The following is a 53,142-nucleotide window of genomic DNA, read 5'->3' as shown; positions in this document are numbered from 1 at the left end:
GCTCATATTGTATCCTGCAGCCAGGAATAAACCGATACGCCGTGTGCCGCTCGCATCATAGGTTCTCCACCCATCATCATCGACTTCAAAGCGCGCCCCAGCCTCCGCTGTCCGTATAAGCGCCCCCGTCACTGTCCCTGCAATAATGTCGGAATATTCCATGATACTGTTCTCAATCAGCCCCGTCAGCGTAATTGACCTTGCTACCACATCCCCCTGCATATCCACTCGGAATGGAGCACTGTCAAAGTCAGCATGCCCTGAGCTAATCCCGTTGGTGTTGATCTTGGTGACGTTGTTGCCCTCCCCGATTTCCATGCTGACGAAGCTACCCAAGACGCCGGCGATAACCTCCGCGGCAATACCCCGACCGGTGATGGCTGTCCGCGCCGTGGCCCCTCCGTCGTCAGTGATGATAATCCCCCGGGATGTCTGAATCATCTGGACATCATTGTCGTCCGGATCCTGCAGGACGATGCCGCGGCTGTCGTAAATGATCTCGCTCTTGGATGCATTGATATCGATGACCGCCTGCTTGGCAAACTCCTCGAAGGCAGCTGCCCGCACCCGACCGCCGGACAGGAGGTCATTAAGGATCTGCTTGCTGCGCTCCAGGTCAGCCAGCACCTGCGTATCATCCCGCATCTGATAATTGGACAAGGTGACCAAGCTGTGCTGCTCCATGCTGAAAGGATACTCCGTAATCTCCATCACCCGGCAGCTCACACGCTGCAGCTCCATTTCAGGGTCATAAGCATACACGGTGTCGCCCAGTCGGGGCTGCTCCTCGTCCGGATCAATCTTGTAAATGTCCGCCGCACTGACGCCGATCTCGAACTCCGGCATTTCCTTCTTTCGCAAGGCTTCCCGGGTAGCGATCAGCAGTTCCTCCGGATCTTCGATGTTCTGGTCGATCAGTTCACCGTCGTAAAAGGTGTTCACGTCATTGGTCCAGTACTGCGCATATGGCGAAATCAGGTAATTCACGGCCAGCTTATTGTCAACTATGGCGCCGGGTACGGAATCCAGCAGAATGCGCTCTTCCGTGGTCAGAAAGTCGGCAGATAGACCGATGAATGTCCGGCCGTCCTTCATCTGGCTGAATAGGCGGGTGGTCAGGTTCGAAGCATCATCCTTGAAGGAATCGCTGATGATATTCTTGCGGAACCGGTACTCGAAACCGTCATTGCTGCCAATCTGCTTGTACAAATGAATGACGGTGTTATCTGGCTCGATCTCGCATCCGTACAGGTTAACCGTGTCCTGCAGAGCAGCCAGCGCTGTGTTCGCTCCCCAGTCCTTGACGTCTCGCAGATCGAAGGTGTCATGCACAACGAAGGTATACACGCCGCCGGTAGCCTCGCTGATCTTGTCCAGCAGCACGCTGATGTGGACGCCGTACGACTCATTGATGTATTCGTCATACGGCATTTTGAAGTCCACCATCTTGAACATGATATGTGTGCAGATGACCTGGGCGCTGATAACCTTGTTGCTGCGATCACGGGCGCGTGATTGGATGACATAAAATTGGCCACGCTCGTCTTGAACGTGGCCTTTTGGTATGATCAGCTCTTTGTAATCGTCGCTATGCATCGGGACCGTGAAGGATATCTCATAGTCGCTATTTATTCGGCGGCGGCGCTGGACATCGGTGGAAGAGACCAGCAGCCCGGTTGGTGAACGGTTGCGGTCGAAGGATTTAAGGTGCTTTTGCATGTTGACACTCCTCTCGCTATTGAACCAGATATCGCTTATGTTGTTCCCGTTTACGTTCCTCAGTAATTCGAGCATATCTGAGGGTTGTCTGAGGGTCTGAATGCCCCATTAATTCCTGCACTGCTACTAGCTCCGCGCCATTGTTAAGGGTCAATGTGGCGAAGGTGTGCCGCAGCACGTGCGGGCTTACTTTTTCCTGCAAACCAGCAGCCCGGGCGATGACTGCGATCTCCCTCTGGATGCCTCGTTTTGTCAACCTACGGTGCGGCTTTCGCTCGGTAACCATCAGAGCTTCACAATCATCCGTCCGGTTCTTTAAGTATTTATTTAAATGGAACATCGCTTTAAACGAAAAATAGACTTCCCTTTCCTTGTTCCCTTTACCAATAACACGGCAGCTCATAGACTGCTGATTAATATCTTCCCGATCCATACCGTATACCTCAGACAGTCGGCATCCGGTTGCATACATGATTTCGATAAAGGCTCGCTGCCGGACCGTCTTGCAGGCCTCGCGCAGCATCTCCAGCTCGGGGATCGTCAGTGCCTTCGGCAGGCGCTTCTCCAGTTTTGGCGTCTTCAATTTGGCAGAAGGGTCTCTCTGGATAATTTCTTCAGAGGTCAGCCAACCGAAGAAGCTTTTTAAGACAGATAGTTTTTTACCTACAGTACTCATTTTAAGTTTATCGAACTGCCCGAGGTAAGCCCGAATATCGGCCGCTGTTACATTTTCTGTCCGCTTGCGAACGTGTCGGAAGAATATGTGTAGGTCTAGGGCATATCCATCCAGCGTCAGTGGACTCAGTCCTTCAAGGCGCTTGGAAGATAAGAACATCTTGATCTTTTCTGCGCCATCCGGGTGCGGCTCATCTTCTTCCACCCGTTGAATGTGATACTTTGATACGGCGGCAGAAAGAACTGACTTTGTCCGCTCTGCATTTAAATCAGGGAATGATTCGAATATAACAGCCACGACATCGGACAATAGTTGCTCACTTGCATTATTCACAAATGCACCTCCGCAATTACTCGTTTTTCGTGTAACCAAATCATATCATTACACGTATTTCGAGTACATAGGGCTAAATACACGTTTTTCGTGTATAATATCGCCAGGAGGTGCAAATATGAAAATTAAGTCGAACTTAAAAGAAATCGCAGACCGGAAAGGCCTTAACCCACTGCAGTTATCCAAGAAAATTAATTACCGATATGAATCAGTTAGGGTGATGTACAACGACGAAGCCAAGCATTATCCCAAGGATCTACTGCTCCTTCTCTGCAAAGAATTAGAAGTGACACCTGGTGAGTTGCTTATTTTAGATAAAGAAGAAAATTTGGATGAGGTGAAGACAGGTGAATAACTTACCATCTCATTCCAACGAATCGTCAGTCGATAAAGTTAAAAGTTATACCGGTATGATTCCAGATCACCGTTTGCCGATTGTCATGGCAACAAATGAAAATGAAGCAACTCAGCTACTCATACAGCAACTCCGCGAATTGTTCAGGACTGCATCTGACGAAGAAATAGCAGACAAATTCGGACTTATTATTTGGAGCGAATAGGTAAAGCCCTCTCGAATTTAGACACGGGAGGGCTTTTTAATGCACGTTTTATTTTGTTCGGTAGTGCGCAGTAATCTCCGTTTGCCCGACACATCCATAAACGTTGATTTATCAGCATTTATCGGCATTTATAAGGGTGAATAATTACTACTGCGCATTAACTGCAGCAGGTGTGAAATCAACGAAATATTCCTCGCCGGGCTGGAATTGATCTCTGGCAGCCTCGTTCGTAATCGTCAGCGTTATCGATCCTGCCGGGGTGTACTCCCAGAACGCCTTGTTCTCCTCACTACCGGAATAAACCGGAGTCATTACCACCATACCATCGACATTACTCTGACATTTAAACTTTGCTCTTACCATGAATAATCACTCTCCAATTTGGTTTTGTATAAAATAAAAGAAGCACCCATTATGAGCGCTTCCTCCGGAACTCCTCAATCATCTTTTCCTCTTCGATGAACTCTTTCATTTTCTGCGTTACCCAGGTAGAAATCTTGATGCCCTTCTTCCCGGCGTACCGACAGAACTCCTCGTAGACTTCGTCCTCTACCGTGATGTTGTGTCTTGATGTAGCCAGCATCATCACCTCCAATGGATACCAATATTGTCCAATATCCACAGGTGATTATCAATACACATCAATACACACTACTGCGCAGTTTTCTCCTACAGTTTAGTTCATGGTCTTGAATACCCACGCAACCTGCGCGCCCGTTAACGTGATTGGCGACCCAGTTACATTGGAAAGCCGCAAGCGTACCAAATCTGAGTTTTTATTGTACGCAATGAACATTACTCCGTTCGGCACTGTAAACTGCGGAATTGGTATTACGGTTTTATTGTAGCTCAATCCTGTTATCGTTACGTCGAATTCTACAGTCGAGTTTGCAGGAATTGTTCCTACGGTCACGTTATACTCACCGTTGATAAGATTGTTGTTCAAACGCTCCCAGGCGGACCCGTTATAGAAGTACCAGCCTTTTTCTCGCGGTAAAGAAACGTTATCATACAACACTCTATCACCGAACAATGGAGTTAAGTTCGTTAGTGCGATGGCGGTTTTTACGTCTCCTGTTGCGGAGAGCACACTGCCCGCAGGCTTGGTGTTAGTCACTAAAGCCATTTCACTATTCACAGAGTTAATTCTCACATTCGCAGCATCGCTTCCGAAATGCACAGTTCTAGTTATAGGAACAATCTCGGAAGTTGCCAAGAAAATAGAGACTTTTACTGTTCCGACAACAAAAATACCACAAGTGATTTTGGAGTTTGAAACGTGAACTCCGATTCCTTCAGTATTAACTCCATCAAGCAGCAGAAAGTTCGCAATACTAGATGATTTCACGTTGGAAACGAATATATCCTTTACACCTGTTCCTGTTACATAAACTATATTACCCGCTGTGTCTGACCGGTTTATTAGATTTGAATCCTTAATAATTAACTGCCTAATTACTTCGGTTGTGTTATCCACTCGGACAATGGAGGACATTGTAAAGGCGGCGTTGGCGTCTTTAACAATAACATCATCTATAATAGCTTTCTCCAAATTGCAGCGCTGAAAAACCACACCTTTATTGGTGATGGATAAGTCAACACGCAGCTTTTTAATGGTAATATCACCTGACGCAGCCCCGACAAGGAAATATTGCCCCCCACTTGGCACGACAACATTAATGTTTTCAAACGACACATTCTCCAGTTTGGTATTAAGTAGGCACGGGTTCGACACAGCCTGATCTTCTTTCAGGATGCAGACCGGGACGATCGTGGAAAAACCACTAAGGTTTTCAAATCGCATATTCTTAAACACGCTGTTGCCGTCGATTCCGCTGCCAACCATCTTGATCAGTTCGTCCGTTGTCTCTCCGCCGTAGACATTACGGACAAATACATTTTCAACGTTACCAGTCTGTCCCAGCGAATATCTCGGATAATCTCCCATCGTAAATGAGATCAAATCGTCATGTGTAACGCCTGAGATATCCTCAATTGTTATGTTTTTAAGGGGCGGCTGGAAGTGTAACCCGTCACTCTCATTTGTAATATTGATCTTCCTGAATATGCCGTTATCGATATCCGTTATCAGAAAGGCATATTTCCACTCATTCCCTATATCGGTTATAGACTCAATTGTGAGATTGTCAACGCCTCGAAGCACGATGCCCAGACCCGGATTAGACTGAGGGTCAACTGACATATCTCCGGCTGCACCTGGATTGCCCGCTTTGTTTAAATCCCATATGCCGCCCCTGATGGTGATGTTTTTATTTCTGACTCCTGTGATGTGTCCTTTATTTACAAGGATGTGATGATCAAGGCCATTCTTCTTTTTCAGAGTCACGCCAGGAAGTACTTCGAATACAGTGTCACTGTCAATGACGAGCTTCCCTACAGGGAACACGCCTGGTGAAACAACCCTAACCCAGCCCTTCTTATCAAGAGCTGCCTGAACTGCGGCGGTATTATCTACGCCCTCTGTGAGGTGCAAATCCGTCACAATATCCGCCAACTGTTCATCAACTGCATTGAGTCGATCTCCCAATATTGGATATGCCGGGCCCGTGGCAGGCTGCCGTGCATCAACGATCTCAATGTTGCTTTCGCCACCGCTCGCAACAATGTTATCAATTCTCTCACTCTGAGCAGACTGTTCAGTTTCGACAGTATTGAGGCGGCCACGATGCTCCGTCAAATCCGTTTCAATATCAGCGAAATTATCATTGTGACGCTGGAGGTTCAGCAGATCCAGCGTCTTTGTAATGACTCTCCTTGCAAAAGCCATAGTTATTGCAGCTCCTTTCTAATATAGATATTTGTAACGGTAGATGACCTCCAGGGTAAACGCTGGCGCAGTAGCCGAAACCGTGAATGTCGTCTCTCCGGGCGGCAGCTCGAAGAACACTCCATTACTCCGGGACCACGCGTTATCCCCGTTAAGCCGGATCTTGCATTTATCCGGATAGCAGTCGATCTCCAGTAAATCAGTCCCTCCAATGCTTCCGGAGAAGGTGAAGGTCTGGCTGCCAGTACTGATTGACAGATCAGTGAATGCCCCCGTGATGCGCAGCAACGGGTAAGCCGTCTTCGTTCCGATATTGTTGACCGTCACCGTCTGGCCGCTTGTCGAAATGGAAAACGAAGAATCCGAGATATAAAAATAGCCCTCCCCGAAGGAAAGGCCGTCGCCATATTCATGCTGTTCCGTGTCTTGTATTGAATCCACCCAAGGATTGTCCATTTTCATCGGAACGTCAATTTTCCGGTTTCCAGTGGAGGCGTCGAACGCTATAGAACCGCGATATTCCGCAATGTATCTTTTATCAGGAATATCATCGAAAATTACTTCAGCCGGCCCGTATGATACGTCAAATATACTCGCCAGTTTCGCCACAGTGCCGTGATAGTCGTCGCCCATGATAAACAGGCCCAAGCCAAGAGGCCGGGCTGCATAAGTGCTGCCGAAGTTTCTCACACCGTCCTTGCCAGCAATCTTAACTGTATTCTCCTCGGTTTCTGGTAGTGGCGGTAGATCCCGGCTGACCAGTTGGATGTTCAGTGTTGAGAGCCAGACACCGTTGACCGATACATCATTCATCCTCCCTTCACCCCCATGGTCAGCGAACGACGGGCAACCTTCTCGCGCTCAGTATAAAGAATCTCTGTGTCAGCTCGATCTGCAAGTGTCACGCCGTTGACTGACATATCAATATGATTCTCGACCTTGGTTTCTGACCGTGATACAGCAGCTGCAGCAGATCCAATCAGGCTAGGGTTATCCAGCAGCCGGAACAATCCTTTAAGCTGCGAAGTGTTGAAGATCGCCTCCTGACCGTGTGCAATGATAGGAACCGGCATGCCGGCAGGTCCGGGAATGATGCCCCCAACATCAAAGCTCTGCAGCTTCTGGCCAGTGTCCTTGTCAATCCCGTATAGATCGCGAAGCGCCTGATTACGGGCGGCCAGCCGCTGCATCTCCGCCCGGTTACCCGAGGCAGCTGCCTGAGCATAGGCATCCTTGTTGGCATTGTACTCAGCAAGGTCAGCATCTTTTTGCGCTGCTTCCTTGGCGGCAGTGATAGCAGACATTTTTCCTTGGTACTGAACGATGAAAGCATCCAACTCCGTCAGAATCTGAGCATTAGCCGTGCCGGCAGAAGAAACTCGGAACGCCGCGATTCCTGCCTCCAGAACCTTTATGTCGTCCGAATAGTTCTCAAAGGCATCCTTGAGGTCATTGTAATGGGCCTCCGTAGCATCTGTCTCTTCCTCGAATGCCTTGAGCTGCGCGTCCTTTTCCTCTTCCAAAGCGTCCTTCTGCGACGTCAGTTCACGCTTCCGCAGTTCCCGCTCATGATCAAGCACGAATTTGTCGCGCTCCTCAATCAACTTCTTCCGCTCTTCGCGGCCTGAATTACCTACAGCAGATGAAAGCAGATCAATGCGGGCATTCTTCTTCGCCAGTTCCTCCTCGTAATCCAGATCGCTGTTCGCTTCTGCCTCGGCATCAATCAAATCCTGTATCGCCTTTATCTTGTCGTCTTGAGCCGATACATAAGCATCCTTCCGGGCTTCAATTGCTGCAAGATCAGCTTTCTGAGCTTCATCAATACGGGATTTTTCTGCATCAACTAGTTCCTTGTTCAAATCCATCGCCTTGTCTGTCCATTCTTTACGGGCCTGATACAACTCTTCATCTGCCTGTTCGTAATACTTGCTGTCTAGCGCATATTGATTGCGCAGCTCTGTCCAGGCTTTCACCTTGTACGCAGCAATGTCTGCTTCCGTGGCGCCGGATTCCTCCAGCCGGCGTATCTCCTTATCGATGAGCTTCTCCCGCTTGTTATAGAGAGCGCTTATCTCGGCTTCCGTTTCAGAAGCCACCTGCTTTCGGGACTGACGGACCTGGTCGTCAGCAGCTTTATACTGCTCCGAATCCTTACTGTACCGATCCCGCAGCCGGGTCCATGAGTCCAGCTTCATCTGCGCGATCTGCAGCTCCGTCTTCCCACTGTCCTCCATTCGCTTCGACTCGGCATCGATCCATGTGACAGAGAAGTCATACCGCGATTTAACGGAGTCCTCTCCGAGCCGCTTCAGCTGTAATTGCAATGTCCGGGCATCATCGACCGATTCTTTCAAAAAGGTAGCGTGCTTCTTCTGCAGGGCCTGATACTTCTCCATTTGCTTCTCGGCGGTCAGGTCGTAATAGTCAGCCTGAAACTGAATCGTCTTAAGATCAGCCTCGTAAGCTTTCTGGCGAGCCTCTGCAGCAAGTTCCGCTGCGGTCTTCCCAGTACTTTCTTTGCCCGTCTTTTCAGGCTTCGTAAGATCAATAGGAGCACCCTTATCGTTCGCTCCAAGCGAGAAATCACCGCTTTTCAAGGACGCCGCAGCTTTTTCAATTTCCTTTTGCTTATCCGCGATCGCCATCTGCTCAGCCGAAAGTTTCTTAAGCTCTGTCTCGGCTTGAGACTGAGCAGCGTTCGTCACAATGTCAATCACGTTTGGAGTCTTGCCGCTCATCGCAGCCTGCCCTTGTTTGACTGATTCTGCGAAAGTAGACGCCTTTGCACCATTAACAGCGGCCATTGCATCAAGCAAGTTCCCATAATTTTTGATCTGGGCTTCTACAGAAGCACGCTGCGCTTTTGCTTCAGCAGCCAGATTATCAATTCGGATTTGAGCATTAGCTGCAGCATTATCTGTCATCATGCGATCAGCCGTGATCTGATCCTCGATATAACCCACATTCAGGATGCGGATCCGGCCGTCCTCTTCCTGCATAGCGTTCAACCCTGGATACTCCCGCTTCAGGATATTGGTGACATCGACCATTTCCTGCAGCTGATCTCGGTTGAGCTTCTGGGAGGATGACAGCTTCTTGTAAGAAGAAAGAGCAGCTTCCATAGATTTGACCTTCTGGTTCTTGGAAGCAAGATCAGCGACCTCTGCCTTTTGCTCGTCAAACAGGGCAGATATCGATTGCCTGATAGCCTTGTTCATTTCCTCAAGCTTCTTTGTGGCCTTCTCAGCTCCGTCAAAGCCCAAGCTCCGGAGTTTTTTGTCGATCTTCTCCAGCTCTTCGTTTATATCCATCGCTTCAGACATCATCGCAGGAGTACCTTCACCTTTGTCCCAGGCTTCCTGGAACTTATTTAAGCGCTGCTGTAATAGTGCCCGTTCGTGCAGTGCCTTTGTCAACTCTTCCGTCTTAGCGCGTAGCTCCGTGAGTTCATCAGCTGTTCTTTTGACAGGTGAATCGGCTAATGCTTCATTGAGCGCTTTTTGGGCCTCTTCAAAATTCCTTGTTTCCTCCTTGGCCTCTTTGTACTTGCCAATCAAGAAAGCAGCTCCAGCTGACACCGCACCGATCGCCACAGCCAGTAATCCGAGCATAGGAATGGTTCTTGCGGTAATGGTGCCGGCTAAGATCGCTGCATCATATGCGGCCTTAACGGCATCTATTGCTTTCTTGAGCTGGTACGCTACGACTACTCCGCCGAGTAGCAGCGGTGGAAGAGCAGTGAAGGTAACAAGGGCCGCTTGCGTCGATTTATCCAGCTCCGCGAAGCCTGCAACCAGGAAAGTAATCCCTTCGACCGTCTCCCGGACGGCCGGAAGGAACATGTCACCAATGACGATCCCCGCTGACTCAAATGCGCTGCTCATGTTATCGGCAGCACCCTTCAGAGTATCCATCTGCGTTTTAGCGACGCGCTCCGCTGTACCACCTGCGTCCGCAAGCTCTTCGGTATATTTGTTCAGTTTTCCGCTGCCGGACTCTATTAGGGTGATAAATCCGGAAGCCGCTTCACGGCCGACCAATGTAGCGGCTGCATCAGCCTGCTGTGCTTCGGTAAGACGCGGCCATACCTCGGTGAGCTGCTGCACGATTTGTTGCAACGGAAGGATGTTACCGGCACTGTCTTTGATCGTAAATCCTAATCGCTCCATGTAAAACGCTGCTTCCTTGGAAGGAGAGGCCAGTGCAAGCAAAATAGCCCGCAACGATGTGCCGGCCATTTCCCCCTTAATACCAGCATCAGACAATGCTCCAACCGCTGCAGTGGCTTCCTCTATGGACAGGCCCATTGACTTAGCAACCGGCGCTACATACTTCATGGCCATCCCCAGGTCAGTTACATTAGCATTGGTTGAAATACTGGATGCAGCCAATACATCGACTACCCTTGTGGTTTCAGTGGCTTCCATGCCGAATCCGCGCAAAATGGAGGAAGCAATATCCGCTGTTGTAGCCAGATCGACATTACCGGCAGCGGCCAGAGATAGTACGCCGGGCATGGCCGCGATGATCTCCTTGGTGTTAAATCCTGCCTGCCCAAGCTCTGCCATTGCATCCGCTGCTTGACCGGCGCTGAATTTGGTCTGTGCTCCCAGCTTAATGGCATTTTCTCTTAAAGCGTCGAATTCAGCTCCGACCGCTTCCGTGATAGCTTTGACGTTCTGCATCGCTTGCTCAAACTCGGCTGCTGTTTGAACGGACTTGGCGATTAATGCACCTACCGCAATCGCCATGGCTGAGTACGCTGCTCCCAGCGTCTCGATCTCCAGCTGCACATTGCTTGTCACCTGATTGAGTTCCCGCATCCTCTCGATGATGTCATCGATTACTGATGCCCCGACACCAAGGCTTTCAAGTTCAGTGCGGACGCTGGCGAGCTGTTGCTCGAATATCTCAGGATTAGCCCGCCGAATCGCTGCATTAATATTTTCAATATTTTCACTACTTGCCCCAACGTCCTGTAATGCCATGTTCAATTTCATGAAGCTACCGGTTGCCTCATGAGCATGGTTGCTCATCTTCTTGGCAGCATCAGAAGCTACATTAGTGCTTTTCGTCGCCTCAGCCATTGCCTTATTGATGTTACCAATCTGCTCCCCGCTTAATCCGGCATCTGCTAGGGCCTTATTGAGCTTCTGAAAATCCTCGGCAGTTTGTTTTGCCTGAGTGCCCATGTCCATGAAATCTTTCTTCACGTTCTTAATGTCCCGCTTAATCCCGTTTGCATCAGCTGTGATTCGGGCTTTCAGCTCCCCGAGATTCCCTGCCATCCGTCATCCTCCTCCCTTCATACGTCTGAGCTGCGCTTGGTACTGTTCTTCTGGTGTCATCTGCTTCGGTGCCGGTGTTTTTGGAAGCCGCCGGACATACCGCTGCAGAATCTCGGAACGCACCTCCTTATCCATGATGTGCGGATAAGAGGCGACCTCCAATTGCTCGACCATTGCCGTTGCATGCCTCCGCTCCTCCAGCAACAGGAGCTCGGGAAGATCGACGAAGTAGTATTCGTTCTCTATCTCGTGCTGGGTCTTCCCCAACGCCATACAGCAACGGAGCACAAATTCATCGTATGTTAACCCTCGGCCTGACCCATCCGCTGCGCGATGCTGGTCACGAACTGCTGCGCCATCGGCGGAATCAGGCCGCTCAAGTTTTTTAGGGCGGCGTTCATGTCATTCTTTGCCCAGGTTAAATTCAGGTACTCGGTACACTCAGCCAGGCTTGCCTGTTCGCTGAGCTCGTCTATGTCGATGTCGCTGAGCAGGGAAGTCAGCTCGTAGATCTCGTCGATCATGACTTCCGCGCCGGCAACAATCATTACAGACCGGTCAACCGCCGGAACAAGAAATACTTTAACGAGCAGATCACCAATCGTGCCGATGTGATCCGTCAGCTTCTTCAGCCGGTTACGGGTCAGCTTCGGAATGGACACCGTCCGGCTGCCGAGCTTCAATTTCTCTTTTCTAGTAAGTGGAAACATGATTCATCCCTCATTTCTCGGAACATGAAAAAAGGGAGAAGGCAACCAGCCCTCTCCCTGAATAATTCTGTTCGGATATTTTTAAGCTGTGGCTGTAATATCGCCCCAGGTGTAAAGTAGGCCCTTCGGCGTTGCGTTAACATCCGGATAAGCCATCGCTGCCACCGTCAGGCGCAGGTTGTTATCCAGTACAAATGCAGCGTTCATGTCAAACTTGATACCGACCGACTCGATGTAAATGAACCGGGACGGATCAGTGACACCCTGCGGCTTGATTACCGCCCGCTTCCGCGGCAGCTCCTTGCCCGCCAGACCGGTAACCTGATACTTCACTTTAGCTGGTGTATCACCATCAACGATCTTGAAGGCATTCGGGTTATACGAAATGACCTTTTCAAAGTCCATATCCGGAGTTTCGAAGTTGATTGCACCTGTCGTTCCGGTAACGATCGATTTCACCGGCGCGGTACCTGTCTGGTCAACCGTAGGCTCGAAATAAGTGGTTGTAGTCGTGAAACTGATGCCGCCTTGTGTCAAATCGATAGTGATTGCATCAGACTCTTCCGTCCCATCTGCGTTGATCCCCCAGGTAAAGATACCGGGACCGGCGTAAATCTTATTAATATCACTCATGGATTATTTCACCCTCTCTTATGATTGCAGGCTGAGTACGCCCACCAGAATGTCTGTGCTCACTGAAAAATCTACAAGGACAAATCCACCTTGATTGTACAGTTCGGCGTCAAACGGACCGATGAAGCGCTGCTCCCCCGCCGGCACGGCGATCACCTTCTGTCCGGTGCGGCCGTACTTATCCGCAGCCATAGGAATGGTCACATTCACTGAGCTGCCGGAACCATTATCCACGAACAGCAACTGGCTTCCGTTATTTTGGAACTGCATGTCATCTGCGGAATTTGCCGCCTGTGTCACCAGTTCCACTCCCGCCATACTTGCGGTTGATCTCGCTATCGTAGCTCTTGCCACGGTTATCCCTCCTTGGTGTAAAACTCAAAATTGGTTGAATACATTGGATGATCCTTGGTGTCCAGCCCTAGATAGATCGGCTCCATCGTCGCTGTACTGGCGAAGACATGGGTGCTGCCTACCAGGTAATTCGGCTTCCTATGCAGCAACTTCTTCAACTGCTTAGCCAATGCCTCGGTCGCCGCCATGTTAGCAGGCAGAGTCTTGTAGGACTTGCCTTTGACGATGATCTGATAGGTCGGCCGCTCCGTCGGAACGTAGTTATGCGGCGGACCGCCACCAGAATCCATGACAAAAAGACATGGCAGTTTCGCTTCGGGTAGATCCGCAGAGATAAAGTTGGCGTCCGGATAGACGGTGTACCCGGCTGCAGTCAAATAAGCAATCAATTCAGTTGCAAGCACGGCATCACCATCCTTCCAGGAGCCCGGATAACTCCTCCATGGCCCATTCCTCATTCATCTTAATTGCATTCTCCAGGAACTTCTTCCCGGGGGAGTATCCGTTATAATTACCTTTGCTCAGGGTCTTCTCACCTGGCTGCAGCTGCACGATGGCACCGGACGGTGTCTTGTTGAACCCCTCATGCTGTATGACGGCATAGGCATTCACCTCAGGGCTGGTACCGAAGTCAATGTACGCCAGCCCTATCAGGTGCTTGACCTCATCAATGTCGAGTGCCGCCTCCAGATCACCTTCGTCCAACGGAGCCAGACGCTTCGCATCGTGGATGATCTTAAGAGCAATCTTGGTCAACTTTTCATCCAGCCGCTTGTCAATATCCTCATCCAGTTGATCCAGCCGGGAAATGACCGTCTCCAGCCCGGTCAGGTCTAAGGAAAATCCGCCTGTATTAGCCATAGAGCACCACTTCCTTCACATCATCGGTGCCGAGGTACTTCCGGATCTCATAATGCTTTACATCGATGCGAACCTCGTTACCAAGAGCATTGGTGTACATAAGCCAATCATCCATGCCGACAGCGTTGACTCCCTCCAGATAAACGGTGTAAGCGACCTGAATGTCCTCTCCTCTGGCGTTCTTGACGAGCTTCTGTTCCTCGACCACCTTGGCATCTTTTACGACAGGATCGGCCGGGATAGGCCGCCCCCATTCGTCCACACCGGGGTGATAGTGTGTCACCGTCGCTGGGTATCCGAAGAGACTCATAGTAAGCACCCTCCATACTGTTTCTGCAGGGCCGATGCGGCCTCTTCTTCCGCCAGTTCATCAGCAGTAGGACCAAGCATGTCATGGACGTCAGGGGCAACAGCAGGCCGGGCTCCGTCCTTGTAGCTGACAGTCTCCCCGTTGTCGGTTACCGTTTTGACGTTGTGCTTTTGATATTTCAGCGCCGGATCAATACCCTGCAGTTCCCAAATGGCTTGCATCGCAACCATCGGCACGGTCAGTACAATCGCAGGATACCAGCGAGCGAGGTTCCGCTCTGACTGCGTGACGGCGACAGCCGGCTTCTTGGCTTTGTCCCAAGCCTCAGAGTCGAGCACATTGGCTGCGATCCATGCGCTGACCTCTTCGGGTGTAAACATTTCCATCACCTACTTCTTTTCAGCTTCAGCAATTGCAGTAAGCAGATCCTCGACCGATTTTTCTTCGGTACCCTCGATGCCAAGTTCTGCTGCCTTCATCTGCAGGTCAGATTGCTTTTCTGCGATTCCTTCCTGCAGTTTCTCCTTACCGAGGCGGCCGGCATTGGATACGCCGAGCAGTTTGGCCCGTTCGCGCAGCTCCTGCAGCTCAGCGGCATCATCGTCCGGAAGAGGTTCCACTTCCTCTGCATATCCCTGAGAGATCAGATCATTTGCAATCTCATCGTCCACCTTGCGGACAATTTCCCCCGGCTTCAACCATTTGCCGCCGTTCTTCACAACGCCTTTCAGTTTGATATCCACTTCGTTCACCCTTTCTACGTGATAATACGTGATAAAAGAAAGGAGCCCCGGAAGGAGCTCCTTAAATTACAGTTGCAGAGACTACGCTGTCGGCCCAAGCGAATGCCGGGAAGGACAGAGCCACACCGGCAGTCCGCAGGCGGATCGGATTCTTCGTCCAATCACGGAACACGTAAATCCCCATATCACCTGTCTGGACGGCATCGATCTCGGCCATCATTTCCTCAGTTGTCTTGGCCCACAGATAGTTACCCAGCGGACCGTCTGGCAGCAGTACGAAGCGGTTTTCCGGCATCATGCGGACAGTGGTGAAGCTCAGTTTGCCATTAGTCAGCGCACGATCCTCAGTACGGGCCTGAGTGTCATACGCAACGATGGTCGGGAACTCCATCTCGTCGAAGACGGATTGCAGTTGTGCCCGGGTGAGCTGCGGCGGCTGAGCGTTGCCACTTGGATTGCCATGATAGTGCTGGCGGATGCTGAGGTTTCGGCGCAGCAGTGTGATAATCTTAGTGCTGGTCATTGCGCGGCTCAGGATGATGCCTTTTGCTCTCCATTGATCAACCCAAAGTTGAATGTCATTCAGAGGAGTGGAATTCTCGATATCATCCCACTTATCCGTACCACTCAGCACCGGCTTCTGGTCAGAAGTGTAATTCCAGGTGACATCAACCTTCACGTTACCCTCAGCATAATGCACCTCACCTTGCCAAATAGCCGTCATAGCGATCCATTCCCGGCGGGCGCGGATAGCATTGACGGCATAATCAGCATCATTCAACTGCTCAGTGCGGAGCTTATTGCGTTCCGCGTCACGCAGACCATAACTCTGTGAAGCTTGGAGTGCCATGCGCACCAGTTTCTCATCCATGTATCGGCCACGCTGGATTTTCGGAATGGTTACTCTGTCACCCGTCAAACCTTCACGAGAGCCGTATTCAACCTCAGTTCCCAGCTCGGCGATCTGTGCCATTACCGGCAATGTGGAGCCGCTGTTCCGGATAATATCAACGGTCAGCTCGTCCGTTTCTTCCGGAGGGAACAGCAATGGATGCAAATATTCGTTGTTGAACTCCAAGCTGCGGGAATAAACCAGAAGATCCTCCCCGGTCAGTGCCTCTTCCAGTGTCAGCTCAATCGGATCTCCATCAGCAAAGAGCTGCAGGTTCAAAGGCAGGCGACGAACGCCGGAACCAGTGATTACATTGTTATTTTTCATAGTGCTTCTCCAGTCCTCTCTATAAGTAGAATTAGGCGAAATCAATGCGAGGCATCTTAGCACGCAGGGCAGCATCCACTGTAACCGGTACACGGGCTGCGATGATCTTGGCAACCTCATAGCCGCCGACCACATGATCGCCATCCTTGACGTTTACCGTGTGCTTCAGGATAACGGTCGGATTATCTCCGCCACCAGTGGTTGTAACAATGCCGTTTGCAGTGGTGTAAGCATTGGTGGTTGCGGTAAAGGTAACAACCTTGGTATCCCGGTTGATGGCAGTAATCGCCTTGTTCTCATTGGCGGTACCGTTGTTCAGATTAATGGTGTCACCCACAACCAGCCGGCTCACATCGCTCAGCGTGGCTGAAGTGGCGCCGGAAGCAACATTCGCGGTCAGGGTCAGTCCACCGGTGTACGGCCGGAACTTTCCATTTGCTTGAATTCCCACCGGCATGCCTTTCTTGATAATCTTGTCGCCATTCGCATCAACAGGCACTGCTGCAGAATCAATGGTGATGCCGTTGGTCACCTCACGGATAACTTCGAACGATGCCAGAATTTCATATTCGTCATGGACCGTCACACGCGGTCTTGGTTGCAATCTCACAGTTCATTCCTCCTTTAATTTCTTGCCCAAGGGTTATGCACAGTTGAAGTACCTGGTGCAGCCCCGCGGCTTTTGGCCAGCTTCACGATATCCTCTTGCCGTTTCTTCCTGTCTTCGGGAGTGGAAGACGAAACATCTGCACCGATCCGTCCACTGCCCTGCTTCGCCTTAAGGAGATGCGGCTTCTTCTTGGCCAGAGCTTCAAGCGCCTCTTTCACGCCCTCCAGCTCGCCCTTGTCGTTCTCCTTCACGGCGGTCAGGTCAGACAACACGCGGGCGTCCTCCCAGTCGGCGAATCCGAGTTCGTTCGCCAGCAGCTTCACCTCGGCAGTAAGCAAGCGCTGGAAGGTCTTCTGATTCTGCTCCTTCTCACGCTCCTTGATTTGCTCGTCAACCAGACGGCTGACTTCCGCAGGGTCAAGTTGTCCCTTTTCTTTGTCCTTATCCTTCGGATTCTTCAGGGCGGCTTGCATGGCTTCAACCGAGTCGTAGCCCAGCTCTTTTGCCAGAGTGAGCTGTCCTGCTTTCTCTGCACGGGAAACACGCTTTTGAACAGCTGCATCCAGCTCAGCTTGGGTAAATGTCTTACTACCTCCAGCATCGCCGCCGTTACCACCAGCACCACCACCGTCACCGCCCTCTCCGCCGCCTTCGCCACCTTCAGCGAATAGTTGCAGGTCCAAAAGGATACGTCTTGCCGATCTTGCGATATATTCTTTCATGGTATTGACCTCCTGTTTTATGCCCGGGTAGGCTTCCTCGGTAGGCAGTTTAAAGTCGTGCCACGGTTTGGACAAAATAAAAAGCCGCTTATTCAGCGACTGGTTCATACGTAGCTTCAAAAATATCCGGTTTGCAGGGATATACTTCACCTTTAATTCCACGAATAATCCAATCGCCGAGGTCAGCACGCATAACCCCTTCAAGAGTATTGATAAGAATGACACCGCCAGGCTCCCTGCCTGCATCAGCATCATCAAGCCAATCCGGCCATCCTGTGTCGTCAGCATTTTGCCATGCTTCAATCACTACCGGTTTTTTTCGATATTTCACGACTATCCCTCCCTGATCTGGTTCATCACATCATCCTTACCGCATTCCAGCAGACCCAGAGCTTCGGTATTTTGGATATGGCTCCAAACGGTTTGAATCGAACCGTCAGCCAGCTTCACGACAGCGATGAAAGACTCGATACGGCCCTGCTCTGCCGCTTGCTGAAGACTCCCAGCACAGGCCAGAGGTGTTATTTTACCAGCACGATTGTTGCGCCGCTCTCTCACTTCATCCAAGGCTTAACGCTCCTTTCGTTTGGAACAGTGGCTGCCGACAACGACCATAGCCATGATAAATAGCCAGAGCGGCCAGTAATGTAGCAGCTTCTCACCTTCCGTCATGTGGATCATATCGTCCATAAACTCATCCACGGTCTATCATCCTCCTTGCCTCTTAATCTCGCGGTTCACTTCCCGGAAAAGCTCCTGCAGCTCTGCATACCTTGCAGTCTTCCTGACCTTAAGACTGGCGAACTGCTGCAGATTGGGTGTATCTTCCGGCAGCACGGCCTTGTACCTGATCCACTGTTTCCGGGTCTCGTTCTTACGGGACTTCTCCCGCTGCAGTTCGTTGTACCGCCGCATATTCGCCGCCGTTCGGTTATCAGTAAACGGCCGGTTGCTGTCCAGGATGACCTGCTCGATCTCATCGGCAGAGGTGTACTCCTCCACCCAGACCGACATCGAATGAACGCAATGGCTATGGTACGGCGGGCGCCGTTCCAGCCGCGGAAAACGCGAATCGCTGCCGCTGATGCTGTAGACACGTCCCTGGTATACAGCGCACACCGGACAAGTGATGCCGACGCTATTGATGTAAACCAGGTCCATTCCATTCTGCACAGCCATGTTCTCGGTACCGGTGACATGCGCTTTACGCTGATGGTACTGCACAACCCCGGCCATGTACTTGTCGGCAGGGATGCGGGCGCCGTTTTTGGATATCATGCCGGTGATGCCCTGCTTATTAACAGCAGCGACAGCATTCTGTGTAGCCTGCCGGCGGCTGACTCCCTCGAGTAGTGACTGCTCATTTGCAATCCTAATGGCATCTTCAATACGCTTTTTAGCATCACGAGTCATATGTTCGGACGCCTCAAGGATAGAATAAAATCCCTCATCTGAGATCGATTGAGCCGCTCCCTGGTGTATGATTTCCTTGATGGTAACGTCCATTGCTTCCCGCGCAATCCCGGCAGCAACCATCTGCTCAACAGCCACAGCAGCCCCGCTGCGGTACTCCTCGCCGATCAGATCAGCCAGGCCTTGCCCGGCATCATTGACCAGCTCCGCGATAATCATATCCACCTGCTGCAGTAGCTGCTGCCGGCGGCGGTTGCTGATGTTACCGTCCTGTAGGATCTGAACCAGGGCACGAAGCCGCTCATCCGCTAGAACATACAGCGCAATCAGTTCCTCCGTTGTAGCCATATTACACCGTTACCCGGGGCGGCTGCGTGTAGGTTGGGTTAAGTGTATCAACAGCTTTGTCATCCTGAATTTTCTGAATCTCGGCTTGAATTGCCTCTTCGCTCCAGTCAGGATGCAGCCGGCGGACAGTGGTCTCAAGCGATTGGACACCATCTGCATACTTCTTGCTCTCTTCTCCATCCTTCTCGGACTCTGCTTTCGGCAGCATGTCGCCCCACTCTATTACCGGGTTTACTGGTTTCAATTTGACGGAGCCAATTGCGTTCTCCAGCAGCATGCACTTCCTCACTGCATCCTTGATGGCTGCATCGAACTTATCCTTGATGGCTTCGGCCTTGATTACTGACTGAATCCAAAGGTAGAGCAGCGCGATACCGGTGTCCCCCTTGGCATCCTCCAGCCCAGCTGCCTGAACGGATGTCTTACTGACGGCCAGCATGTAACGGATAAGGCGCTCTACATGTCCAAACGACTGTGTCGTCTTGGCGTCCCAGGTGATGTACTGCGGGATGGCCCCGGTCTTATCGTCATAGCTGACCACTTCAAGATCCGCTCCGCGAACAAACCTCGCGCCATAATCCCGCTGATTCTGATTGGCAACTGTATCCCAGAGCGCTCGGGGAATAGCCAGCTTCGGCTTGCCATGCTTCTCGAATACAATGGAGTCCCGGGTAATCGTCCAGTTTATTTCCTCCTGGATCGTATCAATGTTCCGGAGAGCGGACCGGCCGCGGGGATGCCGCAGGGTTTCATCGTTGGTTACATCGCCACAAAGCAACTCGCCAATGTCAGGCAGCTCCGCATCCTCAGGGATATCAAGGCCATGGTCATCGGCATACTGCTGCGTATCCACCAGATCACCGACAGTGTCACCGTCCATCTTGTAAACGAGCTGTTTAATGGATAGGTCATCCCCGCTGAGCTCCTGCCGCTCGACCCGGAGGAAACGATCTATGGCTCCTTGGCCGTTATCCCATTCCTCAATCCACGCGAGATCAGCACCCCGGCCGTTCTCATGTGGGAAATATTGATCTCCCAGCAGCCACTCGAACCAGACTTTGCCGCCGCCATCCCGCCGGATTCGGTAAGCTGTCAGACCGTCAACCTGGTGCTGCACGACAGCGGACCATATTTTCGCATTCGGCTTTGACTCTGTAACAACGCTGGCCACAAAATCCAGCTCAGGGCCCTGCTCGATATCGGCGGACACATTGCCCAACGCACGGTTAATCAGGTCAGCCGGTACTTCTGCAACCAGTGAGGCAAAGTTAACTACGACATATTGATGCTCCGTGGTAACTTTGATCTCAGCCGGTCGTCCGCGGCGGTAGCGTCCTGGGTGTGAACGGCGTATCAGCCGTTCCGTCGTCTGGATATTACGGGCCGCGGGAAGATCAGGTCATGATCGCCGTCATAGAGCAGCCGGTAATAGTGCATATCCTCGACCTCGACGTCATACGGGGCTGGTGGGAACTGCTTCTTGCTGTAAATGATGGTCAATGTTCTCTCTCCTTTCTTACCAGCCTGAAGGCCGTTGATTGGTATAATGCATATCCTTCTCGCTTACAAACGACAGGATCACAGCGTCAGCTCGGTCAGGAGAATCAAGCCCGCGCTTCTTCATGTCCTCTTTTCGCTCCAGGGCAAGCCTACCTTTACTGGTCATACGGTATTTTCGCTGGGATAGTTGAGTAATTAAGCGCTCGTCATTTGGAAGCTCAATCTCTACTGGTCCGCCCTGCAGATGTTTGGAAAAGGACTCCTGCAGAACATCCCGGAGCACAGCCCAAGATTCGGTACCCTTGTTTTCATAGTGTTCCAGCTCGTCATCGGATGCCTTTCCGCCGTTGTTCACCGGTATTACCCACCAATCGGTCAGCCCTTCTTCCAGAATGACTTCGTTCAGGCGATCCGTGACCCCGCCGCCGACGCCGCTGTCATCGACCTTGATCTCAACACGGCGAAGGCTCGGCCTATCCCGTAACAACTCCCGGCCAGCAGCAATAACCCTGCCAGCGGTAACCATGGTGTCCTGCTTGCTGTAGCAATGCAGAGGAAACACCTTCATGCCAATCCGCAAAGCGATAACCGTCTCATCATCACCGAAGCGCGCCACGTCCACTCCAATATGGAGAGTGTCGCCGCGGGCTTCAACTTGAGCAGCTGCCGCGAGCTCGACCAGTTCCAACGGGATAAACGCATCCGCTTCTGCCTTCGGAAACTCTCCGAAGACACGTACCCGGATAACGTCGCTGTCCGCGCCGTATTTTTCAATCAGCATCTCGATGTTCTCTCGGCTGGTTCGCTTGCTATCCCGGCTATCAACCTTGTGCGTCTGGAACTTCGCCCGGTCCCGATTATGGGAATCATAAAAACCCCACTCGTTCGAGTCGGGTTCCCGCACATCAGAAGCTTATTTTCATCACCAGACAGCGTACCAAGGATGGCTTCCATGATCTGATCCGCAACGCCAGATGCTTCGTCCACGATGAATAGCATGTAGTCCTCATGGAAGCCCTGCATGTTTTCCGGCTTGGTCGCTGTACGCGCCGTAGCGAACCAGCGCTGCTCATGCCCGACCATGTAAATTTTAGTCTTGGTCCACTTGAGCAGGTTCTTTACCAAGGAGCGCTCCAGCCATTTGGACACCTCTGCCCAAAGGACATCATGCAGCTGCTGCTTGGTCGGAGCGGTACACACTACCTTGGGATTAGGTCGGCAGCAGAGGAACCAGATGACAAGTGCAGCCTCGAAGGCTGTCTTACCCACACCCTGCCCCGAGCGGACACTGGTGCGTGGATGCATGGATACATCAGCCATTGCTTTCCGCTGCCAATCATCCGGATCGAATCCGAGCATATCCTCGGAGAAGGCAACAGGATCATCCCAGTAGAGATCAATCAGATCCGTCAGAGCAGCAACGGCGTTATACGGCTTACTGCTCATGCTGTTCACTCGCTTTCATTGCTCTTCGCCGTTCCGCAATCTCACGAATCGCATCCGTCCAGCTCGCGGTCGCACCTTCTGCCCCCTGCAGCTTCTGAAGCTCGATCTGAAGGATTGCTGTGCGGACCTGCTTTTCCTCATCGACAGCGATGAGTTTGTTCTTTAGCTCGATGGCCCGGATCTTCTTGTCCTGGATACGGGTGAGGGCTTCTTCCAGCTTCAGAATGTCATCCAGCTTGCGGAACGTCTTCTCCTCAACCTTGGACAGCACCATTTCATCCCGGGTAACCGGAACACTCTTGGTGATGCCGGACTTCTCATCATGGACCTTGCCCATGCCCTTGATGCTTTTGAGCTCCTGCAGCTCGCTGCGCTCCTTCTCAGAAAGCCCGTCCATCAGGTTCTTGATTCGCTGCATCATTCGGCGCTCACGGACGGAGAGAAGGGCTATAGATTCATCAGCCTGGGCAACCGGATCAGTGTTGATATGATCCATGAGCTGCTGCTCGGCTTCGGTAAGGGTGTCCATCCAGATGGTCTCATGCTCACCAGTAGTGACGGCCTTCTTATTACCGAAGGGACCACCGTGGCCGCCCCGATTACCCAGCGCATTCTTGCTTCCGGGAGGAGCGCCGCCTTTATTGCCGACAGCATTTTTGTTGCCCTTCGGCGCGCCGCGCTTTTGTTGTACAACAGTTTCGGAAGATTGTTGTACAACATTCCACCGATCCCGCTGCTTCCAGACGGCGACCTTCTTCTCGTCGACGTTCAACTGCTCGGCGATCTGCCGGTTGGTTATGTTGCCGCCGTGATCCAGCCATATCTGTTTCGCCTGGTCACGGTTCGGATCTCTTGCTCTGGCCATTACATTATCACCACCCCCGTAAAAATATGTAAACTCATAATTCATTTTTGCCGATAATGAATATAAAAATATTGGGAGGCAATTGAATGTCATACGCAGCAATACGTGAAATTGAAAAAGACTTAAGATCAAAAAAAGAAGTTGATCCAGATGACATCAAGGATGCAAAGAGTAAAATACAAGATTTAAAAAATCGTGGCATGATAACTGATGAAGAACTTGAATATACTAAAATTATGTTTCAAAGTAGAGTGGCTAAGTCTCCATCCATTTCAAACTCATTATCAATATCAGCTATTGCTATTTCTCTACTCACGGGAGCATTTAGCATAATCAAAACTGATGATGCCTTTTATCAAATTTTATATACTATAGCTACAGTCTCTATCGCGATAGTAATGTTATTCTTCAATTCCACCAATAATAAAACCTACAATTCATGCGCTTCCTGCACAATAATGATTGCTATAATTGATGAAATTATTTAATTATTGTTTGGTGTTGAGCTTGGCTACTCAATATTGAAACCGACTTACTTATGTTAAGTCGGTTTTGCTGTAGGGTCAGGCTTAAATCCGTCATCACGCTGCGTGGCTTGCTCTGTCCTGCCATTCTCCAGCTTTCTTCTGCCATTCGGACATACAACCAAACAACGCCTTAAATCGACTCACAGAAGGTCATTTACAGGCATGAAAAAAGCACCCGAAGGTGCTTAGATTAAAAAGTGATACCGTCCTTTCTTAACGCTCCATTTCCTCTGAAGGTTATCAGGCCACTTTCAACGGATTCATAGGTTGATATAACATCGCCAGAGTAAACCGCTCCGTTTTCATCTGTACCTTCAAACTTCATGTCATTTCCGAACTCGTCAAAAAGAAAATGTTTATCGCTATCAACCAGCAACTCATAATCTTTGAGCCCGTTCACAGCCGAAATATTGATGATTACACTTTCAACTTCAACAGGTTTACCATCAAGTGAAAAGGTTTTGAGTTTGATATTTACCAATATTGTGCACCTCCCTTCAACATCACATTTCGACGCTCAGGAAGTTTTTCCCTTCTGGCAAACAGGCCTGCTACAAAACTGTGCTGATTGCTCCCACCTACCCCAGATACAACCTTTACACTTTTCAGGCTGCCGCGGCGGATCCTTCTGCTGTATTCGCTTCTTTGCCATTAGAAATCAACCTTCTTTCCGGGAATATACCAAGCGTTATCGCTGCCTTTGAACAGCATCGGGCTATTACATTCGACGCAGAATACTTCCTCGCATTCATCCAGAGCAGACTGAGGAATAAAAAGGTTCCTGCCGCAGCAAGGAACGATCAGGCCGACAGCAATGCGATTTTGCTCATCCAGTTTTGAATTCATGGCTGCTGCTCCTTTCGGCAAAATAAAAAAAAGCCGCTGAATCTCAGCGACTTCCCCATATACCACTAAAGTATGTAATTGCACCTAATAAGAACATTGCTAAAAATACTGGAGTAATTTTAACAAGTATGTTCCTCATTAAACCCCGTTCCATTTTTCTTACGATTATTGCCAGTGCTACACCTACAAGGAGCAGCACCAGCATTGTCATAATCAATGGTCCGGCAACTTCCCATATATCCATATAATCCCTCCTGCTACTGTTATTCGACAACAGGGATAAAATTCCTGTAAACATAAAAAGCGGCGTCCGCTCCGCATCCGCAGCAAATGCGCTGCGCTCTTTGCTTAAAATCTTTATCTCCATAGTTACAGAGGAGAACAAGACCATTATACTGAGCTGGAGAAATCGGAGTCAAAGTCGGCAGTGACGATTACGGACGATTCTCTCCATCAAAGCATAACCGCTCTCTTTATTGCTCACTTATTCGATAATAGCGGGGGCAGGGATTTGAACCCCGGCTTCGGCCCGGTTCTTGCTGGCGTTGCGTCCAGACACCCCGCATGCGTTAACCTACCTTATATTTTGACTTCAGCACAGCCATCATGGCATTGACTTCCGCCTGCTCCCGATCGATTCTCTCCTGGAGAGCAGCACGCTTTGCTGGATCTTTCAGAGTAGTAAGCCGATCCTGCAGCTGGCCGATAGACCTTTGTTTTTCACGAACAGCCGGATTCGTATAAAATGACGGATAGTGCTGCTTGCAGTAAGGACACTCGAAATAGGTTTCCTCGACCGCATCCTCCAGCCGACGGCTTTGAACGAAGATATGGAACCCGCCCTTACAGTTATCGCATTGAACCGGCATGCCATTCATGGGCAACCCTCCCCGATATTTATTTGATTCAAGCATTTGCTCCAGCATGATAATATCCGGCACTTACTCAGGCGGCCGGCAGCCTCCACGATCCGAACTTTAACCGATGTGGTCACGGCCATAAGGGGACAGGGAAATGACAAACCCACAAGAACGGAGTATATAGAAAAGCGAGAGGAGGTACGCCCCGGTTAATGCTGCATTGCTGCAGCCGTGCGTGTCACTCTCGCCTGATTTCCACATTACCAATATAACACGGTTGAATCCTCATGTGGTGTTCATAAAACCCCGATAATTCGCGCTTTTCCATCAGTTTCTCTTCAAAATTTCATCGAAGAATCCCATCTGACTAAGCGAGTTTGCAATCATCTTCGTGCCCTTCTTAATGTGCCGATCCACAGTACTCCCAGTTGCATATGTGAACAGAATTGTGTTGCTGCGGGTGTGCCCTTCAATGAACCGGGCCTTAATCACCTTCTTCACATCCGGATTACGGATCAGATTGTATGCCCGGAAAATCATTTGCGTATAAACACGGTACCGTCCATACGTCCATCTCTGCTTTTCGGTGATAATAACAGCATTAGCTGTCTTATCTGCATGCAGCTCGTCCGCGCTCAGCCGGCGGACAGACTCTCCATCGATGGCAACCTGAGTCATATCTGCTTCATTCTCTTCAAAATCTTGAATAAACAGGATCATGTCCCTGTACCGTTCGAGGTAGAATTCGGTCTGTTCCAGCTCCGCTTCTGATGCTTCCGCAAACAATTCCCCTTGTTCGTATACCATCGCCATTCCCCTCATTCCCCTTTGTCATGTTATAATGTCGAGAGGAATGTTTTACCGGTAATGACCACCGCCCCGGCCAAGGATATGGGGGTCTTTGCTTATTTACTGCCTGGTATCTTCGTACTGTGCATCAATCGTTATGACTCTCGATGAAAAAGCTTCTTTAAGCTAACGGGCAGATTACTTCAATGAACTATCCATGAAAAGAGTGTAAAATATCCTTATTGAGGAGGTGCCAAATGATTAGCATTCATGATAACGAGATCACGTCTTATCAGGTTGATTTGAAAAATCACAAAATAATTTTATACACAGAAGCACCAAGTAACTCCGAAAGAGTGGAAGTTTCTTTTGAAGATGTACTAGCTCATCGATTCGAAACCCAACTAGAGGGAAGTATTATCTTGGACATTCAAGAATATGGGCTGAACCGATTTTTTGAGAATAATAACGAACTATTGGAGAAACAAAAAGACTATTGCTGGCCAATGCACTATGACAGCATTGATGAATTATCAATTCAGCTTATGAAGGAAGGATATCTATATTACGTGATCTAATATGCTGTTAACAGGATCATGTAGGGCGACCATTCATCTATCTGGGAAACGTTATTTTAACAACACAGCGGCAGTCGATGACTTAGTTTTTCGTTCAGAACTGCCGCGATAGGCTGAATTTTCTCGCCGTCATATCCCTCCCTTGCTGCGCAGTATGCGTCTACTGCTCATTCCCCCGGCATTTTCAGTACCGCCAGTAGTTCCTTTCTGCGAGTCTTATAGTGAAATTCCCAATCAAAACCTTCACCGAATACCGCTGGCGGCACTTCTGCAATATGCCGTGCCTTGGATATTGTTTTCTGAGCCTCTTTTAGATCTCCCAGCGCTTTATTTAAGTCCCCGCTTTCTCCGCCTAGGTAGCTGCACATACTGTCAAACACGGCCATGATCCCTAGCGAAGCACCCTGCACCTCCAATTCCTTGCGAAACATTGCACAGGTGGATTTAAGCGTTTCTGGTGTCATGATTCTCCTCCTTCCTCATAATCACATTCTGGGTTCTGGCACTCTTCCCAATGAGAATCCGGACCTTCATCACCGCCCCATTGAGGAACCATGTGCCATCCGCAGCCCGGGCATCTTTCAATCATCGTCCGTGTCATCCTCCTCGTTATACATTTCATCCGGATGCATGCGTCCATCCTGTATTCGCTCAAGCATTCCACGGATAGTGGCATGCTCCGACAGCATCCCGACCCGGCCGGAGTACTTCAGGCGGTTGCTTTCGTTCGGCCGGCCTTTCCCCGGCTGTATCCCGCGCGCCTCGATCCTCCGGACCTTCCGGCGCAGGTACTGCCGGCGCTTATCCATGGCTTGCAGCAGCAGGTTTATGGTTTCATCAGCGGTTCTCAACCAGGTACCCCTTCCCAGTTCCAGAGGCTTAGCTGACCCTTGCACGGAATTGGCTGCGGCAACTGGTTGATGTCGCCCATCTCCCAAGCATAACGTCCGTCGTTATACCAGCCGAATGCTTCTTCCTTCTTTCCAATAGGGTCCTCTCGTATTGTATTACCGCCGTCCTTCTCAAGAACGACATCCCCGCGGAGACAACGGCCGACTTCCCAGCACTCCTCAAGCTTCGCGACGGCTATAACAGCCCCTGTTGGCAGGTTATCAGCAGTGTAACCATGCCGGACCAGCGCCTCCTTAATCTTCGGGATCTCGCAGGCATCACGGTCCACTTGCTTACCGGCATGGATCGCCAGCTCACCGCGATGCTTTGTCTGCCAGCCCCGGGTCTCAAAATGTTTCTCTCCAAGGGCTATTAGTGTTGCCCAGGGCTGCTTTATGGTTATTGCCTTCATACCTTCGCCGCCTCTCCCCCGATAAGTTCCGGGTTTTCGTATATATTGCCAATGACAGTGAGCTGCCGGAGTCCATTCTGCTTGCAAATGTCCCAGTGCCAAAGTGGGAAGATCAGTCCAACGCTCAATGTGCCACTGCCAGAGATTACTTTAACGCCCCACTGGTGGTGATCTTCCACCCAAACGACTTGCATAACAGACACTTCATCATCTGTGCAAAGGTCCCCATCGTGGATATCAATCTCTTCTTCATCCTTCAGACCGGTAAATTCCATCAGTTCAAAATCTGACATCCGAAGCACATGGTATCCTTTGCCGTCCATCTCCAAATATACGCCCAGCACCTTGGTCTCAAAATTGATCATTTCCAGCTTATCCGGCTCAATCATTACGCCCAGCGGTTTATACCAAGCCCGGTATTTCGGTTGGCTGCTCATACTGGTTATGCCTCCTCTTCATCGTCGAAACAGCTCTGCACCAGGTCATACAGCGGTATTGCTTCCCAGGAAAAGTCCGTTGTTATCTTTACCGACAAATGCGGATCGTCGTTGATAAACTCAATGCGAGCATTACCGCCCGTTTCATCGTCAAAAGTAAATTCAAAACCGTTATCAATCGGCTGCAGGTCCCGTTCCTCAATGCTGTAACTGCAGCTCAATGCCGCCTTTACTGCTTGTTTAGCAACATCAGCAATAGCGCCATTCAGCCAAATGATCAATACGTTTTCCACGTTTATCTCTCCTATAGGGGCTATGCCCGCACTTTTTTAGGTTCTTTGAATGAAAACTTATTCCAGTCTCCATATTTAGCAATGACAGCAGCCTTACCGAGCTTTCCGGCGTCACTGTGAGAGGCGACAGGCAAAGTCGCCGCTTCTCGTGGGTCCCATCCCTTTCGGATCCGGGCGCGCATGGTGTGATAGGCGATGCCGTTTTGCTCGGTCAGTCTAATAATTTCCGCCGGGATCTTCCGTATCTTCTCTGTGCCATTAGCTGCCGTAGCTTTCCGATCTTGCAGCTGCTCTGTTGCAGCCCGTTCTTCATCCCATCCCCATTGATTCACACGGGTCATGAAAGTGTAATATCCGATTCCGTTCTGCCGTGCTATTTCAGCCCAGTGTCGCCGGTCTGTCTTTTTTTCGAGTGGAGTGGTCAGTGCCCGTTGTTTATTCCATCCCAGCAGTCGGACGCGCCGGTTAAGATTTTCTGAATCTACGCCGATCGCTGCGGCCAGTTCGTACTCTTCAGGCGTGATATAAAACCAGTGGCTCATGTTCGTTCCCTCCCTGGGGCTATGACAGCCCCTCCCTTGTTAATTGCTCAGCTAATGCAGTAATGGCTGCCTGCCACCTGTCATAAGACTCTTGGCTATTTACGCTTTTTACACAGGCCGGCCTTAGTGGACAGCGCGGGCAATTTGATTTGTAATTGTCCTCACAGATTTGCTTGGCTTCCGGGCTGATAGTTGTCATAAGCTAAACTCCATCTGCCCCGCAGCAGGCTTGTAGCGCTCAAGCGCCAACTGTCGGCCGGAGCCGATGCACAATTCCGGGACGCTTGCCAGAACTTTAGCTCTCGCCATTTCAGGAGAAACTGAATTGCCGCATTTGGCTACCTGCTGATGTTTCTGTACAGGACGACCATTAGCCCGGTAGCCATCAATGATGTAAGTGCCAGGGAATCCTTGAGCTGCGTAAAGCTCACGAGCTGTGAGCATTCGGAAGCCGATGTCCACTACAACATATGGCTCTCCCATGACGTGGACAATTACTAAGCCAAAGCGATCATGTGTCGGAATTGTATGCAGAGGGCTGTTAAGGCTCTGCCCAATGCTCGACCCGTAATATTCCACCAAGAACGCATATACCAAACCATGATGATTGCCGCCGGCTGTAATGGTGTGAAGAGGCTCGTTCATAGACTGACCAATATTTGTACCTCGGAACTTGATGATATTTGCAGTGACCAGCCCGAACCTATTGGAGGTATCCAGCGTAAGCAGAGGACTATCAAGTGTCTGTCCACGAGCCTCTTGGCCTTTAATCTCCCCGTGATATTTCGTAAGGAAGGGGAGCACCAGACCATATCCGTTTTTCGATGTCATTGTTCCGAGCGGTTGATCAATACCTTGGCCTCTAAATCCATCACCGGAATGGTTAACTGTTACGATAAATGGATTAGGGTTGTCAAATCCGAACTTCACAAGACCGTGAGCTATACGACGTTGTGTACTATCTGCCAATGGGCGCTTCACTTTTAATCCGTAAATCTTTTTGATCTCTTTATCGGAATCAAAGATGCTCGGGCATGGAAGGGACCAATCAATAATTTCAGCAGCTGTCCGCCACGGCTTCCGCTTACCGGCCTGTACCTCAAGGCTATCGGGTGATCCGTGTGTCGGCTCCGGCCAGACAATGGGTTTGCCGTCCCGGCGCATTTCCATACACAGTCTGTTCCGAGAGGTAGGGGCGCCGTAATCGCATGCTACCAGTTCACGCCATTCAACCGCATAACCGAGCTGCCGCAGGCACTCGACGAAAGATTCAAAAATGCGCCCCTTCTCTTCTGGAATCGGTTGGCCCTCCTCATCCAACGGACCCCAGTCTTGGAATTCCTCAACGTTCTCAAGGATGATGACCCGTGGCTTAACTGCAATCGCCCATCGGATTACGACCCATGCCAAGCCGCGTATTTTCTTCTCGCGGGGCTTCCCGCCGCGGGCTTTACTATGATGAGTACAGTCCGGAGAGAACCAAGCCAGCCCAACAGGCCGCCCCCGGGTTGCCTTCACGGGGTCAACATCCCAAACATCCTCACAATAATGTTCCGTCTCGGGGTGATTGGCCTTGTGCATAGCAATAGCATCCGGGTCATGGTTGATAGCAATGTCCGGGCTGTAGCCTAACGCAAGCTCCATCCCGGTACTTGCCCCGCCTCCGCCGGCAAACGAATCGACGATGATCTCTCTCATACGCCCACCTGCTGCAGCTCGGCAGCCTCTGTATCATCCATGGTGATCGTTGCCATGCCGTCCCAAGACTCCCGAATCTCCTTGGCCTTGGCCGACACCGCAGCAGCCTGTTTTGGCTGCAGGACAATGCTCATGGCCTCCTCATAGTGCTGCTGGGCTTTGGCGTAAGCCCGGGAGTGAATAAAATTCATCCAGCCCCAAAACTTATCATTGCTGAATGACTTCACTTTCTGGAACGCCCTGCGGCGTTGTTGTTCGTTCATAGCAATCTCCCCTTGCCTTGTTGTAATTACAGCCACATCAGCAGCAGTCCCAGCACCACCAACGCCAGGCTAAATCGCACCAGCGTCTGCTCCGGGCTGGGCAGTTCCTCTTCCCGGACCGTGCCGACGATTCGGCCAGCGTCGTCTCTTATCCGGATAACTGTTTTCATGGGATCAGCACTCCTTCTTTTTGGCGGCTTCCTGCTCAGTAAGCCAGTCGCAGTAACGTTGGCAGTCTTCTTTATCACGAAAGAATACACTAAAGTAATTTCCCAACTCCTCAAATGAGGTGCCTGGTTTATAAATGTGTTCAGCATACTGGGTAGAGCTATAGTGATCGCTATCTGAATATCTCCGCTGATACCATGCCATCATGCTGGTTTTATCCCGGCTAATTCCGAACTCGGCAACTTGCATTTCTTCTGGCACGAAGACTTTTATCCCCACACTGCATTCGCATTCTTCTGACATCACCTTGCCCGAAGGTGAGAAGAATTTGATTTTCCGATAATCGTCACATTTATCACATTTAGGTTGAGCAAGCCTATTAGTGGTTGCCCGATAGGCGATAATATTAAAATCTTGCATCAGCTCAGTTAATCGCTCATTCCTGACTTGCCGCTTGAGATTGTCCTTCTCATACGAGAGTGCCCTTACTTTCCCGGCATACTCTGATTGGAGATTATTCCAATCCCGCTTAACCTTTTGAAGTCCCTCATTTTCTTTCCGCAGCCGGTCAAGCTCTGCTTTATGTTCATCCTTGATTGAGTTCATCAGGGATTCTTTCAGAGCATTGATCTGCTCCTCAAATTCGCTCGGTTCGTGGTAAAAATCATCATCGTACCAACTCATCGCGGATACACCTTCCTCAACTTAAAATTGACCTTCCCGTACATCGGCCGGCGGCGCCGGGATAGCTCCGCGGCAGCTTCCTGCCGCAGAACCGGGTGCGCGCCGGTATCCCACACGATCATCCGTAACTGCTGGGGAGTCGCAGCGCGCCAGTTCATCCCTTACGTCCCCCTTCCAACTGGGTGCCCAGCCGCTTGAGTTCCGCCCCGATCGGGCAAACCTTCGTGCAGTGCCTATCCACATAGAAGTGAATGTGTCCATGCTCCCGGATAATTTCAGCCCGCTGCTTACAGCCCTTGCAGTTGTCCTCTGAGATGCGAGTGATCTGGTGCAGCGTGTCGAGCCGGCTCATGTTAATCCCAGAGAGGCAGCTGTTTAACTCGTACCCGCAGCCCGGCCATCGGAGTATCAGGAATGTTTGTGATGTAGTAATCCTCACCGTTATGCTCGACACTGGAGTAAACCCAGATTTGATCGCCGTCAGAGTAAGAGTGAAGGAATTCAATCGATGATCCTGATGTGAAATAATCCCCGCTTGGCAGTTCATAGCGGCCAGAAGCATTTTTCCGGAGTGTTCCTTCTTCAATCACCGGAGCATTGACTTGCCGGAGCAACCGGCGGGCATCGTCCAGTTTGCTGCCAATCTTATTGTTCATTGACCGGAGATAATGTTCTTGAGGAGTGTCACCGTAAACACCCTCATTCTCCGCATCCTCAATCAGCTTCGCTAATCTCTTCAGCTCTGGCTCCAGCTTGATCAGAGCCATCTTGATCTTTTCCTTCATAAAAGTACCTCCCATTTATACAATCCTCGCTTTACTCCAAAATCCTTTAGTGTCGGTGTTAGCTGCTTTATTCCGGTTCATGAGGAACTCATAATGCCGCGATCCGTACTTTTCCATCTGAGCATCCCGGTTCCCGATGATCGCCTTGATCAACCGGTCGAAATCATCTGGAGAGTAATAGTAACGCGGGTGCTCACTCTCCAGCTCGGCGAAGCTGTTATCAAGCGTCGTCAGCAGATTGAATCGATAGGATAAGTGCTTCTTGCCATTGTGATCGCTGATCCGGACGCTGTTTGCCACACCATAATCAAATTTGAGATAAACACTGTTCGTCGTGTAAGCATCATACCGCTGTACCGTGATGCCCCGGGCCTTAACTGCCCTGGTGATCCGGTCGGCCAGCCTGCGGATGGATTCATCTTTAGGTGCCCGCACCTGCTTTGACTTGCCCATGTCCCTGCACCGCCTTCAGTCCGGCCAGCTCAGCCGAGTATTGGTAGAATGCCTCTGCATCCCAGTTGTCCAGTGCCTGATCTATCAGTTGCTGCAGCTGCTCTATCCGGTGTTTTAGGACGGCAGCCTCCCAAACCACTTCGATGTACTTATCCAGTGCCAGCGCATATAGTCCAAGGATAAACATGGCCGCTCCCTCCTTGTAAGAGAAGAAGCAGCTTACGCTGCTCCTCCGCCACCCTTCATTTTCTTTGCAGCCAGCTTCCGGTAAGTGCTGTACCGGGAAGAGAGCTGTCCGCTTCTCATGCCGTTCTCCAGGGCGATTTCACGCCATGTCTTGTTTTCTCTAAGGCGCTTCTCCAGCAGGTCCGGGAACGGAACGGGCTGGCCATCGAACTCCACTTCGGCAAAGATCGGACGGTCAGTAAGGATGAATTCGTCGAGCTGCTCTTTGTCGACATCTTCCTCGGCATCTCCTTCCGATTGCTGTTCGGCATCAGAACCCGTTACTTCAGAGGCGTCACCAGCAGCCTCAGATCCATCATTCTGGCCCTCTTCTTCCTGCCCGCCTTGCTCTTCATCAATCCAATTCGGCTGGAAATCTCCATCGCCTGCAGCAGCATCTTCTCCAGCAGACTCACCACCCTCTGATGAATCCCCGGCACCCCCTTCTGCTTCCCCACCGGATTCATCTCCCTGCTCAGATCCGCCGACTTCCTCCCCATCAGGCTGCTGGTCGAATATCGTTACCTGATCCGGATCATCTCCTTCACGCAGCTCTACACTGGTTACAACACCAGAAGCATCAGTCGTTACGCGGCGCCCGGTCACTTCCTGATGAATTTCTTCCTCTTCATCAAAGTTGAAAGCAGCTTGTGGATCGCCAAGGAACACGTTGATCTCCTCGCCCTGGTTACTGCTCAGAAAAAGAAGGTGTGGGAGTGCTGCTCTGAGCGGAATAAGCAGTTTCACTTCAACACTGGACTCACCAATCTTAATACCTTTTGCAATTTCTCCTGTAAATTTCGCGTGATCCTTCATCATTCGAATCATTCCCCTTTGCGTTTATTGGATTTGTCTGATCTTCACTTCGATGCGCGGACGGTTGCTGTACCGCTTGCGAACAAATGCTTCAACCACCTGACTGTCATCCTTCCAGATGACACCCTTCAGAGCGTCCTTCACCCCTTTCAGGTAGTTGTCAGCATCCGGCTTGGTTGTTGGCAGGACCTCACCCCGTTCAGCTTCTGCAGCTTTCTTTTTGCTGAAGCTCTTAGGTGTTGAACGGTAAGCAGTGATCGCAATTCCGAGTGGCCCTTCCAGCAGCGAAGCCGGCGCGTGCTCCGTCGCGGCCAGCCGTACATAATCTTTGTAGTCCCGGGATTTCTTAGGGTCATACGCCCTGGTGAAGCCACCGGCAGAACTGAATTTAGGCCGACCCTGCGCGACGGGCTCTCCGTACACCGTGAACTGAATCATAATGCTTCCCTCCCTGCTGCCGCGGCGGTTTCAGCTCTGAATCCAGTACGAACACCAACCCCGCGATCTTGCCGTTGTCATGCCAAACGGTGAAATAATTGGTTTGTTGAAAGAGTGGATCAACCAGCTTACGGGTTCTCATCCGGCTTCACCTCGCTTCCGATTGCCGATTGCGAGATCAAACTCCTCGATACCTTCATCGATCTGACGAGAGTCCAGTTCCGCGAACTTATTCAGCAAGTCGTCCCTGCTCGGGGCTACTCCGGTGCTGAGGTAAATATTCCGCATGTGATTGTACACATGCCAGTAATTCCAGGCGCTCATGATACGGCTCTCCGGATCGTCCGGGGCTTGCCGGAGTACCGGTTTATCAGTACTAATTCCTCACGAGTATCTCGCTCAACAAACCAGTTATCCATGATCAATCCATTTGCTTTAATTTCTTCCTTCTGCCGACGTGTCGGCCGCTTCCCCTGCTTCATTGCAATTCCCCTTTCTTACGCCCATTTTCGTTTATCAACATCGTCTGGAGGAGCCGGAACACTACTATGTGCTCGCTCGTAGTTGACGAATTTGTTGTACTGCTTCAAGAACACAAGCTCAGCTGTTCCCAGTGGGCCATTCCGCTGTTTCGCAATAATGATCTCGATGATGTTTTTCTTCTCAGTTTGCTGGTCGTAGTAGTCATCCCGGTACAGGAAGGCTACGATGTCAGCATCCTGTTCGATAGAACCAGATTCTCGCAGGTCTGAAAGCATTGGACGTTTATCCTGGCGCTGCTCTACCCCACGGCTGAGCTGAGAGAGTGCGACCACCGGGACATCCAGCTCCCGGGCGATCTGCTTAAGGGTCCGTGAAATCTCGGAGACCTCCTGCTGCCTGTTCTCATTGCGTTTACCAGCTCCGGATATCAGCTGCAGGTAATCAATCAGGATCAGTCCAAGGCCCTGCTGCTTTTTCAGCCTGCGGCATTTATTCCGGATCTCATGGACGGTGAGTGTCGGCGAATCGTCGATAAAGATATTGCTGTTCCCCAGGATACCAATCGCGTCAGCACCTTTCCGCCAATCCTCTTCAGCAAAGTCCGCTGTCCGCATATGATTCGCGTCCAGATTCGCTTCAGCACATATCATCCGTTGCACAAGCTGCGGCGCTGACATTTCAAGACTGAAGATTGCTACAGTCTCCTTCGCCCGAACCGCTACATTTTGAGCGACATTCAAGGCAAACGCCGTTTTCCCGACTGAAGGGCGAGCGGCAACGATGATGAGGTCACTCTTCTGGAACCCGGCGGTCAAAAGGTCAAGGTCAACGAATCCCGAAGGGATACCGCTGACACCATTCTCAGCCTTGTTTACGGCTCGATGCTCCATATCCTCGTAAACCTGGACAGCTACCTCACCGATCCGTTTGAACTCCTGCTTCGGTGCAGCCTGGTCGGATAAGCGAGAAGCATTGACTTGAGCGGATGCCAGCACCTGAGCCGGATCCTCGCTCTCGGAAGCCATCTGCGCTTGTTCAAGTCCCGTTCGGATCAACTCGCGGAGCAGGTGTTTCTCCTTCAGAATCCCGATGTAATAGTCCACGTTAGCCGCGGTTGGAACGCTTCGAGCGATCTTGGATAAGTAACTGACACCGCCGATATTCTCGAGCTGGCCGTTATCCTGAATCCTGGAAGTCAGCGTAACCAAGTCGATCGGATGCCCCTCCTCAGTGATCTGCTCGATGGCTTCGAAGATGAACCGATGCTCCGGGTTATAAAAAGCATCAACCGGCAATTCCAGCATTGCCTCGAGTGCATCGCCTTCCTTGTCGATCAGTACCGCCCCCAGGACAGCAGCTTCAGCTTCCGGGTTCTGCGGCATCTTAATGCTGGATATTAAGCCTTGCATAAAGCGCCTCCTTCATGCCTGGCGGCGGCGGCACTGCCTTTGATCGAGCATCTGCCATTTTGTGTACCAAATCTGCAGTTTGCCGGCGCATTCGTTCGCGCTCCAGTTGCTCCCCCAGGCGGCCTCGGATCTGCGATATCTTTGGCGGGAAGTCACTGGTCATGATGTGCTGACGAATATTAGACACAGCGACATCGTAGGGAATGTCCTTCAGCATATCCAAGTCTTCCTCCACCGCCTGAAGGCTGGCGTCAAAGTTGCTATAGCGCTTCTTGATTGTCTTGTAAAGCTTAGCGACTTCCAGCTTGTTCACGGGCTTCCTCCTCTCTGATCCAGCGATCCAGATCATCAATCTCTTGTTGCTGCTTCGTCTTTTTAGGCTGATGAGGGTCTTGCTTATCTCCCGGGGCGACTCCATCCATCGGCGGGCTGGTAGTTTGGGAGTTAAGCCAGGCTTCCTCAATCCCGTCCACGTAATACAAAAAGCTGGTCGGGTACTTGAAATTGTTACCTTCCCGTTCGCGCTTTGCCTGAAGCAGGCCCGCCATAGTAGTGATGGTAAAGGGTACCGGCATCCCCCCGGCGACCATCTTACCCATGGCTTCGCGTTCCCGTTGCTTAACATGAAAATCAAGTTTTGAATTAAGTTCGCAATAAGCGTTTAAAATGGCGATCATGCCATCTGCCTCTGGATCAATTTTTGGCTCAATCCATTCACTGCTGGCAGTAGTAGTAATAGTAGTACTAAGATCTTTTAATACAGTGTCGGGAAAGTGGTCCAATTTTCGGACAGGTTCACCGACAACTTGGTTAAAGTGGTCCGGATTTTGGACTACTTTTTCGGTTAATTCAGAAAAGTTGTCCGATTTTCGGACCACTTCTCCGACAACTATTAGATCAAATCTCACCTGATAATCACCTTTGGAACTCCCCCGAGGAGGAGGAGTGTAGCCGATTAACCCGGCTTTGACGAGTTTACTTCGATGTGTATTTAACGTATCCCGGCTCTTTATTCCGGTCTGAAGTGTAAGCTCTGTATTCGTCATCTGGAATGCCTGCCGCCAACCTAACTTGCTTGATTTGCGCCATAAGGCAACCATGATAGCTATTCCTTCGGGGCCATATTCCTCCGGCCCGCCTATCGCTTCATACTGGTTAAGGAGGCCGGCCATTGTTGGTTCTCTGGCTGACTCCGTCATGCACTCCCCCCTCCCGCAGCAGCCACTATTTTTTGCTTGCTCTATCATCCTGAATGTAAATGTGTGGGTACTTCGCTCGGATCACTGTAAAGCCAGGATGCCCGCGAGCAAAGTGCGCTTTGACTGCCTCCTTGAATGCGTCCGGATCGGAGGATCGCAATTGCCATACATGCTCCGCAATCATGCTCTTCCAAATCCGCTCACCCATCGGCCCGTTCATCGATCTGCTACCCGCACGAGTGCGCCGGTGGTCTCCTGTATCTCTTGCTTGAATCGCTCAGCGTCGCTGTTGCCGTCAGATAAATGCAGCAGCCAGATTTCCTCGACATTCCGGGTATCATTGGCTTTCAACATTTCCTTCACATTCTCCAGCGAGAAGTGAGAGCGAAGCAGCCGCTTCTTCTGTGCTGGATGGAGGTAACCAGCAGCCACCCGCTCATTGACGATATCCTCGGAGTAATTGCACTCCACCATGATGTGAGTCAAGCCGCTAAAGCGATGCTGGCAGTAGTAGGTGTCTGTCAGGAAGACCAGCTTATCTCCCGCTGTATTCGCCAGTAGGAAGCCTAGCGGCTCTTCTACATCGTGCTGGATATCGAACGGGAGAACTGTCCAGGTACCAATCGTGAATCCCTCCAGCGCCTTGATAACCTTCAGGCGATGCCCTGCCAAACCTCTGGCAGCCGCCGTCCCCGCGCTGGTGTAAATATTGATTCCTGCTCTCATAATGTCAGGAGCAGCCTTGCTATGATCTAGATGCTCGTGTGTGATAAGGCATCCGGCAATATCCGTCATCCGGAAGTTAAGGGCCCGCTGAATCGACTTATAAGGAAAACCGGCTTCCAGCAGAAGCGCGGTGTGCCCGTCCGTTATACGGTAGGCGTTACCGGCGCTACTGGAGCCGAGGCATTTGATGTCGATCATGTTAGAAATCCAGTTCTTGTTCAATTGGCGGAACATCATCAGCAAAGCCATGAGGATCATCGACAGGCTGCTTTGTACTTGGCGCTGGCTGTTGTTTAGCCGTCGGTGCAGTAGTACTTGGCTTGATATCAATCACTTCTCTGTTCGCACGCTCTGCGATCTCAGCTCTAACTTCTTCGCCAGTTACATCAATACGCTCGTCATATTCGTTATCTGTCGAGCGATTAATAGCATCGACCAGCAGGTCGCTGTCGTCACTGGTGTTGATGTAAGCCTTGGCCGCACGGTTGATAACAGTCCGCTTTGCCATTTCTTGCGGGAATTTTTTATGGACGGATTGACTCGTTTTACTCTGACTCCAGGAAGCGTCAACCTCCTTTTTAGTCATGACGGTAAGGATTTCTTCATCTTCGAGCGTTTTCACCACAGCGTAGACGCCAAGAATTTCATTATCCCGATTCTCAAAACTGGTTTCGTGTTTGACCAATTTTTCGCGCCCGCCCGCCACTTCATATTCAAATACATCGCCCTTGTAAATAACATTTGCCCAGATGTCCTTGACGTTGGACAGACGCTTAAGCACAGCTTGTGTACCGAAATAGGAGCGATTAAGCTGAAGCTTGCTGCCGTATACGATGAAGTAACATTGTGTCTTGGCCGGGCTTAGACCCTGCACAACCATATCGAGCAGTGCATTGGCTACAGATTCCCGCGTGCACACCTCCAACGCAGGCTTACCGTTCTTATCCTGAACCTCCTGGAGTTTGAAGAAGGCGCTTTTTAGCGCATTGCTCGCATTGTAATTCGGAGGCAAGATCAACCCATCATCCTGCAACCGTGTAAGGCTCCGATTAACATCATCAGTGATGTCCTTTTGAATAATCGCCACCTGATTACCTGTACTCAATTAAATCGCCTCCTGTATAGCTGCCGTCTCAATCCGCAGCTTCTTGTCTTTCTCACTGACTACCAGCCGTATTACCTGGGCATCCGTCCCGATCAGTTTCGTCACGGCCTCTGCATTGTCCACGAAGATCGGAGCAGAGAATCCGTAATGCTCACCCAGCGTATTGATGATGTCCAGGCCGACATTAATTCGGGCTGCGTTGTTCAGGCCACCGTCATACGGAACGCCCTTATAAAGCGTGTCGCAGACTTCCTTAATCCCGCCGTTGATCTGATCCTCGAAGAGCCGGAACCGGGCAAGCTTGAATTTGCTGTTGATCTTGGCATCCAACATGCTGACCTTGGTCTTCGTGAACTCCTCACACAGGAACAGTTCGTGCTGCAGGCGCTCGTATTCAGAAGCAAGCTCCCGCTCCTGGTTCTCCAGCTCTTCAACACGCTGCTGCGCGCGGCGGACACCTTCAAACTTAGCGAGATCCCGCTCCATCTCTTCGATCTCAGAACGCAGCCGGCGAATCTCTGTCCGAGCTGCTGCAGCTGAATCATCAGTTGAAGCCCTAAGCTCTCTGATCTGCAGCTGTACTGCCGCCGCTTCAGCTTGCTTACTGGCGTAAGTCGGATCAGCAGCCGGATCTTTCACGCCTGCTCGCAGGTCGGTCAGCTCATCCTCGGCAGCCGTCAACTCCGATTGAAGTAGTATCAGAGCGCTTTTCAAATTCTCAATTTCTTCGTGAAAGCGAATATTCTCTTGCTCATATTGCTGAGCAGCAGCCACAGCAGCTTTCCCAGAAGCATTAATACGTTCCTTCTGCTCGGCCAGCCTGCGGTTGAAGTCTGCCTCCGCCTTGTCGTGAGCTGCCTTTACCTGATCCTCTGGTAAGGACTGCCCGCAGGCCGAGCAGTGAGCATCATGCTCACCTGCAGGCTCAAAGGTTAAGCCCTTCAGCTCAGCAAACTCCGCTCGCAGCCGATCGGCTTCCTGCCGGCGCCCTGCCGCCTGCCGCTCATTCTGCTGAATGCGTTGCTGCTTATCCTCGATATCCCGGCGGTACCGGTTGACCTCGATATGCATTTGGTTGACAGCGTCCCGCTTAAGGGCAACCTTATCAAGCACATCCGAATGCAGTTGACCTTTAATGGAGATAAGCTCTGCTTCGATCTCCCGAAGCCGTTTTTCTTTCACAGCCACTTCACCACCGGAGAGGATACGGGTAAGCTCCGCTTCCCCTACCTCTACCCTGCTGCGCAGGATGGCGATGTCTTCCTTAAGCAACTCTTCATCCAGTTCGGCAATGTCCGGCATCTGGCGCTGAACCTCACTGATCCGAACTGGCAGCTCCTTGATCTCCTTGTTAATCACACTGCAGCGCGAGGTTATGACCTTCTTGTGAGATTCAAGGTCCCGCCCGCCGAGAATGCCCGGCAGCGGAGCCAGATCCTTGTTGCCGTGGATCACTTCAGCGTCCGTCAGGTCACCGCACACTTCCAATAGAACCTTCCGGCGGTCCTCTTTCTTAAGGACTTCATTGAAGTAAGAAGGGCTGGTCAAAAGCTTAAACAGTTCCTCTTTAATGACCGAATCCACCTCAGCGGTGTACTCTCCCTTTTTCACGGGAACACCGTCGAGGAAGTAAGTGGTCTCATGGCCTTCAAAGGCATCCGTCGCGGATCCGTGCTTCTTCGTCCATTTCTCTGAATAGACCCGGCGGAAGGAGCGGCGGCGGCCATCGATCAGGAAGACTCCCTCGACCTCATGCTCCAGTTTGTGCTGCAGCACCTTTCCAGCACCATCCAAGCCTTTGATTTCGAAGTCAGCCTTGTTCTGGCTGTCCTTACCAAACAGAAGCCAAACAAAAGCATCGAACACAGTTGTCTTCCCGGTGGCATTGTCACCGAAGACATCAGCGTCCCCGCCGTTGACGGCGAGGACAAGTTCTTTAACACCTTTGAAATTACGGAGCGTCAGGCGCTCCAGAACGATACGCTTCAAGCGATCTCCCCCTCGATTGCCGCCCTGCACTCATCATGCAGGAGCGACTGCTGATCTGGTGTTTCGGGATAACGGATGCCGTCCAAGTAAGTCCGGATGGCATATTCAACTTCGGCCAGCTGGTCCGGATCAGCATGCAGCTGAAAGGTGCCGGTCTGCTGCCGGATGGAAAGAATCGACGGCGAGTAGTGCGTTGGAGGCACAATTTCAACCTCGATGCGCTGCCCACTGATGTGAGCAGAAAAAGCTGTTGACATTCCCATTCCCTCCCTCTTGTGTCATTCGGCCCTCATCGTGTAAGATAAGGGCAAGTGGTAAAACATTATTGCTATTCAGTTTTCAAAGAGCGAGCGTCCCGGTGCAACGGGGCGTTTTTTTATTGATGCGTCAGCCGCATCTTGGAACACCAGAGGGAGGAAAGGTTATTTCTAAGCTCTGATGCTCCAAGACAGGGGCCGAAGCCACTGCTTACTCAAGTCTCGCTACTTCCTGCATGATTGCTTCCCGGATGTCTGCCGGCAGTAGATCAATCACTTCAACCAGTTGATCCCACTTAGCAGTAGCGAGCTGTTTGATCCGGTCCTGCTGCAGAATGAAAGCCTGGGTGTATTCCTTGATGGCCGCCCGGATCTTCTGGACCCGATCGATAGCGGACCAATATTCCTGCCTGCGTTTTATGTACAGTTCCGCAAGCGCTACGGCGAATTCAGTCTTATCATGCTCCGTCATACCGCCTCACCCTTGCTTTCAATGAATTTCAAAGGTACAATGGGCATAACGAGTCGCTTTAATGGAGTGCTCAAACCGGTCCGCCCTGCCAGGCGGGCTTTTTCTTTTTCATTGATAATTGCGATCGATAATTCCCGCATTTCATTTACCAAGAACCAATCCCACGTTCCATCCGGCTGCTGTGTCTTTGAAAGTTCTTGGTGAATGTTTCTCAATTCGCACAACCGCGTCCGTGCTGCTCGTAATGCATCGAATTCCATTTCAAACCCTCATTTCATGTATTGTTTTGCTTTCAGATCCGCTCTGTGTTCTTTCCAAGTCGCCAGCCAGCTGAAGCTGTATTCCTTACAAAGCACTGCGGCCAGATGGGTCAGGGCTGTTATTGCTTCTACCGTTTCCATCAGTAGGCGTTTGATTTGCTTACGATCCGTTTCACTAAGCTGCTTGTTTGTCTTACTGATCGGGGCGTCGCTTGAAGCTTCAAGCACTTCCTGAACTTCCTCCATCGTCTTGAACAGTACGCTGGCCCGATGCAGATCTACATTGTCCAGCCAAGGAGCAGAAGCACCGCCGGTGACTTCCGCAGCTGCAGCAAGGTATAATTGACCGTCATCGTAATGCTCAGCTGCTGCTTTCATTACTGGCTTGGAAGCTCTGCGGGACCCCCTTGCAATTTTTCCTATTAAGGAAGCATCAGCATGAACAATAAGCCCCGCCTTCTCCCTGGTATCTCCTGACTGCTTTAATGCCTGCTCTAATGCAGTCCGAATTGTCCGATAGCCAACTTCTGATCCTCTCCTTTGTCCGGTTTTGCGGGTTATATCGGACAGAGGCCTGATGTATGATTGTCTTAAGCAATTCCCCTTGCCGCATTCCCTGCCCGCCGCTGCCGGTACAGCTCGGCGGGTTTGTTTTATCCAGCCACATGGCTGCGTTTCGATTTGTAATTAACACCGGCGTTCTCCTGAACCCAGTCTGTGTGCTGCTCGATCCAGCGCAGCAGCAGTGCTGTAGGAATCCGAGGATTACCGAACTCACGATTGACTGGAAAGTCCTTTCGTCTCATTACCTCTGTTGCCTTTGGAGCGCTGATATCCAGCAGATCCATGAACTGCGTTCTGTTAAGGACGGGAGGTAAGGAAACCGGCACCTGTACTGCGTATGCCTCGATTGCTTTGGAGACAACTTTATCGAGCAGGCGCTCCAGATCGGCTTCTTCCATGACGATGAGGGCCATTTAGATAACCTCCTCACTCTTATTTTCTAAGAGTTTTGATCAAAAAATAACTTGGATTCAACTTCAGTGCAGAACAAATTTTTTCATAATCCACGGTATCAACTCGTTGCTTACCTGTCATCATTCGAGAAAGCTTTTTAAGTCCTATACCAGATTCTTTAGCTACATAAGTGAATGTCAAGCCATTGTCTTTTATATACTTACGAATTCGGCGATTGATTTCCATCACTGCACCTCCCTTTATCTTAGATACTAAGAACTTGTGATTACAATATAACTCTTAATTTCTAATACGTCAAGCATAAAGTCTAAATTTCTAAGAGTTAATTCTTTGTTATTAGGAATTTGGTTATAATTATAAGTCGAGGGGGGTGAATGGCTTGTCGGTTGTTTCAGAACGATTGAAAAAAGCTCGAAAGAAGAGTGGTCTTACGCAGGTGGATGTACAAAAGAAAACTGGCATTCATAACAAAACGCTGAGTGGATATGAGAACGAGGTGAGTGAGCCGGATATCGGAACAATAAACATCCTCTCTGATCTATATGAAGTTTCAGTGGATTGGTTGTATGGGAAAACAGATGACCAAAAAAAAGTTGTGTCCCAAACTTCGATGGACGAAAACAGAAGATATCTAATAGATAAGATAATGCGCGCTTCTGATGAAGATCTTCCTGATCTAAAGATTCTTATTAATAGAGTATTATCTGACAACGACTAGCTGTCATCTTTTAGTAATTCTTGTTCTGCCTCCAATTCTTGAAATAAGAGGACGAGCAATTCGATTTGTTTATCATCCGCACCACAAATTTTACTGATTAATTCCTCTTTTTCAGTCATGGTTGCACCATCCGTTTCTTAGGTGGATTATTTTATCATATTAACATACGAACCAACGTTCGTAAACGATCCATAAAAATGGTATAATAGAGGTGGCAGTGCGATGGAACTTGTTCCTGTGCGCTGTCGCATTCCCGAGCTGATCGCACGGCGCCGTGAAATGGAACCGAAGAGCAGCGAAATTAAGATCAATCAACAATGGCTAGCAGATAAGGTGAGTCTTAGTAAGCAACAAATGTCGGATTACATTCATCTCCGTTCTGGTTACCAGAGCATGGGTATTCAGCGTGCAGCATTGATTGCTTACTACCTTGATTGTTTGATAGACGATCTTTTTGTTTGGGAATGGCGATAGCTGAGTGGCTAAGCCGCTCTTATGGAACAAGTACCGATTAATCAGTACTATTCACATTAGATTCACCTCGCAAATATGTATGTCCTTGCTGTATTACATACTTTATCACATTAAATTAGAAAGCGCTGTCGAAAAAGGACGAACGAAAGCACCCCCTAAACACCATTGAAGGGGTTGACTTTTACGTTCACATTTGCTTTAAAACATGTAGTTGTGTCCCATCTTTGAATGTAATCACCGAACCATTGTTCTCAATAGATTGGATCTTCTCGATTTTCTCTTCCTGGACAAGAGCAGTCCGGCCGACCATGATAAATCCCTCATCCTTCAGAGCCGCAGCTGCCTCGGCCAATATGTCCAGATCATGGTAGGAGCCATTCGTGGTGTGATAAGCGAGAACGGCCATTGAATGCCCTGATCGTTGCCATTTATCAATATAGTTGACGTCCTTGAGGTCTACGTCCTTCCATTCAAACTTCTGACTCTTCTTAAGCTGCAGTTTCTTCATTCTCCTAATCATAAAGTCTCCCCTGTCAGATCTCTGTTGTTGAGATAATTTTACGACAAAGTTTGACATGAGACATTGCATAAAATATTACAGTCGTAAAGGTGGTGTCTTTAATTGATCATGTTTGGTTTTCCAGCGAGAATTACGATTATGGTGAGGAATACCTGATACAGAAAACAGAAGAAGTCCTTCACGATCCTTGCGAGCTCCACTTCATGTATGAAAGCTTAATCATCTTTTATAACAATTACTTATATTATCAGAGCGATGCTGCGGAAAAGCTCGTGATGGTCTGCCGACTGGACATAGAGTTTTATTTCCGTTTCATTGACGCCTGGCGAGCCCGCTATCGCAATGAAAGGCTTCCGATAGATCCTCTTTCGTTTAAAACACTCTGGCGCTTTTACGAAACCAGAGGTCTCTTATATGAGGCAATTGATATTTGCTATGCAGCAATTGAATATGAAATCCAGGACTACACCCAGGGAGGATACGTTGAACGAGTAGCGCGATTAGAGAGACGATTGGAAGAGTATTTAAAAAATTCATAATAAGAGGTGTACTATGAAAAAACTTATTATCGCATCATCGATAGCATTGCTCCTTGCCGGCTGTGGGACGTCCGCTGCAGATCAAGCTGCTGAATTGAGCACACAGGCTGAGCAGCATTACAAGGATGGCGATCTACAGAGTGCAAAGGCCGTATATGAGAAATCATTAGAGATCAAGGAAGATCCAGACGTCCGCCAGAAACTCACACTTACAGAAAGTGAAATCATAGCACTGGCTACTATCCGACAACACCTAAGCGATCTATCTGCTGCAAATCAGGAATTGAAGCAAAATGTCGATTCAACTGCCCTGAATGAGACTGCCATCAAAATTGATACGATTCTGAATGAGTTGACAGAAGTTCCTGTTCCTGAATATTCAGGTGTGACAGTTTACTTAAACCGGCTGAAAGAAGACAATGACTTATTCCTTCTCAAATCAGATGTGGAGCTTTTTATGCTCAGCGCTCAGACTGGTCTTGAAGTAGATGCGGTGAAATTAAACAAGTCCATTCAAACTTTCTTAGATGAACACTCGAAGATCAGCAATTACAAATAAGTAAGGAGAGATCCCCAATGGCGTACCTAAAAAAAATTCCAGCTAAGAATAAGCAAGGGTATAAATGGCTATGTGTCATGGAGGGTCCTCCTCATCCTGTAACCGGAGATCGCCGCCAGATTTCCAGAAGAGCTGACACAAAGAATGAAGCCCAAGCTCTTGCGCAAAAAGCTGTTGATGATCTTTTATCTGGAATTGATAAGAAGAAAGCTAAACGGACATCATTTCGTTCTGCAGGTGAAGAATGGCTTTCAGATTATAGCAAAAGCGGAGTAAAGAACAGTTCCATCAGAGCTCGTTCTAAGGCCCTTCTTGTCCTTTATAAATACATCGACCAGCAATCAATCGAAACGGTAACCTTTACTCAATATCAAAAAATCCTATACAAAATGTTCGATGATGGATATTCAGAAGCATATATCCGAAATATTCATATCGTATCTGGAATGTTATTTAAATGGAGTATTAAGAATAAGTTACGTGCGGATGATCCGACCAGGGAGGTTAAACTGCCGAAGAAGGTTTTGACCGTGGAAGAGATTGAACGAAGAAATCTGGAGGAGAAATATCTGGAACGCAATGAGCTAAATGATTTCATGTCACAGGTTCGCGAACGTGGTCTGGAAGGCGATGAAGAAGCTTTCAAGCTTCTAATTTATTCAGGGTTGCGTCCAGGAGAGCTATGTGCCTTAATGTGGCCAGACTTTAATGCCAGTGAAAAAACATTGCGCATCACAAAAACACTTTATACTCCGGACAGAGCTGGAGGTAGAGTTGAAATCACCCCGCCTAAGACTGAGGGTTCGATAAGAACGATCAGCCTTGATGATGTCATTGTAGAGATGTTAAAAGACCTAAAGATCAGGCAGGCAGAGCGCCATAAACGGTATAAAAAAATGAACTCCGACTTTGTGGAGACTAACTTTATTTTCACTAGACCTAATGGCCGTTCCATTGATCAGAAAGTCCTTTTGAACCGAATGGATAGGCTCATCAAACGCACATCGATTTCAAAAAAAGCTACGCCGCACATCTTTCGGCATACTCACATTAGTATGCTTACAGAAGCCGGCGTAGATTTGCGAACAATTATGAAACGGGTAGGCCATGATGATGAAGCTACAACCATTAAGATTTACACTCATGTCACCATGCGGATGAAAAGAAACGCTGACGAAAATATAAGCATCCATTTCGAAGAGATACTCAACAGTGAGGAGTGATTTTGCAGAGAATGTTATTTTTCCGTTATTTTGTCCTCTCGTACCGCTTCGAAATATCCAATAACACCAGTGTTTCCGGGCACTTTTAGACGAGCATGGGAGTTATCCAGCGCATCATGGCCGGCGTCACCCAGGCTTCGAATCCGGAAACACCCAGAACCAGTACAGCCATGCCCAGAGAAAGCAGTGTATACATGGCAAAAGGCCGGGTTACCGGTGTACGCCTGCCGCCAAGCACGCGGCTGCGGATCATCAGCAGGGAGAAGGCAATGGCAGCAGCACTGCTGACCAGCAGCACCGGGATCAGCACCAGGTTATGGGGCGCAACGGAGACCAGGGCGAACAGCAGCCCGTGCCAGGAGTATTCGCTGACCATGCAGCCGACGGTAAAGCCGATCAGCACGCCTTTGAGAAAATCAAGGATGAGAATCCCCGGCAGCCCGATCACCGATAAGCCCAGAATCCAGATCAGCCCCACCCATTTCAGGTTCAGGGCGGCTATGCTCCAGTAGGAATCCGGGGCAGCCGGCAACCCCTGCTGATCCACGGTCACAAAGAAATTACCTAGATAATCCCCCAGCTCCTGCTGCTGATCGAGCGTCAGACTGCTGACAATCAGCGCCCCGAACACAACCCCGACCAGAAATAATACCGCAACAAAAATATAAAGAGGCGTCTGTTCCTTGATCATCAGCCGCAAACTGCGCATTGGGACGTTCTCCTTTCAGGTCACATGTTACACCATATGAGGAAACGTCCCGCTCTATGACTTGTCCTGCGGACAAGAAGGATTAGCTTTGCGATCTGTCCACCTTACCGTAGGTTCCGCCTCCGCCTGAAGTCAGTGCCAGCCTGCCGCTGCGGGCCAGAATGATCTGCGCTGCCAGCTCGGGGCCGGCTACTGCGGCCAGCTCAGCTTCGCCGGCACGGTGCAGGATATTCATCTCCGTGCCGAAAGCGGCCAGCAGCGCGTTCATCTTGGCCTTGCCCAGCCCCGGGATGAATTCCAGCGGAACCTGGTAATGATAAGGCGGACGATGTGCGGGAACAAGCGGCTGCTCCCGGTCGGCGATGTGCAGGATGCGGTCGAATACGCCCTGTACAAGCTTGGTGCTTCCGCAGTAAGGACAGCGCTCCGAGGTAGCTGCCGCTTCATCAATAATACTGCCGCAGCCGGAGCAATAGCTGCGGTGGTATTTGCCAAGCCGCGGGTTAAGGCCAAAATTGGCGCTCACCCTCCGCCCTTCCTGCCGTGCAAGCGCCAGCCGGAATTCGTTGAACGAAGGATCGGCCAGTTCGAGCACATTGTATTCGCGCCCGATTTTGCCGAGGGAATGTGCATCGGAATTGGTCAGGAAGGAATAACGGTCAAGCTCGGAGATATACCCGGCCATTTCCGAATCGGCGCTGAGGCCAAGCTCAACTGCGGCAATCTGGTCCAGATCAAACAGCTCAGCCATCCGCTCTGCTGAACAACCGTACAGCCCTTTATGCGGTGTAAAAATATGAGCCGGAATCAGCAGGCCGCCCCGCCCGTAAATTTCCTCCTGCAGCACGCGTGAAGGAGCATACAGCCGCTGCGAGCTGAGGTTGACGTTGCGCATATGACGGCTCATCCAGGCGCTGAAATCCTCCATTGCCGCAAGGTCCGGCATAAAGGCCAGCACATGGCACTCCTTGCGGCCCGGTTCCCGGATCTCGATCTCAGTGCCGAGCAGAATCGTCGTTCCCCGGTAGGCAACCCCGCCGCCTGCAGCTTCAGTCATCTCGCCCGACATCAGGAGCTCGCGGATATCCTGCATGACACCTGGCGAATGGCTGTCAATGATGCCGATCAGCTCGATTCCTTTGCGTTCAGCCGCTTCTTTGGCGATATTGGCGAAGGTGAGGTCGCGGCTGCCGCTGATTTTGACAGCTGCTCCAGCAGAGGTCCTGCCGATATGGACATGCAGGTCACAGTAAAAGCTGTGCAGCTTGGATTCTAGTGCCATTGGCCGGTTAAGGTGTAGAGGTGCCAGGCATAGACGGCCATCATCGTTTTGGCATCGGCAATCCGTCCGTCCGCAATGTACTGGTACGCTTCCTCCAGCGTCAGCTCAGATACCTCCAGAAACTCATCCTCATCCAGTGCCATTTCACCCGGCTGGGCGTTCTCGGTCACATACAGATGAATAATTTCATCCGCAAAGCCAGGTGAGGTATAAAAAGACTTCAGCAGCTTCAGCTCTCCGCTGTGAAAGCCTGTCTCCTCCTGCAGCTCACGGCCTGCCGCTTCCAGCGGGTCCTCGCCCTTATCCAGCTTGCCGGCCGGAATCTCCACCTCTGTGCGGTGCATCGGCTGGCGGTACTGCTCCACCACCAGCATTTTATTGTTATTCAGCGCTAGCACGGCCACGGCTCCGGGATGCTTCACAACCTCACGTGTAGCACTGTTGCCGTCGGGCAGCTTTACCGTATCCACCTGCAGGGTGATGATTTTACCTTCAAAAATCGGCTGCGTGGACAAAGTCTCTTCGTCTAGTGCAGGGTTGCTGTGCAATTCATTTTTTTTCATAGATTCATGGTCTCCTTTGGCTGGATTCTGCATAGGGTGTATTATAGCAAACTTAAGGGGAAAGAAGGAATGCAAGCATGAATGACATCCTTATCCGTACCAGCAGATCAGCCGTTACAGTCGCAGGCAAGCCTGAGCAGATTAAAGCCGTTATTGCAGGATGGATCGAACGGTACGGGCGCGATATGCCTTTGTCCTACGTCCTTCTGCTGCAGGCAGAGACACGGGTTAATCCGCCCAAAGCCGGCTGATTGCCGCCCTCCTTCGCCCACCGGTAACAATAAGGAGCTGATCCCGGCTTTACCGGAAACAGCTCCTTCTTTCATTCTGCGCAGCCGACGGCAGCGGACAGGCTTATGCCTTTACACTTTCCTTGACAATAGCTACCACAAGCTCCGCCGCTTTTACAATATCATCGGCTTTGATCCGTTCCTTGGTGGTATGAATATGCTCATAGCCGATGGCAAGATTCACAGTTGGCACCTTTAGACCGTTAAATACATTGGCGTCACTGCCGCCGCCGGACGGGAACAGACGGGTTGTCAGTCCCAGGGAAGTGATGGCACGATCCGCCAGCTGGACTACGGTATCATTTTCATTAAAGCTGAATGCCGGATAAATAATCTCACTGCGGAACTCGCATTCCGCGCCGTATTCACGGACGGTCGTCTCGAGTGCTTCGCGCATCGAGGCAATCTGCAGCTCCACCTTCTCCTGCACAATACTGCGTGCTTCCGCATCCAGCTGCACATGGTCACAGACAACATTGGTCGGGCCGCCGCCGCAATTTGCCGATATTCGCTGTCGTTTCACTATCGATCCGGCCGAGCTTCATCGCCGAAATCGCCTTGCTCGCAACTTGAATCGCACTGATTCCGTCTTCAGGGTTGACTCCGGCATGGGCGGATTTACCGATAATCTGCATCGTAATTCTGGCCTGAGTCGGTGCAGCTACTGCAATGGAGCCAACCTCACCGTTGGAATCCAGAGCGAAGCCCATATCCGCATCCAGATAGCTTGCGTCCATAGCCCGTGCGCCAAGCAGCCCGGATTCTTCGCCTGCGGTGATAACGAACTGGATCTGGCCGTGCGGAATGTTCTGCTCCTTAATCACACGGATCGCTTCGAACAGCGCTGCAAGGCCCGCTTTGTCATCCGAGCCGAGAATCGTTGTGCCGTCGCTGGTGATCCAGCCGTCTTCGCCGAGCGAAGGCTTAATGTTTTTGCCGGGAACAACAGTATCCATATGGCAGGTGAACAGCAGCTTGGGTGCAGCAGCACCGCTGTCTGCCGCCCAGGTCACGAACAGATTGCCTGCGCCGTGTCCGGTGCGTTCCATGGAATTATCCTCGATAGCGGTCAGGCCAAGGGCGCTGAATTTTTCTTTTAACACATCGGCAATCTGCCGCTCATTCCCGGTTTCGCTGTCCACCTGGACAAGCTCCATGAATTCCTGAATCAATCGGTCTCGTACTATCACTGGACTTCCCTCTCTTTCACAGATACGTTACAATAGTGGTATATAGCCTGAACTTAGAAATGAATCACAGGCAGCATTCTTAAGTTCACCTTCTGCAATGCCTATAATTTACTCTTACACTAATCCTAAAGGAGTCACACATGAATCGTCAAAAATGGTTCCGCATTGTCATTTATATCATGCTGATCGCGATGGTCGCCTCAACCCTGCTCATGGTAGTTGAGCCTTTCCTGGCCGGTTAAGGACAGGCCTTACAAGCTTAATAACAGCGTCCGGCATTTGCCGGGCGCTGTTTGCTGTGTCACGGCAAATGCGACGCTGATTAATATATCTTCGTATCCGGCGTATAGCTTTCCAGATTATCTTTTACGCGCTGCAGGAACCGGCCGCAGATGACCCCGTCCAGAATCCGGTGATCCAGCGACAGGCAGATGTTGGCCATCGAGCGGACCGCAATCATGTCGTTGATGACGACCGGCTTTTTGACAATCGATTCAAACGTCAGGATCGCCGCCTGCGGGTAGTTAATAATCGGATAGGACAGGATGGAGCCGAAGGAGCCGGTATTGTTGACGGTAAAGGTGCCGCCCTGCATATCATCCAGCCGCAGCTTGCCTTCACGGGTCTTCTGGGCCAGCTCGTCGATCTCGCGGGCGAGTCCGGCGATGTTCTTCTGGTCCGCCTTTTTGATAACCGGCGTCATAACGGAATCTTCGGTACCGACGGCCAGCGCGATGTTGATGTCGCGTTTGACGATGATTTTGTCCACGGCCCAGACGGAGTTCATGATTGGATAGTCTTTAATCGCACTGACCACTGCCTTCATCATGAAGGCAGATAAGTCAGATTGATGCCTTCCTTGCGCTTGAACTCATCCTTGACCTTGTTGCGCAAAATAACCAGATTGGTTACGTCTACTTCAATCATTGTCCAGGCATGCGGAATTTCCGAGACGCTCTGGCGCATTCTTGTCGCAATCGTATTGCGGATCGGTGTTACGTCGATCAGGTACTCCGAGCTGCTGCCAAGGCCGCCCTCCACCTCGATGGTCGGAATGCGCGGGGATTCACTCAGGTGAAGCCCCGAATTGCGCACCGGCTCCAGCTGCTCCTGCGCCTCCGCCTGAATCGCCTGCAGCAGCACTGCTGCTGCGCTTCAGCTCCGGCCGGCCGGCTTGCCCCGCGCCGGCGCGCCCGGATGTGCAGGCACTTGCTGAACGGCGGCTGCGCGCCGTTCTCCAGGTGCGCAGCACATCCTTGCGCTTAATGCGCCCGCCGAGCCCGGTGCCCGGCACGGCGTTCAGGTCAATGCGGTGCTCCGCTGCCAGCGTCTGCACCGCGGGTGAGTAGCGGGAGCGCATAGGCGCGTCCGCTGCTGAGAGATACGGCGCT

75 protein-coding genes and 3 pseudogenes (1 of these 78 only partly in view) are annotated in these 53,142 nt (G+C 50.6%); 11 read left to right on the top strand and 67 right to left on the bottom strand.

Going from position 1 to position 53,142, the window contains the following annotated elements; all coding sequences use genetic code 11:
• Positions 1-1,719, bottom strand: the 5' portion of a protein-coding gene (locus tag AWJ19_RS22595; RefSeq protein ID WP_068727254.1) for a phage tail protein. 312 nt of this gene lie to the left of the window's left edge; the window shows 1,719 of its 2,031 coding nt (coding positions 1-1,719); its start codon is at positions 1,717-1,719; its stop codon lies beyond the left edge, outside the window.
• Between the two features lie 16 nt (positions 1,720-1,735).
• Positions 1,736-2,728 carry a tyrosine-type recombinase/integrase gene (locus AWJ19_RS22590; RefSeq protein WP_068727252.1) on the bottom strand — a complete coding sequence of 331 codons (993 nt, stop codon included), beginning with the start codon at positions 2,726-2,728 and terminating at the stop codon, positions 1,736-1,738.
• A 118-nt stretch (positions 2,729-2,846) separates the two neighbouring features.
• Here AWJ19_RS22590 and AWJ19_RS22585 point away from each other — a divergent pair, with 118 nt between their 5' ends.
• Together AWJ19_RS22585 and AWJ19_RS22580 are read left to right on the top strand one after the other, a co-directional pair.
• Positions 2,847-3,083, top strand: coding sequence for a helix-turn-helix transcriptional regulator (locus tag AWJ19_RS22585; RefSeq protein ID WP_068727251.1), 237 nt, complete (start codon positions 2,847-2,849; stop codon positions 3,081-3,083).
• Positions 3,076-3,288, top strand: a complete 213-nt coding sequence (locus AWJ19_RS22580; protein WP_068727249.1) for a hypothetical protein — start codon at positions 3,076-3,078, stop codon at positions 3,286-3,288. Before AWJ19_RS22585 ends, AWJ19_RS22580 begins: the two co-directional genes overlap by 8 nt.
• Before the next feature lie 147 nt (positions 3,289-3,435).
• On the opposite strand, the gene AWJ19_RS22575 is transcribed toward AWJ19_RS22580, so the two are convergent.
• The 25 genes and pseudogenes from AWJ19_RS22575 to terS form a co-directional block, all read right to left on the bottom strand.
• Positions 3,436-3,651, bottom strand: a complete 216-nt coding sequence (locus tag AWJ19_RS22575; RefSeq protein WP_068727247.1) for a hypothetical protein — start codon at positions 3,649-3,651, stop codon at positions 3,436-3,438.
• A 49-nt stretch (positions 3,652-3,700) separates the two neighbouring features.
• A complete protein-coding gene (locus AWJ19_RS35370) occupies positions 3,701-3,874 on the bottom strand; it encodes a hypothetical protein (RefSeq protein WP_157890074.1) in 174 nt (57 codons plus the stop codon).
• A 90-nt stretch (positions 3,875-3,964) separates the two neighbouring features.
• Positions 3,965-6,076 carry a hypothetical protein gene (locus tag AWJ19_RS22570; protein ID WP_068727246.1) on the bottom strand — a complete coding sequence of 704 codons (2,112 nt, stop codon included), beginning with the start codon at positions 6,074-6,076 and terminating at the stop codon, positions 3,965-3,967.
• An 18-nt stretch (positions 6,077-6,094) separates the two neighbouring features.
• Positions 6,095-6,889 (bottom strand): phage tail domain-containing protein, encoded by a 795-nt coding sequence (locus AWJ19_RS22565; protein WP_068727244.1) that lies wholly within the window; start codon positions 6,887-6,889, stop codon positions 6,095-6,097.
• Entirely contained in the window at positions 6,886-11,367 is a 4,482-nt protein-coding gene (locus AWJ19_RS22560; RefSeq protein ID WP_068727243.1) for a phage tail tape measure protein, read from the bottom strand. Before AWJ19_RS22560 ends, AWJ19_RS22565 begins: the two co-directional genes overlap by 4 nt.
• A 3-nt stretch (positions 11,368-11,370) precedes the next feature.
• Complete coding sequence (locus tag AWJ19_RS22555) at positions 11,371-11,640, bottom strand: hypothetical protein (RefSeq protein ID WP_068727242.1); 270 nt, start codon at positions 11,638-11,640, stop codon at positions 11,371-11,373.
• Between the two features lie 29 nt (positions 11,641-11,669).
• The gene (locus AWJ19_RS22550; protein ID WP_068727241.1) at positions 11,670-12,077 is read right to left on the bottom strand and encodes a hypothetical protein; all 408 of its coding nucleotides are present in this window, start codon (positions 12,075-12,077) and stop codon (positions 11,670-11,672) included.
• An 81-nt stretch (positions 12,078-12,158) separates the two neighbouring features.
• Positions 12,159-12,710 (bottom strand): hypothetical protein, encoded by a 552-nt coding sequence (locus AWJ19_RS22545; RefSeq protein ID WP_068727240.1) that lies wholly within the window; start codon positions 12,708-12,710, stop codon positions 12,159-12,161.
• A gap of 18 nt (positions 12,711-12,728) precedes the next feature.
• Positions 12,729-13,064, bottom strand: coding sequence for a hypothetical protein (locus tag AWJ19_RS22540; RefSeq protein ID WP_068727239.1), 336 nt, complete (start codon positions 13,062-13,064; stop codon positions 12,729-12,731).
• 2 nt (positions 13,065-13,066) lie between these two features.
• Positions 13,067-13,522, bottom strand: coding sequence for a minor capsid protein (locus tag AWJ19_RS22535; RefSeq protein WP_241781852.1), 456 nt, complete (start codon positions 13,520-13,522; stop codon positions 13,067-13,069).
• Positions 13,473-13,925: an HK97 gp10 family phage protein gene (locus AWJ19_RS22530; RefSeq protein WP_068727235.1), complete on the bottom strand. Its 453-nt coding sequence runs from the start codon at positions 13,923-13,925 to the stop codon at positions 13,473-13,475. The genes AWJ19_RS22535 and AWJ19_RS22530 overlap by 50 nt, the downstream gene beginning before the upstream one ends.
• Complete coding sequence (locus AWJ19_RS22525; protein WP_241781851.1) at positions 13,918-14,208, bottom strand: hypothetical protein; 291 nt, start codon at positions 14,206-14,208, stop codon at positions 13,918-13,920. Before AWJ19_RS22525 ends, AWJ19_RS22530 begins: the two co-directional genes overlap by 8 nt.
• A 23-nt stretch (positions 14,209-14,231) precedes the next feature.
• The gene (locus AWJ19_RS22520) at positions 14,232-14,615 is read right to left on the bottom strand and encodes a hypothetical protein (RefSeq protein WP_068727292.1); all 384 of its coding nucleotides are present in this window, start codon (positions 14,613-14,615) and stop codon (positions 14,232-14,234) included.
• A gap of 9 nt (positions 14,616-14,624) precedes the next feature.
• On the bottom strand, positions 14,625-14,978 hold the full coding sequence (locus AWJ19_RS22515; RefSeq protein ID WP_068727231.1) for a hypothetical protein: 354 nt from the start codon (positions 14,976-14,978) through the stop codon (positions 14,625-14,627).
• 61 nt (positions 14,979-15,039) lie between these two features.
• The gene (locus tag AWJ19_RS22510; protein WP_241781850.1) at positions 15,040-16,242 is read right to left on the bottom strand and encodes a major capsid protein; all 1,203 of its coding nucleotides are present in this window, start codon (positions 16,240-16,242) and stop codon (positions 15,040-15,042) included.
• Positions 16,229-16,807, bottom strand: a complete 579-nt coding sequence (locus tag AWJ19_RS35965) for a hypothetical protein (protein WP_198536621.1) — start codon at positions 16,805-16,807, stop codon at positions 16,229-16,231. Before AWJ19_RS35965 ends, AWJ19_RS22510 begins: the two co-directional genes overlap by 14 nt.
• A gap of 14 nt (positions 16,808-16,821) precedes the next feature.
• The gene (locus AWJ19_RS22500; protein ID WP_068727228.1) at positions 16,822-17,529 is read right to left on the bottom strand and encodes a scaffolding protein; all 708 of its coding nucleotides are present in this window, start codon (positions 17,527-17,529) and stop codon (positions 16,822-16,824) included.
• Positions 17,530-17,617: 88 nt separating this feature from the next.
• Positions 17,618-17,866 (bottom strand): hypothetical protein, encoded by a 249-nt coding sequence (locus AWJ19_RS22495; protein ID WP_198536622.1) that lies wholly within the window; start codon positions 17,864-17,866, stop codon positions 17,618-17,620.
• Positions 17,863-18,096 (bottom strand): hypothetical protein, encoded by a 234-nt coding sequence (locus tag AWJ19_RS22490; protein ID WP_068727224.1) that lies wholly within the window; start codon positions 18,094-18,096, stop codon positions 17,863-17,865. Before AWJ19_RS22490 ends, AWJ19_RS22495 begins: the two co-directional genes overlap by 4 nt.
• Positions 18,097-18,099: 3 nt before the next feature.
• A complete protein-coding gene (locus AWJ19_RS37390) occupies positions 18,100-18,231 on the bottom strand; it encodes a hypothetical protein (protein ID WP_277815834.1) in 132 nt (43 codons plus the stop codon).
• A 6-nt stretch (positions 18,232-18,237) separates the two neighbouring features.
• On the bottom strand, positions 18,238-19,290 hold the full coding sequence (locus AWJ19_RS22485) for a phage minor capsid protein (RefSeq protein WP_068727223.1): 1,053 nt from the start codon (positions 19,288-19,290) through the stop codon (positions 18,238-18,240).
• A 1-nt stretch (position 19,291) separates the two neighbouring features.
• Complete coding sequence (locus tag AWJ19_RS22480; protein ID WP_241781849.1) at positions 19,292-20,500, bottom strand: hypothetical protein; 1,209 nt, start codon at positions 20,498-20,500, stop codon at positions 19,292-19,294.
• Positions 20,501-20,643: 143 nt separating this feature from the next.
• Positions 20,644-20,790, bottom strand: a complete 147-nt coding sequence (locus AWJ19_RS36830; protein WP_241781848.1) for a hypothetical protein — start codon at positions 20,788-20,790, stop codon at positions 20,644-20,646.
• Positions 20,791-20,806: 16 nt separating this feature from the next.
• Positions 20,807-22,236: pseudogene (locus AWJ19_RS22475) on the bottom strand (DEAD/DEAH box helicase family protein).
• The gene (gene terS / locus AWJ19_RS22470) at positions 22,226-23,101 is read right to left on the bottom strand and encodes a phage terminase small subunit (RefSeq protein WP_068727219.1); all 876 of its coding nucleotides are present in this window, start codon (positions 23,099-23,101) and stop codon (positions 22,226-22,228) included. Before terS ends, AWJ19_RS22475 begins: the two are co-directional and overlap by 11 nt.
• 86 nt (positions 23,102-23,187) lie before the next feature.
• Here terS and AWJ19_RS22465 point away from each other — a divergent pair, with 86 nt between their 5' ends.
• Positions 23,188-23,589 (top strand): hypothetical protein, encoded by a 402-nt coding sequence (locus AWJ19_RS22465; protein ID WP_068727217.1) that lies wholly within the window; start codon positions 23,188-23,190, stop codon positions 23,587-23,589.
• A gap of 229 nt (positions 23,590-23,818) precedes the next feature.
• On the opposite strand, the gene AWJ19_RS22460 is transcribed toward AWJ19_RS22465, so the two are convergent.
• From AWJ19_RS22460 to AWJ19_RS22440, 5 genes are all read right to left on the bottom strand, one after another.
• Positions 23,819-24,109, bottom strand: coding sequence for a hypothetical protein (locus AWJ19_RS22460; RefSeq protein ID WP_068727215.1), 291 nt, complete (start codon positions 24,107-24,109; stop codon positions 23,819-23,821).
• Between the two features lie 170 nt (positions 24,110-24,279).
• On the bottom strand, positions 24,280-24,474 hold the full coding sequence (locus tag AWJ19_RS22455) for a hypothetical protein (protein ID WP_068727214.1): 195 nt from the start codon (positions 24,472-24,474) through the stop codon (positions 24,280-24,282).
• 43 nt (positions 24,475-24,517) lie between these two features.
• Positions 24,518-24,718 carry a hypothetical protein gene (locus tag AWJ19_RS35960; protein WP_068727212.1) on the bottom strand — a complete coding sequence of 67 codons (201 nt, stop codon included), beginning with the start codon at positions 24,716-24,718 and terminating at the stop codon, positions 24,518-24,520.
• A 325-nt stretch (positions 24,719-25,043) separates the two neighbouring features.
• Positions 25,044-25,352, bottom strand: a complete 309-nt coding sequence (locus tag AWJ19_RS22445; protein WP_068727210.1) for a hypothetical protein — start codon at positions 25,350-25,352, stop codon at positions 25,044-25,046.
• 309 nt (positions 25,353-25,661) lie between these two features.
• Positions 25,662-26,147, bottom strand: coding sequence for a hypothetical protein (locus AWJ19_RS22440; RefSeq protein WP_068727208.1), 486 nt, complete (start codon positions 26,145-26,147; stop codon positions 25,662-25,664).
• A 233-nt stretch (positions 26,148-26,380) separates the two neighbouring features.
• Here AWJ19_RS22440 and AWJ19_RS22435 point away from each other — a divergent pair, with 233 nt between their 5' ends.
• On the top strand, positions 26,381-26,701 hold the full coding sequence (locus AWJ19_RS22435; protein ID WP_068727207.1) for a hypothetical protein: 321 nt from the start codon (positions 26,381-26,383) through the stop codon (positions 26,699-26,701).
• 167 nt (positions 26,702-26,868) lie between these two features.
• Here the strand turns inward: AWJ19_RS22435 and AWJ19_RS22430 are convergent, their stop codons facing one another.
• The 28 genes from AWJ19_RS22430 to AWJ19_RS22290 all read right to left on the bottom strand — a co-directional run bounded on the left by AWJ19_RS22430 (position 26,869) and on the right by AWJ19_RS22290 (position 43,909).
• Positions 26,869-27,165: a hypothetical protein gene (locus tag AWJ19_RS22430; protein ID WP_068727205.1), complete on the bottom strand. Its 297-nt coding sequence runs from the start codon at positions 27,163-27,165 to the stop codon at positions 26,869-26,871.
• Between the two features lie 117 nt (positions 27,166-27,282).
• Complete coding sequence (locus AWJ19_RS22425; RefSeq protein WP_068727201.1) at positions 27,283-27,552, bottom strand: hypothetical protein; 270 nt, start codon at positions 27,550-27,552, stop codon at positions 27,283-27,285.
• Complete coding sequence (locus AWJ19_RS22420) at positions 27,549-28,004, bottom strand: ASCH domain-containing protein (RefSeq protein ID WP_068727199.1); 456 nt, start codon at positions 28,002-28,004, stop codon at positions 27,549-27,551. Before AWJ19_RS22420 ends, AWJ19_RS22425 begins: the two co-directional genes overlap by 4 nt.
• On the bottom strand, positions 28,001-28,441 hold the full coding sequence (locus tag AWJ19_RS22415) for a YopX family protein (RefSeq protein WP_068727198.1): 441 nt from the start codon (positions 28,439-28,441) through the stop codon (positions 28,001-28,003). Before AWJ19_RS22415 ends, AWJ19_RS22420 begins: the two co-directional genes overlap by 4 nt.
• 5 nt (positions 28,442-28,446) lie before the next feature.
• On the bottom strand, positions 28,447-28,734 hold the full coding sequence (locus tag AWJ19_RS22410; RefSeq protein WP_068727196.1) for a hypothetical protein: 288 nt from the start codon (positions 28,732-28,734) through the stop codon (positions 28,447-28,449).
• Positions 28,735-28,754: 20 nt separating this feature from the next.
• The gene (locus AWJ19_RS22405) at positions 28,755-29,276 is read right to left on the bottom strand and encodes a hypothetical protein (protein ID WP_068727194.1); all 522 of its coding nucleotides are present in this window, start codon (positions 29,274-29,276) and stop codon (positions 28,755-28,757) included.
• A gap of 195 nt (positions 29,277-29,471) precedes the next feature.
• Positions 29,472-30,974: a DNA cytosine methyltransferase gene (locus AWJ19_RS22400; protein WP_068727193.1), complete on the bottom strand. Its 1,503-nt coding sequence runs from the start codon at positions 30,972-30,974 to the stop codon at positions 29,472-29,474.
• A complete protein-coding gene (locus AWJ19_RS22395) occupies positions 30,971-31,237 on the bottom strand; it encodes a hypothetical protein (protein WP_068727191.1) in 267 nt (88 codons plus the stop codon). The genes AWJ19_RS22400 and AWJ19_RS22395 overlap by 4 nt, the downstream gene beginning before the upstream one ends.
• Positions 31,238-31,263: 26 nt before the next feature.
• Positions 31,264-31,407, bottom strand: a complete 144-nt coding sequence (locus AWJ19_RS35360; protein ID WP_157890071.1) for a hypothetical protein — start codon at positions 31,405-31,407, stop codon at positions 31,264-31,266.
• A gap of 4 nt (positions 31,408-31,411) precedes the next feature.
• Positions 31,412-32,089, bottom strand: coding sequence for a hypothetical protein (locus AWJ19_RS22390; RefSeq protein ID WP_068727189.1), 678 nt, complete (start codon positions 32,087-32,089; stop codon positions 31,412-31,414).
• 353 nt (positions 32,090-32,442) lie between these two features.
• Positions 32,443-32,874 (bottom strand): DUF5348 domain-containing protein, encoded by a 432-nt coding sequence (locus AWJ19_RS35350; RefSeq protein WP_068727186.1) that lies wholly within the window; start codon positions 32,872-32,874, stop codon positions 32,443-32,445.
• 15 nt (positions 32,875-32,889) lie between these two features.
• Positions 32,890-33,327, bottom strand: coding sequence for a hypothetical protein (locus AWJ19_RS22375; RefSeq protein WP_068727184.1), 438 nt, complete (start codon positions 33,325-33,327; stop codon positions 32,890-32,892).
• On the bottom strand, positions 33,296-33,514 hold the full coding sequence (locus AWJ19_RS22370; protein ID WP_068727182.1) for an IDEAL domain-containing protein: 219 nt from the start codon (positions 33,512-33,514) through the stop codon (positions 33,296-33,298). The genes AWJ19_RS22375 and AWJ19_RS22370 overlap by 32 nt, the downstream gene beginning before the upstream one ends.
• A 32-nt stretch (positions 33,515-33,546) precedes the next feature.
• On the bottom strand, positions 33,547-34,371 hold the full coding sequence (locus AWJ19_RS22365; RefSeq protein ID WP_068727180.1) for a hypothetical protein: 825 nt from the start codon (positions 34,369-34,371) through the stop codon (positions 33,547-33,549).
• 21 nt (positions 34,372-34,392) lie between these two features.
• Complete coding sequence (locus AWJ19_RS22360; protein ID WP_068727178.1) at positions 34,393-34,806, bottom strand: RusA family crossover junction endodeoxyribonuclease; 414 nt, start codon at positions 34,804-34,806, stop codon at positions 34,393-34,395.
• A 138-nt stretch (positions 34,807-34,944) separates the two neighbouring features.
• On the bottom strand, positions 34,945-35,130 hold the full coding sequence (locus AWJ19_RS22355) for a hypothetical protein (RefSeq protein ID WP_068727176.1): 186 nt from the start codon (positions 35,128-35,130) through the stop codon (positions 34,945-34,947).
• A gap of 173 nt (positions 35,131-35,303) precedes the next feature.
• The gene (gene dnaB, locus AWJ19_RS22350) at positions 35,304-36,698 is read right to left on the bottom strand and encodes a replicative DNA helicase (protein ID WP_068727174.1); all 1,395 of its coding nucleotides are present in this window, start codon (positions 36,696-36,698) and stop codon (positions 35,304-35,306) included.
• Positions 36,673-37,011 carry a hypothetical protein gene (locus AWJ19_RS22345; RefSeq protein ID WP_068727172.1) on the bottom strand — a complete coding sequence of 113 codons (339 nt, stop codon included), beginning with the start codon at positions 37,009-37,011 and terminating at the stop codon, positions 36,673-36,675. The genes dnaB and AWJ19_RS22345 overlap by 26 nt, the downstream gene beginning before the upstream one ends.
• Positions 36,989-37,897 carry a hypothetical protein gene (locus AWJ19_RS22340; protein WP_068727171.1) on the bottom strand — a complete coding sequence of 303 codons (909 nt, stop codon included), beginning with the start codon at positions 37,895-37,897 and terminating at the stop codon, positions 36,989-36,991. The genes AWJ19_RS22345 and AWJ19_RS22340 overlap by 23 nt, the downstream gene beginning before the upstream one ends.
• Positions 37,898-38,113: 216 nt before the next feature.
• Positions 38,114-38,821 carry an MBL fold metallo-hydrolase gene (locus tag AWJ19_RS22330; RefSeq protein ID WP_068727167.1) on the bottom strand — a complete coding sequence of 236 codons (708 nt, stop codon included), beginning with the start codon at positions 38,819-38,821 and terminating at the stop codon, positions 38,114-38,116.
• Position 38,822: 1 nt separating this feature from the next.
• A complete protein-coding gene (locus AWJ19_RS22325; RefSeq protein WP_068727165.1) occupies positions 38,823-39,728 on the bottom strand; it encodes a RecT family recombinase in 906 nt (301 codons plus the stop codon).
• On the bottom strand, positions 39,729-41,717 hold the full coding sequence (locus AWJ19_RS22320; RefSeq protein WP_068727164.1) for an AAA family ATPase: 1,989 nt from the start codon (positions 41,715-41,717) through the stop codon (positions 39,729-39,731).
• Entirely contained in the window at positions 41,714-41,974 is a 261-nt protein-coding gene (locus AWJ19_RS22315) for a hypothetical protein (protein WP_068727162.1), read from the bottom strand. Before AWJ19_RS22315 ends, AWJ19_RS22320 begins: the two co-directional genes overlap by 4 nt.
• Positions 41,975-42,185: 211 nt before the next feature.
• Positions 42,186-42,446 carry a hypothetical protein gene (locus AWJ19_RS22310; protein WP_068727160.1) on the bottom strand — a complete coding sequence of 87 codons (261 nt, stop codon included), beginning with the start codon at positions 42,444-42,446 and terminating at the stop codon, positions 42,186-42,188.
• A complete protein-coding gene (locus AWJ19_RS22305; RefSeq protein ID WP_068727158.1) occupies positions 42,443-42,706 on the bottom strand; it encodes a hypothetical protein in 264 nt (87 codons plus the stop codon). Before AWJ19_RS22305 ends, AWJ19_RS22310 begins: the two co-directional genes overlap by 4 nt.
• Before the next feature lie 9 nt (positions 42,707-42,715).
• The gene (locus tag AWJ19_RS22300) at positions 42,716-43,084 is read right to left on the bottom strand and encodes an XRE family transcriptional regulator (RefSeq protein WP_241781847.1); all 369 of its coding nucleotides are present in this window, start codon (positions 43,082-43,084) and stop codon (positions 42,716-42,718) included.
• Positions 43,085-43,359: 275 nt separating this feature from the next.
• Complete coding sequence (locus AWJ19_RS22295) at positions 43,360-43,683, bottom strand: hypothetical protein (protein ID WP_082708065.1); 324 nt, start codon at positions 43,681-43,683, stop codon at positions 43,360-43,362.
• A 19-nt stretch (positions 43,684-43,702) separates the two neighbouring features.
• Positions 43,703-43,909: a helix-turn-helix transcriptional regulator gene (locus AWJ19_RS22290; protein WP_068727156.1), complete on the bottom strand. Its 207-nt coding sequence runs from the start codon at positions 43,907-43,909 to the stop codon at positions 43,703-43,705.
• A 154-nt stretch (positions 43,910-44,063) separates the two neighbouring features.
• On the opposite strand from AWJ19_RS22290, the gene AWJ19_RS22285 reads away from it, so the two are divergent.
• A complete protein-coding gene (locus tag AWJ19_RS22285) occupies positions 44,064-44,402 on the top strand; it encodes a helix-turn-helix transcriptional regulator (protein ID WP_068727154.1) in 339 nt (112 codons plus the stop codon).
• Here the strand turns inward: AWJ19_RS22285 and AWJ19_RS37385 are convergent.
• Positions 44,399-44,521: a hypothetical protein gene (locus AWJ19_RS37385; RefSeq protein ID WP_277815833.1), complete on the bottom strand. Its 123-nt coding sequence runs from the start codon at positions 44,519-44,521 to the stop codon at positions 44,399-44,401. The genes AWJ19_RS22285 and AWJ19_RS37385 overlap by 4 nt on opposite strands.
• 103 nt (positions 44,522-44,624) lie before the next feature.
• On the opposite strand from AWJ19_RS37385, the gene AWJ19_RS22280 reads away from it, so the two are divergent.
• Entirely contained in the window at positions 44,625-44,876 is a 252-nt protein-coding gene (locus AWJ19_RS22280) for a helix-turn-helix domain-containing protein (protein ID WP_068727153.1), read from the top strand.
• A 187-nt stretch (positions 44,877-45,063) separates the two neighbouring features.
• Here the strand turns inward: AWJ19_RS22280 and AWJ19_RS22275 are convergent, their stop codons facing one another.
• On the bottom strand, positions 45,064-45,384 hold the full coding sequence (locus tag AWJ19_RS22275) for a LytTR family transcriptional regulator DNA-binding domain-containing protein (RefSeq protein WP_157890070.1): 321 nt from the start codon (positions 45,382-45,384) through the stop codon (positions 45,064-45,066).
• A gap of 104 nt (positions 45,385-45,488) precedes the next feature.
• Between AWJ19_RS22275 and AWJ19_RS22270 the strand changes: the two genes are divergently transcribed.
• From AWJ19_RS22270 to AWJ19_RS22260, 3 genes are read left to right on the top strand one after another with little or no spacing between them, the layout of a single operon-like run.
• A complete protein-coding gene (locus AWJ19_RS22270; protein ID WP_128083669.1) occupies positions 45,489-45,935 on the top strand; it encodes a hypothetical protein in 447 nt (148 codons plus the stop codon).
• Between the two features lie 13 nt (positions 45,936-45,948).
• Positions 45,949-46,494, top strand: coding sequence for a hypothetical protein (locus AWJ19_RS22265; protein ID WP_068727148.1), 546 nt, complete (start codon positions 45,949-45,951; stop codon positions 46,492-46,494).
• A 17-nt stretch (positions 46,495-46,511) separates the two neighbouring features.
• Positions 46,512-47,717, top strand: a complete 1,206-nt coding sequence (locus tag AWJ19_RS22260; protein ID WP_068727146.1) for a site-specific integrase — start codon at positions 46,512-46,514, stop codon at positions 47,715-47,717.
• A gap of 85 nt (positions 47,718-47,802) precedes the next feature.
• Here AWJ19_RS22260 and spoIIM read toward each other — a convergent pair whose 3' ends face one another.
• The 3 genes from spoIIM to AWJ19_RS22245 form a co-directional block, all read right to left on the bottom strand.
• Positions 47,803-48,426, bottom strand: a complete 624-nt coding sequence (gene spoIIM / locus AWJ19_RS22255; RefSeq protein ID WP_068727145.1) for a stage II sporulation protein M — start codon at positions 48,424-48,426, stop codon at positions 47,803-47,805.
• Positions 48,427-48,508: 82 nt separating this feature from the next.
• Positions 48,509-49,708 (bottom strand): endonuclease Q family protein, encoded by a 1,200-nt coding sequence (locus AWJ19_RS22250; protein ID WP_068727143.1) that lies wholly within the window; start codon positions 49,706-49,708, stop codon positions 48,509-48,511.
• Entirely contained in the window at positions 49,699-50,271 is a 573-nt protein-coding gene (locus AWJ19_RS22245) for an NUDIX hydrolase (RefSeq protein WP_068727142.1), read from the bottom strand. Before AWJ19_RS22245 ends, AWJ19_RS22250 begins: the two co-directional genes overlap by 10 nt.
• 77 nt (positions 50,272-50,348) lie before the next feature.
• On the opposite strand from AWJ19_RS22245, the gene AWJ19_RS35345 reads away from it, so the two are divergent.
• Entirely contained in the window at positions 50,349-50,522 is a 174-nt protein-coding gene (locus AWJ19_RS35345) for a hypothetical protein (protein ID WP_157890069.1), read from the top strand.
• A gap of 103 nt (positions 50,523-50,625) precedes the next feature.
• Here the strand turns inward: AWJ19_RS35345 and AWJ19_RS22240 are convergent.
• A pseudogene (locus AWJ19_RS22240) lies at positions 50,626-51,751 on the bottom strand (M20/M25/M40 family metallo-hydrolase).
• A 140-nt stretch (positions 51,752-51,891) separates the two neighbouring features.
• Between AWJ19_RS22240 and prli42 the strand changes: the two are divergent.
• On the top strand, positions 51,892-51,993 hold the full coding sequence (gene prli42 / locus AWJ19_RS34885; protein WP_090719403.1) for a stressosome-associated protein Prli42: 102 nt from the start codon (positions 51,892-51,894) through the stop codon (positions 51,991-51,993).
• An 80-nt stretch (positions 51,994-52,073) separates the two neighbouring features.
• Here the strand turns inward: prli42 and AWJ19_RS22235 are convergent.
• Positions 52,074-53,142, bottom strand: a pseudogene (locus AWJ19_RS22235) (dihydrolipoamide acetyltransferase family protein); the annotation flags it as partial.

Source organism: Paenibacillus sp. DMB5 (assembly GCF_001517085.1).
In the GTDB taxonomy this organism is placed as follows: domain Bacteria; phylum Bacillota; class Bacilli; order Paenibacillales; family Paenibacillaceae; genus Paenibacillus_AQ.
This window is presented reverse-complemented; position numbering and strand designations above follow the sequence as displayed.

Excerpts from the sequence above, each read along its gene's own strand:
- AWJ19_RS22585 (WP_068727251.1), top strand. The coding sequence starts at position 2,847 with ATGAAAATTAAGTCGAACTTAAAAGAAATCGCAGACCGGAAAGGCCTT.
- AWJ19_RS22575 (WP_068727247.1), bottom strand. The coding sequence starts at position 3,651 with ATGGTAAGAGCAAAGTTTAAATGTCAGAGTAATGTCGATGGTATGGTG.
- AWJ19_RS35370 (WP_157890074.1), bottom strand. The coding sequence starts at position 3,874 with ATGATGCTGGCTACATCAAGACACAACATCACGGTAGAGGACGAAGTC.
- AWJ19_RS22570 (WP_068727246.1), bottom strand. The coding sequence starts at position 6,076 with ATGGCTTTTGCAAGGAGAGTCATTACAAAGACGCTGGATCTGCTGAAC.
- AWJ19_RS22565 (WP_068727244.1), bottom strand. The coding sequence starts at position 6,889 with ATGAATGATGTATCGGTCAACGGTGTCTGGCTCTCAACACTGAACATC.
- AWJ19_RS22560 (WP_068727243.1), bottom strand. The coding sequence starts at position 11,367 with ATGGCAGGGAATCTCGGGGAGCTGAAAGCCCGAATCACAGCTGATGCA.
- AWJ19_RS22555 (WP_068727242.1), bottom strand. The coding sequence starts at position 11,640 with ATGGCGTTGGGGAAGACCCAGCACGAGATAGAGAACGAATACTACTTC.
- AWJ19_RS22550 (WP_068727241.1), bottom strand. The coding sequence starts at position 12,077 with ATGTTTCCACTTACTAGAAAAGAGAAATTGAAGCTCGGCAGCCGGACG.
- AWJ19_RS22545 (WP_068727240.1), bottom strand. The coding sequence starts at position 12,710 with ATGAGTGATATTAATAAGATTTACGCCGGTCCCGGTATCTTTACCTGG.
- AWJ19_RS22535 (WP_241781852.1), bottom strand. The coding sequence starts at position 13,522 with ATGAGGAATGGGCCATGGAGGAGTTATCCGGGCTCCTGGAAGGATGGT.
- AWJ19_RS22530 (WP_068727235.1), bottom strand. The coding sequence starts at position 13,925 with ATGGCTAATACAGGCGGATTTTCCTTAGACCTGACCGGGCTGGAGACG.
- AWJ19_RS22520 (WP_068727292.1), bottom strand. The coding sequence starts at position 14,615 with ATGTTTACACCCGAAGAGGTCAGCGCATGGATCGCAGCCAATGTGCTC.
- AWJ19_RS22500 (WP_068727228.1), bottom strand. The coding sequence starts at position 17,529 with ATGAAAGAATATATCGCAAGATCGGCAAGACGTATCCTTTTGGACCTG.
- AWJ19_RS22485 (WP_068727223.1), bottom strand. The coding sequence starts at position 19,290 with ATGGCTACAACGGAGGAACTGATTGCGCTGTATGTTCTAGCGGATGAG.
- terS (WP_068727219.1), bottom strand. The coding sequence starts at position 23,101 with ATGGCCAGAGCAAGAGATCCGAACCGTGACCAGGCGAAACAGATATGG.
- AWJ19_RS22465 (WP_068727217.1), top strand. The coding sequence starts at position 23,188 with ATGTCATACGCAGCAATACGTGAAATTGAAAAAGACTTAAGATCAAAA.
- AWJ19_RS22455 (WP_068727214.1), bottom strand. The coding sequence starts at position 24,474 with ATGAATTCAAAACTGGATGAGCAAAATCGCATTGCTGTCGGCCTGATC.
- AWJ19_RS35960 (WP_068727212.1), bottom strand. The coding sequence starts at position 24,718 with ATGGATATATGGGAAGTTGCCGGACCATTGATTATGACAATGCTGGTG.
- AWJ19_RS22445 (WP_068727210.1), bottom strand. The coding sequence starts at position 25,352 with ATGAATGGCATGCCGGTTCAATGCGATAACTGTAAGGGCGGGTTCCAT.
- AWJ19_RS22440 (WP_068727208.1), bottom strand. The coding sequence starts at position 26,147 with ATGGCGATGGTATACGAACAAGGGGAATTGTTTGCGGAAGCATCAGAA.
- AWJ19_RS22435 (WP_068727207.1), top strand. The coding sequence starts at position 26,381 with ATGATTAGCATTCATGATAACGAGATCACGTCTTATCAGGTTGATTTG.
- AWJ19_RS22430 (WP_068727205.1), bottom strand. The coding sequence starts at position 27,165 with ATGACACCAGAAACGCTTAAATCCACCTGTGCAATGTTTCGCAAGGAA.
- AWJ19_RS22420 (WP_068727199.1), bottom strand. The coding sequence starts at position 28,004 with ATGAAGGCAATAACCATAAAGCAGCCCTGGGCAACACTAATAGCCCTT.
- AWJ19_RS22415 (WP_068727198.1), bottom strand. The coding sequence starts at position 28,441 with ATGAGCAGCCAACCGAAATACCGGGCTTGGTATAAACCGCTGGGCGTA.
- AWJ19_RS22405 (WP_068727194.1), bottom strand. The coding sequence starts at position 29,276 with ATGAGCCACTGGTTTTATATCACGCCTGAAGAGTACGAACTGGCCGCA.
- AWJ19_RS22400 (WP_068727193.1), bottom strand. The coding sequence starts at position 30,974 with ATGAGAGAGATCATCGTCGATTCGTTTGCCGGCGGAGGCGGGGCAAGT.
- AWJ19_RS22395 (WP_068727191.1), bottom strand. The coding sequence starts at position 31,237 with ATGAACGAACAACAACGCCGCAGGGCGTTCCAGAAAGTGAAGTCATTC.
- AWJ19_RS35360 (WP_157890071.1), bottom strand. The coding sequence starts at position 31,407 with ATGAAAACAGTTATCCGGATAAGAGACGACGCTGGCCGAATCGTCGGC.
- AWJ19_RS22390 (WP_068727189.1), bottom strand. The coding sequence starts at position 32,089 with ATGAGTTGGTACGATGATGATTTTTACCACGAACCGAGCGAATTTGAG.
- AWJ19_RS35350 (WP_068727186.1), bottom strand. The coding sequence starts at position 32,874 with ATGAAGGAAAAGATCAAGATGGCTCTGATCAAGCTGGAGCCAGAGCTG.
- AWJ19_RS22375 (WP_068727184.1), bottom strand. The coding sequence starts at position 33,327 with ATGGGCAAGTCAAAGCAGGTGCGGGCACCTAAAGATGAATCCATCCGC.
- AWJ19_RS22370 (WP_068727182.1), bottom strand. The coding sequence starts at position 33,514 with ATGTTTATCCTTGGACTATATGCGCTGGCACTGGATAAGTACATCGAA.
- AWJ19_RS22365 (WP_068727180.1), bottom strand. The coding sequence starts at position 34,371 with ATGATGAAGGATCACGCGAAATTTACAGGAGAAATTGCAAAAGGTATT.
- AWJ19_RS22360 (WP_068727178.1), bottom strand. The coding sequence starts at position 34,806 with ATGATTCAGTTCACGGTGTACGGAGAGCCCGTCGCGCAGGGTCGGCCT.
- AWJ19_RS22355 (WP_068727176.1), bottom strand. The coding sequence starts at position 35,130 with ATGAGCGCCTGGAATTACTGGCATGTGTACAATCACATGCGGAATATT.
- dnaB (WP_068727174.1), bottom strand. The coding sequence starts at position 36,698 with ATGCAAGGCTTAATATCCAGCATTAAGATGCCGCAGAACCCGGAAGCT.
- AWJ19_RS22340 (WP_068727171.1), bottom strand. The coding sequence starts at position 37,897 with ATGACGGAGTCAGCCAGAGAACCAACAATGGCCGGCCTCCTTAACCAG.
- AWJ19_RS22330 (WP_068727167.1), bottom strand. The coding sequence starts at position 38,821 with ATGATCGACATCAAATGCCTCGGCTCCAGTAGCGCCGGTAACGCCTAC.
- AWJ19_RS22315 (WP_068727162.1), bottom strand. The coding sequence starts at position 41,974 with ATGTCAACAGCTTTTTCTGCTCACATCAGTGGGCAGCGCATCGAGGTT.
- AWJ19_RS22310 (WP_068727160.1), bottom strand. The coding sequence starts at position 42,446 with ATGACGGAGCATGATAAGACTGAATTCGCCGTAGCGCTTGCGGAACTG.
- AWJ19_RS22305 (WP_068727158.1), bottom strand. The coding sequence starts at position 42,706 with ATGGAATTCGATGCATTACGAGCAGCACGGACGCGGTTGTGCGAATTG.
- AWJ19_RS22300 (WP_241781847.1), bottom strand. The coding sequence starts at position 43,084 with ATGAAAGCAGCAGCTGAGCATTACGATGACGGTCAATTATACCTTGCT.
- AWJ19_RS22295 (WP_082708065.1), bottom strand. The coding sequence starts at position 43,683 with ATGGCCCTCATCGTCATGGAAGAAGCCGATCTGGAGCGCCTGCTCGAT.
- AWJ19_RS22290 (WP_068727156.1), bottom strand. The coding sequence starts at position 43,909 with ATGGAAATCAATCGCCGAATTCGTAAGTATATAAAAGACAATGGCTTG.
- AWJ19_RS37385 (WP_277815833.1), bottom strand. The coding sequence starts at position 44,521 with ATGACTGAAAAAGAGGAATTAATCAGTAAAATTTGTGGTGCGGATGAT.
- AWJ19_RS22280 (WP_068727153.1), top strand. The coding sequence starts at position 44,625 with ATGGAACTTGTTCCTGTGCGCTGTCGCATTCCCGAGCTGATCGCACGG.
- AWJ19_RS22275 (WP_157890070.1), bottom strand. The coding sequence starts at position 45,384 with ATGAAGAAACTGCAGCTTAAGAAGAGTCAGAAGTTTGAATGGAAGGAC.
- AWJ19_RS22265 (WP_068727148.1), top strand. The coding sequence starts at position 45,949 with ATGAAAAAACTTATTATCGCATCATCGATAGCATTGCTCCTTGCCGGC.
- AWJ19_RS22260 (WP_068727146.1), top strand. The coding sequence starts at position 46,512 with ATGGCGTACCTAAAAAAAATTCCAGCTAAGAATAAGCAAGGGTATAAA.
- spoIIM (WP_068727145.1), bottom strand. The coding sequence starts at position 48,426 with ATGCGCAGTTTGCGGCTGATGATCAAGGAACAGACGCCTCTTTATATT.
- AWJ19_RS22250 (WP_068727143.1), bottom strand. The coding sequence starts at position 49,708 with ATGGCACTAGAATCCAAGCTGCACAGCTTTTACTGTGACCTGCATGTC.
- AWJ19_RS22245 (WP_068727142.1), bottom strand. The coding sequence starts at position 50,271 with ATGAAAAAAAATGAATTGCACAGCAACCCTGCACTAGACGAAGAGACT.
- AWJ19_RS35345 (WP_157890069.1), top strand. The coding sequence starts at position 50,349 with ATGAATGACATCCTTATCCGTACCAGCAGATCAGCCGTTACAGTCGCA.
- prli42 (WP_090719403.1), top strand. The coding sequence starts at position 51,892 with ATGAATCGTCAAAAATGGTTCCGCATTGTCATTTATATCATGCTGATC.